52 protein-coding genes and 1 pseudogene are annotated in these 56,917 nt (G+C 63.3%); 33 read left to right on the forward strand and 20 right to left on the reverse strand.

Annotated features, from left to right (window positions below; genetic code table 11):
• Positions 1-1,343 (reverse strand): ABC transporter substrate-binding protein (locus tag JZY06_RS04950; RefSeq protein WP_207118770.1); only part of this gene is annotated, 1,343 nt, incomplete at its 3' end.
• 301 nt (positions 1,344-1,644) lie between these two features.
• Positions 1,645-1,785, reverse strand: coding sequence for a hypothetical protein (locus JZY06_RS04955; RefSeq protein WP_207118772.1), 141 nt, complete (start codon positions 1,783-1,785; stop codon positions 1,645-1,647).
• Positions 1,786-2,601: 816 nt separating this feature from the next.
• On the opposite strand from JZY06_RS04955, the gene rplN reads away from it, so the two are divergent.
• The 4 genes from rplN to JZY06_RS04975 all read left to right on the forward strand — a co-directional run bounded on the left by rplN (position 2,602) and on the right by JZY06_RS04975 (position 4,963).
• Entirely contained in the window at positions 2,602-2,970 is a 369-nt protein-coding gene (gene rplN / locus JZY06_RS04960) for a 50S ribosomal protein L14 (protein WP_207118774.1), read from the forward strand.
• Positions 2,971-3,285 (forward strand): 50S ribosomal protein L24, encoded by a 315-nt coding sequence (gene rplX, locus JZY06_RS04965; protein WP_207118776.1) that lies wholly within the window; start codon positions 2,971-2,973, stop codon positions 3,283-3,285.
• A 3-nt stretch (positions 3,286-3,288) separates the two neighbouring features.
• Positions 3,289-3,861, forward strand: a complete 573-nt coding sequence (gene rplE / locus JZY06_RS04970) for a 50S ribosomal protein L5 (RefSeq protein WP_207118778.1) — start codon at positions 3,289-3,291, stop codon at positions 3,859-3,861.
• Between the two features lie 190 nt (positions 3,862-4,051).
• Complete coding sequence (locus tag JZY06_RS04975) at positions 4,052-4,963, forward strand: Dyp-type peroxidase (RefSeq protein WP_207118780.1); 912 nt, start codon at positions 4,052-4,054, stop codon at positions 4,961-4,963.
• Between the two features lie 210 nt (positions 4,964-5,173).
• On the opposite strand, the gene JZY06_RS04980 is transcribed toward JZY06_RS04975, so the two are convergent.
• Together JZY06_RS04980 and JZY06_RS04985 are read right to left on the reverse strand one after the other, a co-directional pair.
• Positions 5,174-6,130 (reverse strand): FAD:protein FMN transferase, encoded by a 957-nt coding sequence (locus JZY06_RS04980; RefSeq protein WP_207118782.1) that lies wholly within the window; start codon positions 6,128-6,130, stop codon positions 5,174-5,176.
• On the reverse strand, positions 6,123-6,587 hold the full coding sequence (locus JZY06_RS04985; RefSeq protein ID WP_207118784.1) for a hypothetical protein: 465 nt from the start codon (positions 6,585-6,587) through the stop codon (positions 6,123-6,125). Before JZY06_RS04985 ends, JZY06_RS04980 begins: the two co-directional genes overlap by 8 nt.
• 353 nt (positions 6,588-6,940) lie before the next feature.
• Between JZY06_RS04985 and JZY06_RS04990 the strand changes: the two genes are divergently transcribed.
• A complete protein-coding gene (locus tag JZY06_RS04990; RefSeq protein ID WP_207118786.1) occupies positions 6,941-8,437 on the forward strand; it encodes a Na+/H+ antiporter NhaC family protein in 1,497 nt (498 codons plus the stop codon).
• 213 nt (positions 8,438-8,650) lie between these two features.
• On the opposite strand, the gene JZY06_RS04995 is transcribed toward JZY06_RS04990, so the two are convergent.
• From JZY06_RS04995 to JZY06_RS05015, 5 genes are all read right to left on the reverse strand, one after another.
• A complete protein-coding gene (locus JZY06_RS04995) occupies positions 8,651-9,217 on the reverse strand; it encodes an NADPH-dependent FMN reductase (RefSeq protein WP_207118788.1) in 567 nt (188 codons plus the stop codon).
• Between the two features lie 181 nt (positions 9,218-9,398).
• Complete coding sequence (gene hypD / locus JZY06_RS05000; protein ID WP_207118790.1) at positions 9,399-10,553, reverse strand: hydrogenase formation protein HypD; 1,155 nt, start codon at positions 10,551-10,553, stop codon at positions 9,399-9,401.
• 124 nt (positions 10,554-10,677) lie between these two features.
• Positions 10,678-10,944, reverse strand: coding sequence for a HypC/HybG/HupF family hydrogenase formation chaperone (locus tag JZY06_RS05005; RefSeq protein WP_207118792.1), 267 nt, complete (start codon positions 10,942-10,944; stop codon positions 10,678-10,680).
• Between the two features lie 84 nt (positions 10,945-11,028).
• Entirely contained in the window at positions 11,029-11,280 is a 252-nt protein-coding gene (locus JZY06_RS05010; RefSeq protein ID WP_207118794.1) for a HypC/HybG/HupF family hydrogenase formation chaperone, read from the reverse strand.
• A 26-nt stretch (positions 11,281-11,306) separates the two neighbouring features.
• Positions 11,307-12,500, reverse strand: a complete 1,194-nt coding sequence (locus JZY06_RS05015) for a nickel-dependent hydrogenase large subunit (protein WP_207118796.1) — start codon at positions 12,498-12,500, stop codon at positions 11,307-11,309.
• A 283-nt stretch (positions 12,501-12,783) separates the two neighbouring features.
• Here JZY06_RS05015 and JZY06_RS05020 point away from each other — a divergent pair, with 283 nt between their 5' ends.
• On the forward strand, positions 12,784-13,125 hold the full coding sequence (locus tag JZY06_RS05020) for a hydrogenase maturation nickel metallochaperone HypA/HybF (protein ID WP_207118798.1): 342 nt from the start codon (positions 12,784-12,786) through the stop codon (positions 13,123-13,125).
• Between the two features lie 45 nt (positions 13,126-13,170).
• On the opposite strand, the gene JZY06_RS05025 is transcribed toward JZY06_RS05020, so the two are convergent.
• Positions 13,171-13,707 carry a hydrogenase maturation protease gene (locus JZY06_RS05025; RefSeq protein ID WP_207278749.1) on the reverse strand — a complete coding sequence of 179 codons (537 nt, stop codon included), beginning with the start codon at positions 13,705-13,707 and terminating at the stop codon, positions 13,171-13,173.
• Positions 13,708-14,245: 538 nt separating this feature from the next.
• Here JZY06_RS05025 and JZY06_RS05030 point away from each other — a divergent pair.
• From JZY06_RS05030 to JZY06_RS05050, 5 genes are all read left to right on the forward strand, one after another.
• Complete coding sequence (locus JZY06_RS05030) at positions 14,246-15,538, forward strand: ABC transporter substrate-binding protein (protein ID WP_207118800.1); 1,293 nt, start codon at positions 14,246-14,248, stop codon at positions 15,536-15,538.
• Positions 15,539-15,912: 374 nt separating this feature from the next.
• Positions 15,913-16,779 (forward strand): carbohydrate ABC transporter permease, encoded by an 867-nt coding sequence (locus JZY06_RS05035; protein ID WP_207118802.1) that lies wholly within the window; start codon positions 15,913-15,915, stop codon positions 16,777-16,779.
• On the forward strand, positions 16,776-17,687 hold the full coding sequence (locus JZY06_RS05040) for a carbohydrate ABC transporter permease (RefSeq protein WP_207118804.1): 912 nt from the start codon (positions 16,776-16,778) through the stop codon (positions 17,685-17,687). Before JZY06_RS05035 ends, JZY06_RS05040 begins: the two co-directional genes overlap by 4 nt.
• A 235-nt stretch (positions 17,688-17,922) precedes the next feature.
• Positions 17,923-18,150: a hypothetical protein gene (locus JZY06_RS05045; RefSeq protein ID WP_207118806.1), complete on the forward strand. Its 228-nt coding sequence runs from the start codon at positions 17,923-17,925 to the stop codon at positions 18,148-18,150.
• 108 nt (positions 18,151-18,258) lie between these two features.
• On the forward strand, positions 18,259-18,570 hold the full coding sequence (locus tag JZY06_RS05050; RefSeq protein ID WP_207118808.1) for a hypothetical protein: 312 nt from the start codon (positions 18,259-18,261) through the stop codon (positions 18,568-18,570).
• A gap of 249 nt (positions 18,571-18,819) precedes the next feature.
• Here the strand turns inward: JZY06_RS05050 and cybH are convergent, their stop codons facing one another.
• The 5 genes from cybH to JZY06_RS05075 form a co-directional block, all read right to left on the reverse strand.
• Positions 18,820-20,058, reverse strand: a complete 1,239-nt coding sequence (gene cybH / locus JZY06_RS05055; RefSeq protein WP_207118810.1) for a Ni/Fe-hydrogenase, b-type cytochrome subunit — start codon at positions 20,056-20,058, stop codon at positions 18,820-18,822.
• Positions 20,055-21,803: a nickel-dependent hydrogenase large subunit gene (locus tag JZY06_RS05060; RefSeq protein WP_207118812.1), complete on the reverse strand. Its 1,749-nt coding sequence runs from the start codon at positions 21,801-21,803 to the stop codon at positions 20,055-20,057. The genes cybH and JZY06_RS05060 overlap by 4 nt, the downstream gene beginning before the upstream one ends.
• Positions 21,804-21,829: 26 nt before the next feature.
• On the reverse strand, positions 21,830-23,080 hold the full coding sequence (locus JZY06_RS05065) for a hydrogenase small subunit (RefSeq protein WP_207118814.1): 1,251 nt from the start codon (positions 23,078-23,080) through the stop codon (positions 21,830-21,832).
• A gap of 408 nt (positions 23,081-23,488) precedes the next feature.
• A complete protein-coding gene (hypB, locus tag JZY06_RS05070; RefSeq protein ID WP_207118816.1) occupies positions 23,489-24,268 on the reverse strand; it encodes a hydrogenase nickel incorporation protein HypB in 780 nt (259 codons plus the stop codon).
• A 200-nt stretch (positions 24,269-24,468) separates the two neighbouring features.
• On the reverse strand, positions 24,469-24,804 hold the full coding sequence (locus JZY06_RS05075; RefSeq protein ID WP_330617125.1) for a hydrogenase maturation nickel metallochaperone HypA/HybF: 336 nt from the start codon (positions 24,802-24,804) through the stop codon (positions 24,469-24,471).
• 90 nt (positions 24,805-24,894) lie between these two features.
• On the opposite strand from JZY06_RS05075, the gene JZY06_RS05080 reads away from it, so the two are divergent.
• Positions 24,895-27,381 (forward strand): carbamoyltransferase HypF, encoded by a 2,487-nt coding sequence (locus JZY06_RS05080; RefSeq protein WP_207118820.1) that lies wholly within the window; start codon positions 24,895-24,897, stop codon positions 27,379-27,381.
• Positions 27,382-27,385: 4 nt separating this feature from the next.
• Here JZY06_RS05080 and hypE read toward each other — a convergent pair whose 3' ends face one another.
• Positions 27,386-28,489, reverse strand: a complete 1,104-nt coding sequence (gene hypE, locus JZY06_RS05085; protein ID WP_207118822.1) for a hydrogenase expression/formation protein HypE — start codon at positions 28,487-28,489, stop codon at positions 27,386-27,388.
• A gap of 384 nt (positions 28,490-28,873) precedes the next feature.
• On the opposite strand from hypE, the gene JZY06_RS05090 reads away from it, so the two are divergent.
• The 3 genes from JZY06_RS05090 (at position 28,874) to JZY06_RS05100 (ending at position 31,806) form a co-directional block, all read left to right on the forward strand.
• Positions 28,874-29,821: a substrate-binding domain-containing protein gene (locus tag JZY06_RS05090; protein WP_207278750.1), complete on the forward strand. Its 948-nt coding sequence runs from the start codon at positions 28,874-28,876 to the stop codon at positions 29,819-29,821.
• A 189-nt stretch (positions 29,822-30,010) separates the two neighbouring features.
• Entirely contained in the window at positions 30,011-30,997 is a 987-nt protein-coding gene (locus tag JZY06_RS05095; RefSeq protein WP_207278751.1) for an ABC transporter permease, read from the forward strand.
• A complete protein-coding gene (locus JZY06_RS05100) occupies positions 30,994-31,806 on the forward strand; it encodes an ATP-binding cassette domain-containing protein (protein ID WP_207118824.1) in 813 nt (270 codons plus the stop codon). The genes JZY06_RS05095 and JZY06_RS05100 overlap by 4 nt, the downstream gene beginning before the upstream one ends.
• A 342-nt stretch (positions 31,807-32,148) precedes the next feature.
• Here the strand turns inward: JZY06_RS05100 and JZY06_RS12615 are convergent.
• Positions 32,149-32,622: pseudogene (locus JZY06_RS12615) on the reverse strand (hypothetical protein); the annotation flags it as partial.
• Positions 32,623-33,155: 533 nt separating this feature from the next.
• On the opposite strand from JZY06_RS12615, the gene rpsH reads away from it, so the two are divergent.
• The 6 genes from rpsH to rplO are packed head-to-tail and all read left to right on the forward strand — an operon-like array spanning position 33,156 to position 35,869.
• Positions 33,156-33,557: a 30S ribosomal protein S8 gene (gene rpsH / locus JZY06_RS05110; protein ID WP_207118826.1), complete on the forward strand. Its 402-nt coding sequence runs from the start codon at positions 33,156-33,158 to the stop codon at positions 33,555-33,557.
• Positions 33,558-33,573: 16 nt separating this feature from the next.
• Complete coding sequence (gene rplF / locus JZY06_RS05115) at positions 33,574-34,110, forward strand: 50S ribosomal protein L6 (RefSeq protein WP_207118828.1); 537 nt, start codon at positions 33,574-33,576, stop codon at positions 34,108-34,110.
• Positions 34,111-34,113: 3 nt separating this feature from the next.
• Positions 34,114-34,521, forward strand: coding sequence for a 50S ribosomal protein L18 (rplR, locus tag JZY06_RS05120; RefSeq protein ID WP_207118830.1), 408 nt, complete (start codon positions 34,114-34,116; stop codon positions 34,519-34,521).
• Between the two features lie 43 nt (positions 34,522-34,564).
• Entirely contained in the window at positions 34,565-35,224 is a 660-nt protein-coding gene (gene rpsE, locus JZY06_RS05125) for a 30S ribosomal protein S5 (protein ID WP_207118832.1), read from the forward strand.
• A 3-nt stretch (positions 35,225-35,227) separates the two neighbouring features.
• A complete protein-coding gene (gene rpmD, locus JZY06_RS05130) occupies positions 35,228-35,413 on the forward strand; it encodes a 50S ribosomal protein L30 (protein WP_207118834.1) in 186 nt (61 codons plus the stop codon).
• Positions 35,414-35,419: 6 nt separating this feature from the next.
• A complete protein-coding gene (gene rplO / locus JZY06_RS05135) occupies positions 35,420-35,869 on the forward strand; it encodes a 50S ribosomal protein L15 (RefSeq protein WP_207118836.1) in 450 nt (149 codons plus the stop codon).
• 124 nt (positions 35,870-35,993) lie between these two features.
• Here rplO and JZY06_RS05140 read toward each other — a convergent pair whose 3' ends face one another.
• Complete coding sequence (locus JZY06_RS05140) at positions 35,994-37,133, reverse strand: ROK family transcriptional regulator (protein WP_207118838.1); 1,140 nt, start codon at positions 37,131-37,133, stop codon at positions 35,994-35,996.
• Positions 37,134-37,266: 133 nt separating this feature from the next.
• Between JZY06_RS05140 and JZY06_RS05145 the strand changes: the two genes are divergently transcribed.
• From JZY06_RS05145 to uxaC, 7 genes are all read left to right on the forward strand, one after another.
• On the forward strand, positions 37,267-38,514 hold the full coding sequence (locus tag JZY06_RS05145; RefSeq protein ID WP_207118840.1) for an ABC transporter substrate-binding protein: 1,248 nt from the start codon (positions 37,267-37,269) through the stop codon (positions 38,512-38,514).
• 96 nt (positions 38,515-38,610) lie between these two features.
• The gene (locus JZY06_RS05150; protein ID WP_207118842.1) at positions 38,611-39,489 is read left to right on the forward strand and encodes a carbohydrate ABC transporter permease; all 879 of its coding nucleotides are present in this window, start codon (positions 38,611-38,613) and stop codon (positions 39,487-39,489) included.
• Between the two features lie 2 nt (positions 39,490-39,491).
• Positions 39,492-40,298 carry a carbohydrate ABC transporter permease gene (locus JZY06_RS05155; protein ID WP_207118844.1) on the forward strand — a complete coding sequence of 269 codons (807 nt, stop codon included), beginning with the start codon at positions 39,492-39,494 and terminating at the stop codon, positions 40,296-40,298.
• A 6-nt stretch (positions 40,299-40,304) separates the two neighbouring features.
• Positions 40,305-41,972, forward strand: coding sequence for a DUF4091 domain-containing protein (locus JZY06_RS05160; RefSeq protein WP_207118846.1), 1,668 nt, complete (start codon positions 40,305-40,307; stop codon positions 41,970-41,972).
• Positions 41,973-42,150: 178 nt separating this feature from the next.
• Positions 42,151-43,773 carry a mannitol dehydrogenase family protein gene (locus tag JZY06_RS05165; RefSeq protein ID WP_207118848.1) on the forward strand — a complete coding sequence of 541 codons (1,623 nt, stop codon included), beginning with the start codon at positions 42,151-42,153 and terminating at the stop codon, positions 43,771-43,773.
• A gap of 3 nt (positions 43,774-43,776) precedes the next feature.
• Entirely contained in the window at positions 43,777-44,856 is a 1,080-nt protein-coding gene (uxuA, locus tag JZY06_RS05170; RefSeq protein ID WP_207118850.1) for a mannonate dehydratase, read from the forward strand.
• A gap of 198 nt (positions 44,857-45,054) precedes the next feature.
• Positions 45,055-46,467 (forward strand): glucuronate isomerase, encoded by a 1,413-nt coding sequence (uxaC, locus tag JZY06_RS05175; protein ID WP_207118852.1) that lies wholly within the window; start codon positions 45,055-45,057, stop codon positions 46,465-46,467.
• 288 nt (positions 46,468-46,755) lie between these two features.
• On the opposite strand, the gene JZY06_RS05180 is transcribed toward uxaC, so the two are convergent.
• Both JZY06_RS05180 and eda read right to left on the reverse strand, forming a co-directional pair.
• Positions 46,756-47,826 carry a sugar kinase gene (locus JZY06_RS05180; RefSeq protein WP_207118854.1) on the reverse strand — a complete coding sequence of 357 codons (1,071 nt, stop codon included), beginning with the start codon at positions 47,824-47,826 and terminating at the stop codon, positions 46,756-46,758.
• 57 nt (positions 47,827-47,883) lie between these two features.
• The gene (eda, locus tag JZY06_RS05185; RefSeq protein WP_207118856.1) at positions 47,884-48,534 is read right to left on the reverse strand and encodes a bifunctional 4-hydroxy-2-oxoglutarate aldolase/2-dehydro-3-deoxy-phosphogluconate aldolase; all 651 of its coding nucleotides are present in this window, start codon (positions 48,532-48,534) and stop codon (positions 47,884-47,886) included.
• Between the two features lie 340 nt (positions 48,535-48,874).
• On the opposite strand from eda, the gene JZY06_RS05190 reads away from it, so the two are divergent.
• From JZY06_RS05190 to JZY06_RS05210, 5 genes are all read left to right on the forward strand, one after another.
• On the forward strand, positions 48,875-50,017 hold the full coding sequence (locus JZY06_RS05190) for a glycerate kinase (RefSeq protein ID WP_207118858.1): 1,143 nt from the start codon (positions 48,875-48,877) through the stop codon (positions 50,015-50,017).
• Positions 50,018-50,681: 664 nt separating this feature from the next.
• Entirely contained in the window at positions 50,682-52,211 is a 1,530-nt protein-coding gene (locus JZY06_RS05195; RefSeq protein WP_207118860.1) for a sulfatase-like hydrolase/transferase, read from the forward strand.
• Positions 52,212-52,469: 258 nt separating this feature from the next.
• Complete coding sequence (locus JZY06_RS05200) at positions 52,470-53,681, forward strand: ROK family transcriptional regulator (protein ID WP_207118862.1); 1,212 nt, start codon at positions 52,470-52,472, stop codon at positions 53,679-53,681.
• Between the two features lie 157 nt (positions 53,682-53,838).
• Complete coding sequence (locus JZY06_RS05205) at positions 53,839-55,128, forward strand: anaerobic sulfatase maturase (protein WP_207118864.1); 1,290 nt, start codon at positions 53,839-53,841, stop codon at positions 55,126-55,128.
• Between the two features lie 11 nt (positions 55,129-55,139).
• The gene (locus tag JZY06_RS05210; protein WP_207118866.1) at positions 55,140-56,015 is read left to right on the forward strand and encodes a sulfite exporter TauE/SafE family protein; all 876 of its coding nucleotides are present in this window, start codon (positions 55,140-55,142) and stop codon (positions 56,013-56,015) included.
• Positions 56,016-56,917: the final 902 nt, after the last annotated feature.

Consider the following 56,917-nt stretch of genomic DNA (forward strand, 5'->3'; position numbering starts at 1 on the left):
GGGGCCGGTGGCCGGGGGGTGTCCGCGGTGCTGGTGATGGTGGCCTGGAGCGAGGGCATTGCGGTGGTGGCGGTGGGTTGGGAGCCGCCGCCGGTGGTGACCGCCTTACTGATCCGCGGCACCAGGTTGTCCATCAGCCAGGCGATAGTAAGCACCGAGGGATGCTCCAGGGCGACAATGGTGTCCGGATCCTGGAAGGCGATGAAACATCCCCGCGCCACCGGCGGCAGTGCGGTGAAGAAAGGATTGTTTTCGGTGTGCCCGCGCATTTCATCGTTGGAAAACCAGGTCAACAGACAATCCGGGGACATCCCGCCGAGCTGGTCAAAGGGCAGCAGCACCGAATACGGAGGATCGATATCCGTGTGCCCGGCCACAATGCCCGCTGAAGTGTCGGCGACCTCAACGGTGGTGGTCACCGGCGGGGAGGAGGATGCCGGCGCCTGGCCGGAGATCTCCGGGGCGGGTTCATTTCCCTCCGCCGGGGCATGCGGATAGGGGGACGGCCCCGGTTCGGCGATCGGTGAAAAACCGAGGGCGGCAAGCAGCTGGACGGTCGGATCCCGGTCGAAGTAGACACGCAGTCCGTCGGCGTTGCCCACGGAGGTGAACGCCGCCGTTTTACCGGCGAATTCGGGGTGGTTGTCCCGGGCGGCGGTGAGTTTGTCCTCCGTGTCGCGGATGAGTTTGTCGGCCTGCTTCTGCTTGCCCATCACCGCCCCGATAATCCGGGTGGTTTCCCGCCACCCGGTCTGCGCTGTCTTGTTCGGGTGGGCGACAGTCGGGGCGATCCGGGACAGGGTGCGGTACTGGTCCTCGTGCAGGGGAACCCCGACGGCGAAAATCACATCGGGTTTCAGGTCGCTGATCTTGTCGTAGGGCAGCGAGCCGTCGACTTCCTGCAGCAGATCCGGTTTCTGGATCGACAGGCTGTTGTCCATCCACGGGGTGATAGCCGCCCCATTGGTGGTTTTACCGGTCATGTCGGGAATACCCGCCGGGGTGATCCCCAGCGCGACCAGCGCATCGGCGGAAGGCAGCCCGAGGGCCACCGCCCGGTTCGGCTGGCGGTCGATGGTGACTTCACCGAAAGAATTGTGCACCACCATCGGCCACGGTGACTGCTGCGGATCCTGCGGTTGCACCGCCGTGGGCGTCGGGCCGGCATCGGCGTCCCCGCCGACGGTGACCACCCCGCCGAACATGCTGATCGCCGCCCATGCGATGGTGCAGCAGATCACAAACACCGACAGCACCCTGACCAGCAGGCGCGCCCAGCGCCACCACTCGTTGTTGTGCTGGGCGTGCAGCGGCTGATCCGGTTGATGCGGCTGGTCGGACACTGGGGGAAACTCTCCTGGGGCGCAGGCACGGCGGCACCAAACCCGGCGGGGTGCCGGATGGGCCGCAGGGGTGCTTTATCAACAAAAAGTCTATCTCTTTTGCCTGCCCCAAGGCCCCCGGCCACCGGACCCGCCCCCCGGTCACCGGTGCCGCCATGGCCCATGGCAGCGGCCACCGGCCCGCACCACACAGAAAAAAACCGCCGGACAACATCGCGGTGTTGTCCGGCGGGAAAAGCGGGCGGGGCGGATCACTGTCCGCGCCCGGCATTTTTTTGCGTCTGGTGGCCTGTCTCGGGTCTTACCCGGCCACGGCCACGGTGGTGGCTTCAGCGGTGTTTTCGACCTCGGCTGCGGCAAAGCCCGCCGCTCCGGCCAGAAGGGTAAGGGCGGCAATGCCGGCCAGGGCGTTGCGGACAAGTCGGAAGTGGTTGGTATTCATCGTTTTTTCGTCTCCTCGGAATAAAAAGATTAAAGATTAAGCGGTCAAATTCCGCGGGGCCGGTGGCCCTCGGCGGCCGGCAGTCGGTGACGGGCGGTGCGCAACGATCCGACCGTTGGTCGGGTGCGCCCGAAAACAAGCGGACCCATTGATTAAAAAACGACGTTGTCGCCACCCGGTGAAACTGCCTGCAACCTGCAGCTATAAAGTGCAAGAGGAAAAACTAATTGTTTTCCACCCATGATTAGAGCGCTCAAGTTGCGGTATTAACTTAGGGCTAGGATGCTAACTGTTAACCTTTAGTTCGTCAAGCCCTACCCTAAAAAAAGGCTGTGGCCAGCGCAGATTGCTGTGACAGTTGGGGGATACCCACGAGATAAAATGGATTGTAATTGCTGTGTTAACCCGCTGTTAACCTTGTGGTGTCGCGGATGGTTCGGCGGATTGGGGACCTGTTGCTCCGGGGTCCGGGCTGCGGGGGTGGTTTGCGGTGGAGGTCAACCTGTGCTTTAATTTCCTGGCTGTCTGCGCGGGTCGGTTCACCGTGCGTTTCCGAGCGTGAACCGAGACCCTTCGACACCGCGTCACTGACCTGCCGGTTACCGTCCACCTGTTGGATGCGGCACCGGTCCGGTTGTGGTGGCGCATATGTACGGTGTTCGTCGATTGCGGCGGATAACCCCCACACCCCACGGCACATGGTTGCCGGATGTGCGGTTGTCCGGTGTGTTGCGCACGACAGTTGTGTACATCAAGACCGCGTGTGTCCGGGTCGGAAATCCGGCGCACATTGATATCCAGGTCAGGAGACCCATAGTGATTCAGCAGGAATCGCGGCTGCGGGTCGCCGACAACACCGGTGCGAGGGAACTCCTCTGCATCCGTGTCCTCGGCGGTTCCACCCGACGCTTCGCGGGCATCGGCGACGTTATTGTCGCCACCGTGAAGGAAGCAACCCCCGGCGGCAACGTCAAATCCGGCGAAATCGTCAAGGCCGTCATCGTTCGCGCGAAGAAGGAAACCCGTCGTCCCGACGGCTCCTACATTCGTTTCGACGAAAACGCCGCCGTGCTCATCAAGAACGACAACGAGCCGAAGGGCACCCGTATCTTCGGCCCCGTCGCCCGTGAACTCCGCGAAAAGAAGTTCATGAAGATTGTCTCGCTGGCTCCGGAGGTTATCTAAATGAAGATTCACAAGGGCGATACGGTTATCGTCATCTCCGGTCCGGACAAAGGCGCCCGCGGCAAGGTCATTGAGGCCTACCCGAAGCGCGACAAAGTTCTGGTCGAAGGCGTCAACCGCATCAAAAAGCACGTCGCCAACCCCACTCCTGAGCGTGGCGCCCAGTCTGAGGGCATCGTCACCCAGGAAGCGCCGATCCACGTCTCCAACGTGATGATCGTCGACGCGGACGGCAACCCGACCCGTGTCGGCTACCGCACGGATGAGAACGGCAAGCGTGTTCGCATCTCGCGCAAGACCGGGAAGGACATCTAAACAATGAGCGACAACTACACCCCCCGTCTGAAGGCCCGTTACCGCGAGGAAATCCGCAAGACGCTGTCGGATCAGTTCGACTACCACAACGTCATGCAGGTCCCCGGCATCACCAAGATCGTCGTCAACATGGGTGTCGGCGCAGCCGCCCGTGACGCCAAGCTGATCAACGGTGCCCTGGAAGATCTGACCGCGATCACCGGCCAGAAGCCGGAAATCCGCCGGTCCAAGAAGTCGATCGCCAACTTCAAACTGCGTGAGGGTATGCCGATCGGCGCCCGCGTCACCCTGCGTGGCGACCGCATGTGGGAGTTCCTCGACCGTCTGCTGACTGTTGCTCTGCCCCGTATCCGCGACTTCCGCGGCCTGTCGGACAAGCAGTTCGACGGACACGGCAACTACACCTTCGGCCTGACCGAGCAGACCATGTTCTACGAAATCGACGTCGACAAGGTCGATCATGCCCGTGGCATGGACATCACTGTGGTGACCACCGCCACCAACAACGAGGAAGGCCGTGCGCTGCTGCGCGAGCTGGGCTTCCCGTTCAAAAAGGGCGATCAGTCCGAGCACTAAACCACACAGGCACTGAAACCTCAGTCGTCCCGGCGTTTCCGCGGGCGGCCGGGGTTGCACCACACACCCCCGGCGGGAAGACATTTCTTCCCGCCGGGGGTGTGTGCCGTTGTGCGGCACGCCTGTGCCCCGCCGCCCCGGTGCCGGCTGCCGTATCCCGCGGGGGCGGAAAGCGACTACTATTTGACACATGGCTTACCAGACTGCAATTACTTCCCAGGGCACCGCCGACCACGTTTATTTCGAGTTTGATCTGGCCGACGGCGCCGACAAAGACCAGGTGGGTGCAAAGCTTGCGCTTGTCGCCGACACCCCGTTTGTCATGGGGGTGGGCATTGTCATCGGCATCCGCCCCAGCCTGTGGGAGGAGATTGCCCCGGACCCGCAATTTGTGCCGGTGGGGGTGCACGACTTCGCCGAGCCGCTGCGCGGCGCCGGGGACTATGCGATGCCCGCCACCCAGCATGATGTGTGGGTGTGGATCGCAGGCCCGGACCGCTCGCGGGTCTACGACGCCTCCGAGTCGATGCTGCGCACCTTCGAAGGGCTGCTGGTGACCGCCACCGAAACCGCCGGCTGGGTCTATGAATCGAACCGGGATCTCACCGGTTTTGAAGACGGCACCGAAAACCCGGGTGCACTGGCCGCCCCGTCACTGGTGGCTGTACCCGACGGCCAGCCCGGCGCCGGATCGTCGGTGCTTCTCTACCAGCTGTGGGAACACAAACGCGAATGGGAGAAGCTGCACACCCAGGCGCAGGAACGGGTCATTGGGCGCACCAAGACCGATTCGGTGGAGCTGGAAGGCGCGGAGGCCCGGGAATCCTCCCACGCGCAGCGCACCGTCGTCGAGGTCGACGGTGAGGAACAGCACATCTACCGCCACAACACCGCCTACGGCGGGCACCGCAGCCGGGGCACGGTATTTGTCGGATTCTCCTTCGACCAGTGGCGTACCGAGGAAATGCTGCGGCGGATGGCCGGTGCCGATGGCGGCCCCCGGGATGCGCTGACCTATTTCGCCGATGCGGTCACCGGCGGCTGGTACACCTGCCCGTCGGTGGAGGCTTTCCTGGCCATGGCCCCCGACGACGAGGACTAGCCGCCGATGGCGCCGCATCGGGGAGGGTGACCGGCGCCGGGAAAAACCACACGTTTTTGAGCGGGCAGAAAAACACAAGCCGCATCCCGGCTGCCCCGGTGGTGGGTAACCACCGGCAGCCGGGATGCGGCGAATTTTTTGTGCCGGCCCGGATAGTGTCCGGGCCGTGTCGTTGGCGTGGGGCCGGCCGGTTGTGGTGTGTGGGCCTTTCTACAGCGGCGGCTGGATTTCGGGGAAGCCCTCCGAACGGAACAGCTTGTTTTCCATCATCACCAGCCAGGAGAAGTCGGCGATTTTCTCCAGATCCTGCGGCAGGCCGAAAAACAGGGCGGTGGCCATCATGTCGGCGGTCATGCAGTCATCGGCAATGGTCCACACCCCCTGAATGTGATCGACCGGTTCACCGGTGATCGCGGAGATAATGTGGTGCCAGCGGCCGTGCCTGCGCCGGGCCGGTGAACTGGCGGCCAGGGCTTTGTCGCGCAGCTCGATCGAGCCGATGATCATCGTGGTGTTGCGGGGATCCTCCAGCCCGACGGTGATCGGGCCGCCGCGGACTTTCATGTCGCCTGATCCGTCGACCAGCACCGTGTCTTTACCGGTGGAGGCGATGGTGTCATTGACGATATTGAACACCTGGTCGACGGCCAGACCCTTGCCGGCCGCACCGATGTCGATCAGTTCACCGGGCCGGACCGCCAGCACCGGCAGGTGCGCCAGGAAATCATCGTTGGTCGGGGCCGGAACAGAAGTGGCGACATCCTCCCGGGCGAAGTCTTCCAGCCGGTTGGTGGAACCGGTGTAGTCGCCGGTGAAACCGAGGGACGCCAGCGACGAACCGGTCAGCACCGACACGTCGCCGCCGGTGGCGTTGTGCACATCCCGGTAGAGCCGGAACATGTCTTTGGCGTAGCCGGGAATCCGCAGCTGCCCGCCGGTGCGGGACAGTTTCGACACCTCTGAATCATCGTCCCAGCGGGAAAATTCACGGACGAATTCGTCAAGCCAGTGCCGGGAATCGGCGACAGCGTCCTCGAAGCCGGCAACGGCGGTGCCCGACCGGGAGCTCAACGCCCTGCCGCCGAGCCTCAGCCGCGGGTTGACGGCGATGCGCCAGGTGGTGCCGAGGGCGGGAAAAACGGTTTCAGCGTGGGGTGTGTCATTCACGGGCTTTGTCGCGGATGTTGTCGGCCATCTCATTAAAAGATGCGGAAGTCAGCGACGCGCCGCCGACGACGTGGATCCTCACGCTTTCGATCGGGCAGCCGTGGATGGCTTCCGGCAGGGCTGCCGCGAAAGATTTCTGCAGGCCCAGTGAGCGCCGGTTCTCGGTGTCGGGGGTGACGGTGACCTGATCGACGAGACCGTCTTTCAAGGTCACGTCAGCGGAGAACTTCTCCTCCATGACATGGGTCATGTAGGAGCCTTCCTCATGGTAGGTGCCGTCTGTATAGGTCGCTTCATTGGCGGTGGCGCCCTCGATATTGCACACACCAGCCCCGAAGTCCTCGTAGGCGCCCGACTCGGATGAGGAACATCCGGCAAGCACCATCATCACCGGCGCGGTGGAGGCGGTCAGGGCTGCGGCTTTCAGCCACACGGGGGGTTTACGCTGTGTCGTCACGAAAATATTGTCCAACCGTTTGTCTTGTCGGTGCAGTGCTGATGGCCTGCCCGGGACCGGGCGGGCCGCATCACCGGGGAGTGCGGTACGCGGCGGGGGCCGGGGAAAGCATCCCCGACCCGGTCACCCAACGATCATAGCCTTTTCCCCGGTGGCGTGACCTGCCGGGTGGCGGGGGCCAGGAGCGGCGGCGGGTGGAGCCGCTGTTGACGTTGGGGCGGCAAGCAGCAACGATGGTGTCACCGGATGTTTCCGGCAGACGGGCGCCCCGCCCGCCGGGTACCCCGGTGCGGTAGTGCCCCCGCGCCTTTCGGGGCCGTGCACAGGAAGACAAACAGGAAAAGAAGTTGAACATGCCAGCGACGACAACCCCCGTCGACCACCCGGCCACCGCCACCCATTTCAACCGGAAGGACACCGACCCGGATTTTGCCTTCGCCCTGACAAGTTTCGCGGCGGTGGTGGCCACCATCGCCATCGGCCTGGTGGTGCTGGGCCTGCCGCTGCTCGCGGTGATGATGGTGGCCCTGGCGGAGACTGTGGTGGCCGCTGCAATCCACGGGCTGAAAAACGGCACCGCCGTCGGGCTGATCGCCCGCCAGATAGTCACGGCGGCCTGGCGGTCGGTGTGGTCGGCCAAACAGGCGCTGGTTATTTTCGTGCTGATCGGGGCCATGATCGCGGCCCTGATTGCCGCCGGAACCGTGGCGACACTGATCAATCTCGGGGTGAGTCTGGTCAGCCCCGCCTGGTTTTTGCCGGCCGGGCTTATTTTGTGCTCGATGATGTCGGTGGCCACCGGCACCGCCTGGGGTACGGTCGGTACCGCCGGTGTGGTGCTCATGGGGGTGGGGGCCGCCATGGGCCTGCCCCTGCCGCTGGTCGCCGGGGTTATTGTCTCCGGGGCGTGTTTCGGCGACAAAATGTCACCGGTGTCGGATACCACCAATCTGGCGGCGATGAGTTCACGCACCGATGTCTACCGGCACATCCGCTCGATGATGTCGACCACCATCCCCACCTACATCATTGTGCTGGCCGCCTTCACCGTTGTCGGCTATCTCATTGCCCCTCCGGCGCTGCCGGCCGGACAACTGGACGGCATCTCGACCGCCCTGGCCGGCGTCTATGACATGGGGTGGCTGGCGGTGGTGCCGATCATCGTGTTGATCGTGCTGTCGGCGCTGCGGGTTCCGGCGATACCGACAATGCTGCTGTCGACGGTGGTGGCGGTCATTGTCGCCGTGACCGTCCAGGGTGCCCAGCCGGCCGGTGTGCTGCACGCACTGTGGCACGGCGGCGGGGCCGCCACGGGGATTGAATCACTGGACGGGCTGCTGTCCCGCGGTGGGGTGGTGAGCATGTGGTTCACCATGAAGCTGTCGCTGGTGGCCCTGTCACTGGGCGGTATCCTGCTGCATTTCGGTTTCATGCGGTCACTGATCGCCGGTATTTTGGCCCGGGTGCGCCGCCGCGGATCCCTGATCTCGTCGTCGATCGCGGCAGCCCTGGTGGGAAACCTCGGCATGGGGGAGGCCTACCTGTCGATCATTTTGGGCGGGCAGCTGTTCAGTGACGCCTACACCAAAGCCGGTATCGACCGCAGTGTGCTCAGCCGCAGCCTGGAGGAAGGCGCCACATTGACCACGCCGCTGATCCCGTGGACGACCGCCGGCATATTTTTCGCCACCACACTGGGCATACCCACCGTCGACTATCTTCCCTTTGCCTGGCTGAACCTGCTCAACCCGCTCGTCGGCGTCTTGTTCGCCTACCTGGGATGGGGTTTGATGCGCCATTCACGGGTCGGGATGAAAGCCACCGCACGGCTGACCGACGAAGAAATCTAGGCGCACTCCACCTGGATGACACCGGATATACCGCGGCTGACCACAGCCTTTTTCCCGTGGGCGCCGCCCGGCGGGTACGGCGCACACACCACACCCCGCCGCATCCGGCACGGCCCCCGTGAGGGCGGTGCGTGACACGGCGGGGTGGTTTTTTCCCGGCAGATCCGGCGGTGGTGGGGCGGCTGCGGCCGCCGGACCCCGCCGGTCGGGGGATTAGCTGTTGTCTTCGACAACCTTGACGAAACGGGTGACGTAGTCCTGCAGGAAATCGACGGTTTTCTGGGGGGTGATCCGGTCATTGTCGTCGAGGTACTGCGGCGACTGGCCGAGGAAGACCTCCGGCATGCCGGGGGTCGGCATGTCGAAGTAGCTCAAGGTCAGCCGCAGAATCTTCTGCGAGGAGTAGCCGCCCATTTTGCCCACCGAGTGGCTCATGATGCCCAGCGGCAGGTTCTTCCACACCGCATCGTCGGCCGGCTTGGATCCGATGTCGACGACGTTTTTCACGCACGCCGGGATGGCGCGGTTGTTTTCGGCGGTGACGAACAAGACACCGGCGCACTGTTTGATCTTGTTGCGGAAATCGGTGTATTCCTGCGGAACCGGCTTGTCGGCGACGTTCGGATCGTCGTAGTCGCAGTCGTAGAGCGGAAGGTCACGGATTTCAACGATCTCGGCGTTGTAGCCTTCCGGGAACATCTCGAGGACGTTCGTGGCGATCTTGCGGGCGATGGATTCGCGGCGCAGCGAACCGACGATGACGGCGATGTTTTTTGCCATGTCTGAACAAACTCCTTGGGGTGGATGACAGTGTCCACGCCCACCATACCGTGATGCGTACCCTGGTGTACGTAGGGGCGAATAATCCCCTTTCCGCGGGGATGGAACCGGCCGTGCACTGGCCGTTGGGCAACCGGCCGCACACTCTCACAGCCCCGGCAGCACACGGATGGACCCGGTATCAGGCCGCCGGATTCGACGACAGTCCGGCGGTGGCGGCGCGGTCCAGGCGGCCGAAGTTGTAGTAGGCCGCGCAGGCACCCTCCGGGGAGACCATGCAGGTGCCGATCGGGGTGGCCGGGGTGCAGGCGGTGCCGAAGACGCGGCACTGCCACGGCTTGATCCTCCCGGTGAGCACCGAACCGCATTCGCAGGCTTTCGGATCAGCGACCCGGCGGCCGGGAACATCGAAGATTTTCTCGGCATCGAAATCGGCGTACTCCTCCGAGATTCCCATGCCGGAATGCTCCAGCCAGCCCAGGCCGCGCCATTCGAAGGTGTCGCGGATGGTGAAGACTTTCTCCATCAGTTTCAGCGCCGCGTCATTGCCGCCCGTGCGCACCACCCGGGCGTACTGGTTGTCGACCCGGGCTTTGCCTGCCGCCACATCCCCGGAGGTGAACTGGGTGATCAGCATGTCGACGGCCTGCAGGATATCCAGCGGCTCGAAACCGGCCACCGCCACCGGCAGGTTGTAGTTGTCGGGGAGGAAATCGAAGGCGGTGGTGCCGACAATGGTGGACACATGCCCGGGACCGATGAAACCGTCGACCTCGGTTTCCCCGCCGTTGACGATTGCCTCCAGCGGCGGCCGGATGGTCACATGGTTGGAAAACACCGAAAAGTTCGTCACGTTTTTCGCCTTCGCGGTGGCCAGGGTCACCGCCGTTGAGGGGGCGGTGGTTTCAAAACCGACGGCGAAAAACACCACTTTTTTGTCCGGATTGTCCTGCGCCAGTTTCAGCGCATCCAGCGGCGAATAGACAAACTGCACGTCACAGCCGCGGGCGCGGGCGTGCAGCAGGGATTCCTCGGAACCCGGCACCCGCATCATGTCGCCGAAGGTGGCCAGCAAAACATCATCCTGCTGCGCCAGCCACAGCGCATCATCGACCCGCCCCATCGGGATGACACAGACCGGGCAGCCCGGACCGTGCAGGAAATCGATGTTGTCGGGCAGCAGGTTTTCCAGCCCGTAGCGGTAGATGGTGTGGGTGTGCCCGCCGCAGACCTCCATGAACTTCAGATCGCGGTCAAGGTGTGCGGCATCGCGTTCAATGCGGGCCAACAGCTTTTTGGCGACCTCCGGGTCGCGGAACTCGTCGACGTACTTCATGTGTTTTTCCTTGCCGTTGAAAACGTTTTTTAGGGTGCGGATAGCTGTGTCCGGCGGATATGCGTGTGGCGTCAACCGGATGGCGGCCCTCCGGCGGTACCGGTGGCACCCCCGGAGGGCGGGGCTAGTCGATTTCCGAGGACGCGAACTGTTCGACTTCGTCCTCGAAGGTGTCGCCGCCGAGCTGCTGCAACTGTTTCAGGGTGACGGCGGCTTCATCGGCGTCGATGACTGACAGGGCGAAACCGACGTGGATGAGAACCCAGTCGCCTTCCGACAGCTCCTCGGTGATCAAATCGGTCGACACCGAACGGATCACCCCGGAAATCGATACTTTCGCACGGTCGGGTTCCGGTATCTCGACAATTTGGGCGGGTACTCCAAGACACATGGCCGGTGGGTCCTTACGTTGTGCGTGGTGGTTGATGGGGTGGATTTTTTCCACCCAAGCGGAAAAAAGGGGGACAGGTGCCGCCTACCGGGGATCCGGGTGGCGCTGCAAAAGATTGAGTTCCTCGATCGCCGCCAGCGAGGCGCGGGCATCCTCGTCGGTGATCACCGAGTGGGCGAAACCGTTTTGGATGAGCACCCAGTCACCGACCCCGGCGTGCGGGGTGTAGGCCAGACAACAGGTACGCTCCTGGCCCGCCATATCGATGTCGGCCATGGGCAGGGGGCCGTCAGCGCCCTGCACGGCGGTGATTTTCGCCGGAACTCCGACACACATGTGCTCTCCTGGTGGTTGGGGGGTGGTCAGTGTTGCTGCTGGTCAAGATGCACACCCATGGCACCCGGTGGTGCCGAGGTGCACGGCAGGCAGGGATCAGCGGTCCGGATACCCTGCTCGAGGTCTGTTTGTTTTCCGCCGGCGGCCACCGCCCGGGTGAGCATGTCGGCCAGCCACGGTTCGTTTTGCGCGGTTGGGGTGAGAATCCGGCAGCCGGTCAACACGCCGTCTGTGTCCTGTCCGGGTTCCCCGGTGCGGTAGGTGTGCACCAGCAGCCCCCGCGGACCGTCGACCATGCCGACCCCGGTGGTTGTGCGCGGCGAATCCGGGGGACAGTATCTGTCGCCTTCCACCAACTCGTCCGCAGCCAGGCAGGTGGCGATATCGTCGGCCGCTCCCAGCAGCGCCCGTCCGATCGCCGCCCAGGGGGTTGGCTGCCCCGGGTATTGGGCCACCGGACCCACCCGCCAGTGGAAACTGGTGCCGGACAGGGTGATCACCGGCCGCGGGGCCGACGCGCCGGGCACTGTTTCCTCCACCAGCCGGTCAAAGTCGTGGGCTGTCAGCCTGGTCACCGCCCCGGTGGGGGAGGTTATCTCCACAACATCGCCCAGGATCCGCCGGTTGGACTGCTTGTCGGTCAGCCGCACCGAGCCGCCGGTAAATTCCCTCCAACCGTCCGCCGGTTGGGTGGTGGTGGCCGGGAAATCCCGCAGCCGTGCGATCAGCTGGTTGACTTCAGGGATGAGGTCACAGGCCCGGGTGCGGTCAACGGTGCCGGTCACCCCGCCGGGAATGGCCACCGCGGGAAAATGCCCCGGGCAGCCGGCAATCGCCATGGCTTTTTTGCCTATTGCCCGGCAGTCAGCCATCAGCTGCCTGTCGACGGTGAGAAGATGGCGGGCCAGCTGCTCGAGCTGGGAGCCGGCGGCAAGAAGGCTCCGCACCGCCTGTGCGGTGGGGGGAATGGTGCGGTGGCCGAGCATGTCCTCCAATGCTGCGACCCCGGCCAAATGGTGGGCGACCGGGCAAATGCCGCACAGTCTTTTCACCGTGTCCGGGATGGTTGCCACCGGTTTGCCGGTCAGTACCGGATCCAGCCGGGGCAGTCCCGACAGATCGAAATGCGCCGACACCGTGCCATCGGGGTTGTCGCGCCAGACGACCCTGGCTTCGAAGGGGTCGACAAACTGGTCCAGGCTGATTGTCTGTCCGCCCATGTCCCGCGCACCACCCTTCGCTGTCCACACCGGGATGATCCCAGTCTAACTCCCCCCATGTCCCGTATTGAAAGGGCGGCACATGACAGCCACCCGGGATGTGCACTGTCGCTACCTTTTGCCGCCCCCGTCCCGGGGGTGGCACGCACCGCACGGGGTGATCCCCGCGGGTACTGCCGGTCCGGGCATGGTGGGGCCGCATTACACCGTGATCACCCTGCGGGGTGTGATCGCAGCGGGCGGATGCAGCCCCGGCGGTGCGGGGACATGATTCAATGGGATCATGCATGAGCTGGGGCTTCTTTCGGGAGTGGCGGCCGCGGTCAACCGGGCTGCCCGGGGCAGGACCGTCACCGCCGTCAATTTGACTGTCGGTCAACGCTCCGGGGCGGTGGTCAGTGCCCTGGAGGCGGCCTGGCCGCTGGCGCGGTGCGGGCCAAGCGAACACGCCGAATTGAATATCACCAGTGTGGCGGCCACGGTGTTTTGTCCCGGCTGCGACACTGAAGTGCCCATCGACGACTATTTCGCCCTGCAGTGCCCGGACTGCGGCACCCCGACCGCTGATCTTCGGCACGGCCGCGAATTTCTGGTTGATTCCATTGAGGTCGATGTCCCCGACTGACAGGCGCCAGGCCGGAGGGTCCCGGTCGAAAAAACCGGCTGTCAATCACCTGGTCCAGTCAGCCACCAGCCGGGCGGCCTGTTCGGTGGCCGGCACCAGCGCATCGGCGACCACGGGGGAAAGGCCCACCCCCAATTCAGCGCTCTGCGCGACGATCCCGACCACCGCCACCGTATCCGGGCTGTGGCCGGTCAACTGGGCCGCGGCCAACAAGTCCAGCAGGCCGACCTGATGCGGCGACAGTTTCGATTTCACCAGCCGCGGCACCTGGTCGCCGACCAGAACCACCACATCACCCGGCTGCCCGGGGCCGGTCACGGAATCGAGAACCAGCAGCCGTTCGGCGTCACGGATGGTATCCAAAAGCTCGAGGCCGCTGGTTCCGCCATTGACGAACCCGACACCGTTGATGATCTCCGGGGCGATGGTTCCCGGATCCGCCACCTGATCGACCGGTCCCCGTTTGGCGGTCGGCCGCCAGGAATTTTCATCATCCGCCGCATCCAGCCCGGCCGGATTCCCGCCCGCCAGTTTCGTTTTCAGCCGCGCAAGGATCGCCAGTCCCGTCCCGTCATCGCCCATGATGGGGTTGCCGATGCCGAGCACTGTCACCGATGTGTCTGCCACGAAAAGCTCCTTGCACAAACTCTGGAAATCCCCGGCGGAGGGGGCTGCTGACTGGAAGATACCGCCACAGCGGGCCGCATGAAGTGGTTTTCGCTTCCTTCAGTCCCGGAGTGTGATGTGTCGCAATCACACCTGTGATGGGGGATTGGTGAATGGGTTTAGTGTGTCGGATAAGACTTTCCGGTTCCATTCGGGAGCGGGCGCGGTGGTGAATTTTTGCTTTGACAAAAATCGCCGCCGCACACGACAGCACCTGTGTGACCAGCGCAAAGTGGTGGGAACTGCAGTTTTTCGCCACTTTGGGCACCGGTGGGGGGAGGTGGAAAAATTGAACAACAGGTAGCCGGAAGACAAAAAAATACGGGCGTTTTCACTTCGGCTTCCCCTCGGTCGGGGTAGAATCGTGCCCGTTCGTTACTTTCGGCGGACCCCCGGCCGCGGTGATAGGCGGTTGGTGGATTCAAACACCAGTTTTTCTTTATAAGGAGAAAACATGCGACGTGTACTCGCAGTCTGTGCGGCTGCCGCCCTGAGCGTTTCCGCACTCACCGCCTGCAGCGGCTCCGACGACCAGGGGTCCGGCAGCACCGACAGCGGTTCGGGAAGCGCCAACCAGGTTAACGTTGTCACCTGGTGGTCCGCCGGTTCCGAGAAGAAGGGCCTGGAGGCTCTCGTTGAGGTATTCAACGAGCAGCACCCCGACACCGAATTCGTCAATGAGGCGATCTCCGGTGGTTCCGGCGACCAGGCCAAGCAGAAGCTGCAGACGGACCTGGCGGCCAAGAACCCGCCGGACACCTACCAGGCCCACGCCGGTGCCGAGCTGTCCAGTGACATTGCGGCCGGCTACCTGGAGGATGTCTCCGGTCTCTACGACGAGTTCAAACTCCGCGAAGCCTTCCCCGACAGCCTGATCGAGCGTCTGACCGTTGACGGCAAGATCTACTCCGTCCCCTCCAACGTCCACCGCGCCAATGTGGTGTGGGCCAACGTGAAGGTCCTGGAAGAAGCGGGCCTTGATCCCTCCACGCCCGCCGACTCGATCGACGCGTGGATCGAGGACATGCAGAAGATCAAGGACTCCGGCAAGCAGCCGATCACCGTCGGTTCCACCTGGACCCAGCTGCAGCTGCTGGAGACCATCCTCATCGCCGATCTCGGCGCCGATGACTACAACAAGCTGATGGCCGGTGACCTCAGCTGGGATGATGCCGCCGTCACCACTGCTTTCAAGCACTTTGACACCATCATGAACATGACCGACAAGGGCCTGTGGTCCCAGGACTGGGAGCCGGCCATGGCGGGTGTTGTTTCCGAGGATTCCGTCGCCTACAACGTCATGGGTGACTGGGCCGTCGCCGCCTTCGACTCCAGCTCGAAGAAAGCCGGGGAAGACTACGTCTACTTCCCGGTTCCCGGTACCGCCGGTGTCTTCGACTTCCTGGCTGACTCCTTCACCAAGCCGGTGGGCGCCAAGCACCCGGAGGGCACCAACGACTGGCTGAACACCATCTCCTCGAAGGAAGGCCAGATCGCCTTCAACAAGGTCAAGGGATCCATCCCGGCACGCTCCGATCTCACTGATGCGGAGATCGCCGAATTCCCCGAGTACCAGCAGTCCGCCATGAAGGACTTCGGCACCGACACCATCGTCTCGTCGATCGCCCACGGCGCTGCTCTTCCGCTTCCCGTCACCGAGAAGATGAAGAAGGCCATCGGCCAGTACGACTCCGGCGCCATGGATGTCGCTGGTCTGCAGCAAGCCTTCGCTGACGCCGCGAAGTAACTCAAGTTTTTCAACCAACCCCACGCGGCGGCACAGTTCACGCCATCCGGCACGGTGAGAAAAACATGGTTTTTCCAAGCGGGGCTGGGCCTGTCACCGGGTCCGGCCCCGCTGCATGTTTATGCAGGTGTCCTGCCGGGCCGCCGCGGGGAAGGGTCATACCCGACAAACGGGGGACAGGCCTGTGGCAACACACTCGTCTAGCGTGTGTGCGCCTGGGGCCTGCCACTCCGGACAACCCACCACTCCGTGCATCCACCGCCGCCGGCTGACTCCCGCCCGCGGTGACTTGTGGAACGAAAGGCGCGATTATGGCCGGAAAGCCGAAACAAAGAAAACGAAACGGCGGGATCAGACACTGGGGTCCCGGCCTCTTGCTCATCTCCCCATCCCTACTGCTTGTCGGCGTGTTCGTCTACGGCCTGATCGGGGCGAACTTCTGGACGTCGATGCAAAACACCCACACCGCACCACAGGTCTCCGGTGTGGAACCCTCCCACTTCGTCGGGCTGGAGAACTTCTTCCACCTGTTCACCCAGCCTTCCTTCCAAACTTCCCTGTGGCACCTGCTGGTGTTCACGTTCTCATTCCTCGGCGGTACCCTGCTGCTGGGCTTTTTGTGGGCCTGGCTGTTGGAAAAACCGCTCAAAGGTGAAGGGTTCTTCCGGGCGGTGTTCCTGTTTCCCATGGCTGTCAGCTTCATCGCCTCCGGCGTGGTGTGGCGCTGGCTGCTGAGTTCTTCCACCGGGGAACAAGCCACCGGTTTGAACCGTCTGTTCCAGATGGTCGGACTCGATTTCCTGCAGAACCAGTGGACCCAGTCGCTCAAATACGGCATCCTCGCCATCGTCGTTCCGGCTGTGTGGCAGCTGGCGGGCTACGTCATGGCCCTGTTTTTGGCCGGTTTCCGCGGCATCCCCTCTGAGCTGCGGGAAGCCGCCAAAGTCGACGGTGCCACCGAATGGCAGCTCTACCGCCACATCATTTTCCCGCAGCTGACCCCGATTGCCCTGTCGGCTGTGATCATCATCGGGCATATGAGCCTGAAGTCCTTCGACCTGATTATCTCGATCACCTCGAAAGACTGGTTCCAGACCGTGGTCCCGGCCGTTGACATGTACAACTACATGAACGTTCTGGACTACTCCAACTCGGCCGCTGTCGGCGCGATCCTGCTCGTGATCGTGGCCGTTTTGGTCATCCCGTACCTGATCCACGATTCGAGGGAGTCCCGCCGATGACCGCGCCCACCCAACAAGTCCAGGCTCCCAAGCCGGAGCTGAAAAAACGCCGCCGCAACAAAGGTGGCCTGTCGGCCGCCAACCAGTCCACCGGGGTGGGCACAGCGGTGCGCTACGCGCTGCTGATTTTCTCCCTGGCACTGGTCCTGATGCCGGTGTACGTGCTGTTTGTCACCAGCTTCAAAGATCCCTCCCAGGTCTCCCCGTCACGGACCTGGTACCCGCCGACCAGCTTCGATCTGACCAACTGGATCAACGCCTTCAATGACCTGGCGCCCGCCATGGGCCGGTCACTGTCGATGGTGATCCCGGCCGCGATCATCTCGGCGATCCTCGGCTCGATGAACGGATTCGTGCTCTCCCGCTGGCGTTTCCCCGGCGCCAACGTGGTGTTCACCTTCATTTTGTTCGGTATGTTCATCCCCTACCAGGCCGTGATGATCCCGATGACGAAGATGATGGTGTCGATGGGCATCGACAAAGGCATTCCGGTGTTGATCTTCCTGCACGTGGTCTACGGCATCCCGATCACCACCCTGATTTTCCGCAACTACTACGAGTCGATCCCCGAGTCGTTGATTGAAGCGGCCCGGGTGGACGGTGCCGGCATGCTGCGCACCTACTTCTCGGTGGTGCTGCCGATCTCGATTCCGTCGTTTGTCGTGGTGCTCATCTGGCAGTTCACCTCCGCCTGGAATGACTTCCTGTTCGCTCTGTTCTTCGGCGGGTCCTCCCAGCAGGGGCCGGTGACCCTGGCGCTCAATGAGTTGGCCCACGGCTCGATCATGCAGGACTACGGTGCTTCGATGGCCGGTGCACTGATTGCGTCCGTGCCCACCCTGGTGGTCTACATTGCCCTCGGCAAGTACTTCATCGGTGGTCTGATGAGCGGTTCCGTCAAGGGCTAGACGCTTGTTCCGGACCGTGTGAATTCCGCAACAACCACATACTGTTTTCACCTCACCCCACCGGATGGATTCTCCCGCCGGTGGGGTGCGGCATTGTGCGGTTGCCTTCGGCAGATGCAACCAGCCGCAGCACATCGGCAGCCGCCAGTCTGGTTGGAGGTCAACCTTTTCAGTAGGGTTGGGTTTTGAAGCCGGACAAGACTCAGCCCGAATTCCCCTCAAGGAGTGATCCGAGATGAACTTTGATGGACAGTCGCCGCTGATGCCCACTGTCGTGGACGGGATTTTCTCGGTGTTGGCAATTGCCGTGATCATCTTCCACCTGGTGGTCTTTTTCCTTCTTATCAAAGACCGGCGAAGTCTTTCTGACACCATCGTCTTCGGCCTGATTGTGGTTTTGGTACCGCTGGCAGGCCCCGCCGGATATCTGTTCTGGCGCACCCGCCGCGCATCCGCCCTGTAACTGCAGCCGGGAAGCACACATTCCTCCGGATGCTTCGGGCAGTCGGCCGGATCGTGGATGAAAACCGTTACGTATCGTCGGTCGCCAACGTCTTTGAAGGAGATACCAATGCCGAAAAACACCGCTACCGTTGAGTCGCCGGGACTGTGGGACTGGGCGCTTGTCGTAGTAGGCCTGTTCCTTTTGCTCATCGGATTTTCCGTCGCCTTTCCACTGCCCGCACTTGCCGCGATACTGGGTGTGCGGTCAGTGCGCCGTGCTTCGGGACCAGCCCGCAGAAAATGGCTCATCTACACCGTCACCGCGGCTGTTCTGGCAGTGGTGATGTTCACCATCTGGCTGGTGCTGACGCCGTGGGGTCCTGGTGTGCAAAGTCCCTTGGGGACGACCGACTGGACACCGGTGGATCAGCCGGGGTAATCCGGTGTCAGGTGCCACAATGTTTTGAACGTGTGGCCTGCGCAGGCCGCGACGTGACGGGGCCTGGTGCAGGGTCGGGGGCTGCCTTTCCAACGGGTAAACCCACGGACCATGACACCACGGTTGCCGGGGGTGCGAGTGCCGTGGCCCCCACACAGGTATGGCATGCGGGGTTGAGAATAAAAAAGCGGCCCGCCACCGGGGCGGGCCATGTGTGTGGGTTGTGTGCTGCTGGAAGGAAGGTGCGGCTCAGCCGACTTTGGGCGCGTCCAGCGGCTGGGTGCCCCGCCGCAGCCACACACCACCGTTGATCATCGAGGAAATGCCGCCGTGGCGCTCCACGGAGTCGGCGCGCACCGCCAGATAGATGTGGATGATGATGAACACCCAGATGAAGAACATGATCAGGGCGTGGATCAGGCGGAGTCCGGGGATGCCGAACCAGTGCGCTGGGTAGGAGAGAATCCGCCAGAACACGTTGTACTGGTCGTAGAGCCCGTAGATGGCCAGGCCGGTGAAAATCTGCACGATACACAGCCCGTAGATGGCGGTGTACGCCAGCTGCTGCAGCGGATTGTGTGCCAGATACACCGGTCCCTCTTTGTCGATGAACAGGTAGTAGCGGATGGTGCCGATCAAGCCTTTGACGTCTTTTTTGCTCTTCAACGGCCACAGCGACCGCCAGCGCAGCTGCCTGTCGCGGGCCACGAACGCCAACCACACCCGGGTCAGTGCCAGCACGATCCAGCCGAATCCGGCGACGAAGTGGATGAACCGGAACCAGCCCATCAGATAGGGGGTGGGGCCTGCCGGGTCGATCAGCGGCTGCGGCAGGATACCCGGATCCATGATCACGTAGCCGGTGATCGACAACGCCACGATCATCACCAGGTTCAACCAGTGCTGGACGCGGAGCGTGGCCGACCACAGGTTCACCCGCACCCAGGCGTTGGGGTTACCGGCCACTTCCTTCCGCGCCTTGTCGGCTTTCTCAAGTGCCAGGGCCACAAAGCCCTCGACATGGTAGTCACCGACACTGCCGTCGGGCTTGATGTCGGCACTGGCGATGGCCAGACATCTCAAGCCCGTGCGCTCCAGGAATTCGGCACTGCGCAAAAACGGTGCTTTTTCTTCCGACGAGATTTTCGCCTTCGCCATCACCGCATCAATCGGGCCGCGCATGACCATGATGTTCTGCGGCTTCCGGTCGATCTTGAATCCGTGGACGGTGGCCAGGGAGAACCTTCGGTCGGGTCTCGCCGGAGAGAATTCATCCCGTTCAACGGTAATCCGGTGAATATCCGGCCGGTTGGTGGCAAGGGAAGCCGCGATGGCGGTATCGACCGGATCGTCACTGTCAGGCGGGGTACAGGCCGCCATGGCCAGCAGCCTGCCGGAGGTCAATCTGCGGCAGGAATAGGTTTCCGAGACCGTCACCACCCGGTCGGCTGCTCTACGGGGGGTTTCCGGTTGATGGGTGATACTCATGGGGTCACAACCTGGAAGATGTCGTCGCCGTCGGTGTCGGTGACATGCACCGCACACGACATGCACGGGTCGAAGGAGTGGATGGTGCGCAACGGCTCCAAAGGCTGATCCGAGATCGCCAGCGGATGTGTCTTGTCCCCGGCAAGGGCTTCCTCGTAGGGGCCGAGCTGGCCTTTCGGATCGCGTCCGCCGGCCAGCCAGGTGGTGGGCACCACCGCCTGGTAATTTTTGACCTTTTCGTTTTCGATGACGATCCAGTGGGACAGGCATCCGCGGGCCACTTCCATCATGGCGAAGCCCTCGCACTGTTTCGGCCAGGTTTTCGGCGCCCACTTCGAGGAATCGAAGACTTTGTAGTCGCCTTTTTTGATCCCGTCGATAAACCGGGGAAGCAGATCATCGGCCAGTGTTTCCGCTGAGGTCACGCATTCCACGGCGCGGGCGAGTGTCCGGCCGCCGGTGGAGTTGAAGTCCTCCACCCCGATTCCGAGTTTGTCCATGGCCTGGTCGACCAGTTGTTTGGTGCGGGCATGGCCCTGCAGGTAGGTCACCAGCACCCGGGCCACCGGTCCGACCTGGACGGCCCGGCCATCGTAGCGGGGGGCTTTCGACCAGGTGTAGCGCTCATTGTCGCCCAGCCACTCGTACGGCGGTTTCGGGCCGGTGTATTTCGGGGTGGTTTCACCCTTCAGCGGCTGCAGGCCCTCCTCGTCGCCGACCGAGTAGGTGTACCAGGCAGAGGAGATGTATTCCTTGATTTTTTCCGGATCAATGTCGTGCAGCGTGGTGTAGTCGCCGTCAAGAATCACCCCGGGGCGGACGTCGTGGTGCATGGTCGATACCGGCATACCGTCCGGCGCACCGCGGTAGGTGGTGCCGGCCATGCCGACCGCCAGGAAACTGGGCGATGACTTGCCGATCTTGAAATAGTCCTTGTAGACCCCCATGATGGCGGCGGCATCGGGGAAGTAGCATTCGCGGACGAATTCCTTGATGTCACGCGCCCAGGACACCACATTGTCGATCTGCACCTGGTTGACGGTTTCCGACTTGTCCGGGTCGATCTGGCAGGCCATACCGCCGACCAGGAAGTTCGGGTGCGGGTTTTTCCCGCCGAACACCGTCGAGATACGGATGATCGAACGCTGGAATTCCAGGGCATCCAGGTAGTGGGACACGGCCATCAGGTTGGCTTCGGGGGGAAGCCGGTAATCGGGGTGGTCCCAGTAGCCGTTGGTGAAAATCGACAGCTGCCCGGAATTGATGACGTTGTTGAGGGTTTCTTTGACTTTGGCGAACTGGTGGACGGTGTTGCCGCGCCAGGTTGAGCCGATCGAGTTGGCGAACTCGACTGCTTTCTGCGGGTCGGCTTTCGCCGCTGAGACCACATTGACCCAGTCCAGGGCGTGCAGGTGGTAGAAGTGCACGGTGTGGTCGTGGCATTCATGCGAGGCCAGCACAATATCGCGGATCACCTGGGCCTGTTTCGGCGGCACCGAGCCGATGGCGTCTTCCACCGCGGTGACGCTGGCCACCGAGTGGGTGCCGGTGCACACCCCGCAGATACGGCCCACAAACGCCCACACATCACGGGGGTCACGGCCCTCGACGATTTCCTCGATACCGCGGAACTGGGTGGTTTCCGACCAGGCGTCGGTGATTGTTCCGTTGTCGGCCTCCAGCTCGATGCGCAGGTGACCTTCAATGCGGGTCAGCGGGTCGATGACGATTTTTTCTGTAGCCATTGGTTCAACTCACCTTTCGCTGCCGCTTATTTGTCGCCGTCAGTGGCGTCGGATTCATCCTGGGTGGGGGTGCGCCCCGGGTCGGGTATTTCCCCGCCCATGGCATCCACCGGGCCGTGGTGCACAGGTGCGGGTTGCTCACCGAAAGCGGCAAGAAGCTCGGTGTCGCGTTCTTTCTTCCTGGCCGAGACGGTTTTCGCGGCGGTGATACTGGCGTGGACGGCCACCCCGGCGGCTGCCGCACCCACCAAACCCAGGCCGATGTTTTCGGCCGTGGATTCAATGCCGAAGCCGCCGACTTTCGGCAGTGTTTCGTAGAAGGGGGTGAAACGGTCGAAGAAGTCTTTCTCGGTGCAGCCGATGCACGGGTGTCCGGCACCGATCGGCCAGGAGGTGTGCATATTCCACTGGATGATCGGGCAGGGGCTGAACGTGGAGGGGCCTTTGCAGCCCACCTCGTAGAGGCACCAGCCGTTTTTCGCCCCTTCGTCGTCGAAGGTGTGGACGAACTGGCCGGCATCGTAGTGGGCGCGTTTCGGGCACGAGTCGTGGATGCGCTGGTCGTAGGCGAACAGCGGGCGGCCTTCCGCATCAACTTTCGGCGGTTCACCGTGGGTGAGCAGATACGTGATGGTGGCGGTGATGACCTCCCCGATCGGCGGGCACCCGGAGACATTGATCACCGGCTTGTCCTTGATGATCTCGTCGACACCTTTGGCACCGGTGGGGTTGGGTTTGGCCGCCTGGACCGACCCGTAGACCGCGCAGGCCCCGACCGCCAGAATAACGGTGGCGTTGCGGGCGGCTTCCTTGAGAACCTCCACCGAGGATTTACCGCCGATGACACAGTAGATGCCGTCGTCGTCGACGCTGACCGAGCCGTTGACCACCAGAATGTGCGGCTCGGAATTGATGTCTTCCAGTGCTTTGTCGGCGGCTGTGCCCGAGGCCGCCATGAGCAGCTCGTTGTAGTTGACCGACAAAAGATCCAGCACGCATTCCTCGATGGTGGTGCCGCCCGAACGGATCGTCGATTCCATGCAGCCGGTGCATTCCATCAGCTGCAGCCAGGCCACATTGGGTTTTTTCACATCCCCCAGTTTCTGCTCCAGATCCTGGGCACGGGCAGAAAAAGCACCACCGGCCAGCGGGGTACCCACGGCATAAACGGCAGCCATGCTGCTGCACATTTTGAGGAAATCACGGCGCGAAAACCCCCGCCGCAACAAATTCTCCCGCAGATTCTCGCCCTGCCATCCCGGTGCCAGATCGCTCATGCCAGCTCCTTCTTCCCGCTTCACGTCGCGTTGCCGAACAACTAGTGCTTGTTGAAAAAAACAACACGCCGCGCAAACACCCCGCCAGCTTTTCCGCGCCGCGGCGGACAGCGGGTCCACCCCGCATCCGCCACCGCCGCGCATCCCGCAGGCCGCGCCGTGCCATTGTCCGGCAGTACCGCGAAACAATCCCTGCCCGGGACCCGGTGATGCTTTCACCCATCCGCATGAGCGGGATGGGTGAAGGCGTGAGGTGACAGGGGTAACCCGCAGTTGAGCCGTGACGACTATGAATCTAGTTCCCGGATCGCCCCAGTTTGCGGGATTTGGCGGCACAGCCGCCCACTGAGGCGCAGATTACACCGGATTGACACCCTGAAAAGGGGGTGAATGGGGGTGGGGCGAAGGCTAGGCTGTGCTGCCGCGTACCCACTCCACCCACTGCTTAACCCCTTCGCCGGTGGTGGCCGAGACCCGGATGATCGGGGCGTGGGGGTTGACCATGCGCACATGACGCTCGAACAGATCACAGTCGAAGGTCAGGTGGGGCAGAAGATCGATTTTGTTGAGCACGATGGCTTCCGCGGCCCGGAACATCACCGGGTATTTCACCGGTTTGTCCTCACCCTCGGTGACGCTGGCGATCATGGCTTTGCGGTGCTCGCCGACGCCGAACTCGGCGGGGCAGACCAGGTTGCCGACATTTTCGATCAGCACCACATCAAGGGCGTCAAGATCGAGTCCCTCCAGGGCGCGGGCCACCATCGGGGCATCCAGATGGCATTCCCCGCCGAAGCCGTTGCCGGTGTTGAGCAAAGAAACCTGGGCGGCCAGATCATTCAGGCGGTCGGAATCCAGGGATGTTTCGATGTCACCTTCAATGACCCCGATACGCAGCTCGTCTTTCAAGGCGGCCAGGGTTTTTTCCAGCAGGGTGGTTTTACCGGCCCCAGGCCCGCTCATCAGGTTGATGGCCACAACTCCGGCCGCATCGAAGGCCTGCCGGTTGTGGGCGGCGAGATGATCGTTTTCGGCGAAGATGTCCTCGAGGATTTCGATGCGTTCGCGGCCGGTGCCGTAGCCGGTGTGATCACCCACATCATGGCTGTGGGCGTGGCTGTGGTCGTGGGAATGGCTGTGGTCATGCTCGTGCACGGTGCCGTCGTCGTGGCGGTGGAACCTACCCATGGTGTGAAAAAACAACTCCTTCACGCTGGCCCCGCAACGTCCGGTGCGCAAAGACGGTGATCCCGTGACCGTTTGCTGCGGGGGAGAAGAAAAAGAAAACGTCAGGCCTGTGCCGCCGCCAATCCGGCTGGACCGCGGCCTGTCGGCCGGTGGGGTGCAGCTGCGGCTGAACGAGCGGCCGTCAGGTGGACAATCGGTGCTCAGGGTGAGTCGACGTCAATGTCGATCACCCGGAACTCATCCCCCCGTATGGTAGATCCCGTTTGCCCGCATGTGGGGCATATGCGGTCGAAAGGATCCCCGGAACTGCTTTCGTGCCCCGCCGGGCACCGGATCGTCAGGTCAATCCAGTCCACCTGAAGCTCCGCGCCACCGAGCACCGTGTCTTTGGTGACGAACCGCCAGGCGAACTGCAGGGTTTGCGGCACAACCTGGCGCAGGGCACCGACTTGCAGGCGCACCACCAGCACGCGGCGGCCGTCCGCGGCCCGGGCCACGATCTTGGCCAGCTGTGTTGCCAATGCCACCTCATGCACAGCGACCAATCTAGCAGCCGGGCCTTTTGCTGCATGCAGCGAGAAAAAACACCTCGACCGGCTGCCGCGGCGGTTTTATAGGATGGGGTCATGTCTGTGACCCGCCGTGCCATCACCGTCCGCGGCATTGTGCAGGGGGTGGGGTTCAGGCCGCATGTTGCACGAGTCGCAGCCGCCACCGGGGTGACCGGTGTCGTCGGCAACGATGATGCCCGGGTGTTCATTGAAGCCCAGGGCGAGAGTGGGCAGCTGGACGAGTTCACCCGGCGGCTGGTTGATGAGGCCCCGGTGCTGGCCCGCATCATCGACACCACGGCGCGTCAGCTCACCCCGGTGGATGGTGAGGCGGGTTTTTCCATCGTCGCCTCACAGACGAATCCCGGTGGCCGCAGTCTCATCCCGCCGGATGTGGCCGTGTGCCGGCGGTGCCGGGAAGAGATGGACGATCCCGCGAACCGGCGTTTCCGCTACCCGTTTATCACCTGCACCGACTGCGGGCCACGGCTGAGCATCATCACGGATTTGCCCTATGACCGTCCGCGCACCACCATGCGCCATTTTCCCATGTGCCGGGCCTGCCGGGCCGAATACACCGACCCGGACAACCGGCGCTACCACGCCCAACCGGTCAGCTGTTTCGACTGCGGTCCGACGATCTGGCTGGAAGAATTCACTTCCGCGAAAGATCAACCGGATGTGGATCCCTTCACCGCTTTTCTTGCCGACCAGCGACAACACCCCGACGACAGCAACCCGGATCAGGCCCCCGCACCGGTTGTCCGGGCCGACCGGCGCCTGCAGTGCGATGGGACCATCGCCCGGGCGAAACAACTCCTGGCGGCGGGCAACATCCTGGCGGTGAAGGGAATCGGTGGATTCCACCTTTTGGCCGATGCCGCCGACGATGAGGCGGTGGCCCGTCTGCGGCGCCGGAAAAACCGGCCCCACAAGCCGCTGGCCGTCATGGTCGCTGACCTGGCGCAGGCCGAAACACTCGTCGAACTCGGCGAACAGGAAAAAACACTGCTCACCGATCCGGCGCACCCGATCGTGATCGCCCCGGCCGCCCCCGGCGCACCACTGTCCGGTCTGGTCAACCCCGGAATCGACGAGATCGGGGTGGTGATCGCCTACTCGCCGCTGCACCGGCTGCTGGTGGACCGGCCCGTGGTGGCGACCTCCGGAAACGCCCCCGGCCAACCGCTGGTCACCGGCAACAGGCAGGCCGCAGCCGTCTTCGACGGCCTGGCCGACGGTGTTGTCTACCACGACCGGCCGATCGAAGTCCCGGTGGAAGATTCGGTGTTCAGGAAAACCCTGCCGATCAGGCGCTCCCGCGGATTCGCCCCGGTTCCGCTGGCCCTGCCGGTGGCCCCGGACAGCACACCGCCGACAGTGCTGGCCTGCGGCGGGGAGCTGAAAAACACCGTCACCCTCACCGACGGGGACATGGCGTTCATCTCCTGCCACATCGGCGATATGGGCAGTCTTGCCGCGCAGCAGGCACACCAGCGGGCCATCGACACCCTGACAGCGGCTAGGCGACGGCACCCCGATCTGATTGTCTGCGACATGCACCCCGACTATGCGACTACCCGGGCGGCTGAACGCCTGGCCGACCACACCGGTGTCAGGCTGGTGAAAATCCAGCACCACTACGCCCACGCGATGAGTCTGGCCGCCGAACACGGCATCACATCCGGCCCGCTGGTGGTGCTGGCCGCCGACGGCACCGGCTACGGCACCGACGGCACCGTCTGGGGCGGGGAAATACTCACCCTCGGCGGATCCGGTGACAACGGTCTGGCCCACTGGGAGCGCAGCTGGCACCTCCCGGTTTTTCCGCTGGCCGGCGGTGATACCGCCATCCGTCACCCCTGGCGGCTGGCCGCCGGGATCGCCCACCGGTGGGACATCGATAACGGACAGGTGCTGGACCATCTCACCGCCATCGACGATGCCGCGCAGCAGCTGCCGGTGGTGCGGGCCAGCCTGGCCGACCCGGCGCGAAGCGTTGACACCAGTTCCCTGGGCCGGGTCATCGATGCCGCCTGCGCGCTCACCGCAGCAGCACTTATCGCGGCGGGTGGTGCGGCGGCCACCGGCCGGATCATTCCCGGCGGTATCCACCAAAGCTTTGATGCGCAGGCGGCCATGGAATACGAGCAGCTGGCCGCCCGGGCGGCGGCACCCACCGCACAGGCTGCCGATGACTGTTCCGTGCAGCAGGTTTTTCAGGCGCTGGTTGATGAGGTGGGCCTGGTGGCCCGGGCGGTTGATCCGGTGCAGGCGGCAGCCGTGGCGGCCAGAAACTTCCACCACCGGATCAGCCGGGTGCTGGCACGGGAGCTTCTTGCCGCCGCGCGCCGGGCCGGGGCACCCGGCAACCGACAGGTTCCGGTGGGGTTTACCGGCGGCTGCGCCCACAATGAGATCCTTGTCGCCGATCTGGAAGAGCATCTGCACCAGCTGCGCCCCGGCACCCGGCTTCTCACCCACACGGTGGTGCCGGCCGGGGACGGCGGGCTGTCCCTGGGGCAGGCGTGGGCCGGAATGTGCGGCGCCGCCGACGCGTAACCTGTCAGCAGATGCGCGGCAGCGGGTCGCCGACCAGCATGTCGACCATGCGGGTGCCGCCGAAACCGGTGACCAGCACCACTGATTCGGCGGGTTCGGCAACAATACGGCCGATAACACCGGCCTGGTCGGCGCCGGCGGAGTGCAGGGCGGCGACCGCGGCATCGGCCTGCTCAGCCGGGACGACGGCGGTGAACGTGCCCTCATTGGCCACATACAGCGGATCAATGCCCAACACGTCACAGGCGCCGCGGGTCAACTCCCGCACGCGGATGGCCCCGTCGTCCAAAGCCACCCCTTTCCCGCTGCCGCGGGCCAGTTCATTCATCACGGTAGCCAACCCGCCGCGGGTGGCATCCCTCATCCACCGGGTGTCCGGGGCGGCCGCGCAGACAGCGTCCACCAGAGCATTGACCGCCCGGGTATCGGACTGGATGGGCGCGGTCATCGCCAGATCACCGCGGGCCATCATCACCGCCATCCCGTGGTCGGCAATCGGCCCGGAACAGATGATCCGGTCGCCTTCCTCCACCCGGTGGTAGCCGAAATCACGGCCCTCAGGGATCACCCCGATACCGGCGGTGGTGATGTAGAGCCTGTCGCAGGCACCTTTGGGCACCACCTTCGTGTCCCCGGCGATAATGGTCACCCCGGCTGTGTCGGCGGCTTCCCGCATCGACTTCACGATCCTCGTCAACGTGGCGATATCCAGGCCCTCTTCCAGCACGAATGCCGCGGTGATCACCTTCGGCTGTCCCCCGGCGACCGCAATATCGTTGACCGTCCCGTTGACCGCCAGCTCCCCGATGGTGCCGCCGGGAAACTCGATCGGATTGACGACATAGGAATCGGTCGACATCGCGATCCGGCCGGTGATCTCACCGATCAGGGACGCATCCACCACCCCGGAGTCGCCGCCCTGGGCCAGAATGTCATTGTCGAAAGCAGGGTAAAACACCTGCTCGACCAGGGCGGCGGAGGCTTTGCCGCCGGCCCCGTGGGCCAGGGTCACATAGGAGTCGGTCAACCGGTGCGGTCGTGACCTGACCCGGGAGATATTGCTGTTGACTTTTTTCTCGTCGTCGTTGAGACGGTTTTTCGGATCCATGGTTGTTGTCCAAGCCTTACCGGAAGTGGTGGGCGGAACCCGCGGAATGCAAAGTCCCCGTGAAAGCCAAGTCTAGCCGCAGCACCGTTTCCGGGGGAGTGGTTTCCGGGCTGTGCCCGGGGGAAGCCCCACCGCCGGAACCCACCCCACGAGGCGATAGGTTACGTACATGATCCGGGGGTGCCCCGCGGGTGGCTCCCATCGTCGGGGCAGCCGCAGCTCACAGCGTCTTAACCGGTAAACCTGCAGGTCACCGGTTTTGCTAGGGAGGGTTAACAGCGAGTTAAATTCGCAAGGGTGAAACGATTTTGGCATACATCACCTTCCGAACAGACATCCCGTGGTCGTCTCGGCACAGTGGTTGCGGCACTGGCCGCCACCGCCATGATTGTGGCCGGATGCTCCTCCACCGGTGGGGCCCCCGCACCCGCTGAAGCCACCGGCGACCGGGACCGGGCGGATCAGCCCCCGGCAATGACCGTGGCGATGATCAGCCACGGCGCCCCCGGTGACACGTTCTGGGATTTGGTGCGCAAAGGTGCCGAGGATGCGGCGGCCAACACCAATGTGGAGCTGAAATACTCCTCTGACCCGCAGGCACCCAACCAGGTCAATCTGGTGCAGTCGGCGATTGATTCGAAAGTCGACGGCATCGCGATGACCCTGCCCAATGTCGACACCCTGGGTCCGGTGGCGAAAAAAGCCATGGACGCCGGTATCCCGGTGGTCGGTTTGAACTCCGGGATGGCGGCCCTGGAGCAGTACCGCCTCGACGGCTTTTTCGGCCAGGACGAATCCGTCGCCGGGGAGATGGCCGGCAAACGGTTGGGCGACAGCGGCGCCAAGCATGTGCTGTGTGTCATCCACGAACAGGGAAACTCCTCCCAGGAATCCCGGTGCGCCGGGGTGAAAAAGGGCATGGGCGGCGGTGACGTGGAGCTGCTCTACGTCAACGGCCAGGATCTGACCAGCGTGAAATCGACCGTGCAGGCGAAACTGGCCCAGGACACATCCATCGACTGGGTGATGAGTCTGGTCGCCCCGGTCGCCCTGGTGGCCGCCGATGCCGCCGACGCGGCGGGATCGGAGGTGTCCATCGCCACCTTCGACACCAACGCCGAACTGGTGCAGGCCATCAAGGACGGCACCGTGGCCTTCGCCATTGACCAGCAGCCCTATGTCCAGGGCTACCTGGCGGTGGAAGCATTGTGGCTTCACAACCGCAACGGCTCGACGGTCGGCGGCGGGAAACCGGTCTACACCGGCCCCAGCTTCGTCGACAAAGACAACGTCGACCAGATCGCCGACGCCGCCACCAAGGGCCTTCGCTAGCGGCGGTGTGATACCGGTTGCCCGGCCCCGCCCGGGCCCGCCCGGGTGGGGCAGGTGTGCCCGTTCCCGCCGCAGGTATCGTCAGTGCTTGAAAAAACAACCGAAAAAGACGGAAAAAACATCACCTTGTCGCCCACCAGCCCCACCGCCACCACCGACCGGGACAACCGGCTCAAACCCCGCAGCAGGATCGACCAGTTGATCCGTCGCCCGGAACTTGCCAGCCTGGTCGGTGCGATCATTATTTTCACCCTGTTCATGGCGGTGGCGCCCCCATTTCGCTCTTTCGACGCCTTCGCCACCGTGCTGTATGCCTCATCGACGATGGGCATTATGGCCCTGGCGGTCGGCATGCTGATGATCGGCGCCGAATTCGATCTGTCCTCCGGCGTGGCGGTGACCACCTGCGCCCTGGCGGCCACCATGTTCGCCTACAACCTGCATCTCAATGTCTGGGTCGGGGCGCTGCTGGCCATGGGGGTGGCTGTTGGCGTCGGAGTGTTCAACGGGTGGCTGGTCACCAGAACGGGAATCCCCAGCTTCCTGATCACCCTGTCGGCCTTCCTCATGCTGCAGGGGGCGAACCTGGCGGTGACCAAACTGGTCACCAACCAGGTGGCCACCCCGTCGATCAGAGACATGGAGGGATTTTCCTCGGCGAAAAAAGTCTTCGCCTCCCAGGTCACCATCGGCGGCACCGCAGTGGAGATCACCGTGTTCTGGTGGCTGCTGTTTGTGCTCGTCGCCTCACTGGTGCTGTACAAAACCCGCTTCGGCAACTGGATATTCGCCGTCGGCGGGGACGATAAAGCGGCCGGGGCCGTCGGCGTGCCGGTGGCGCGGACAAAAATCCTTCTGTTCATCGGTGTTGGTCTGGCCGCCTGGTTTGTCGGCATGCACAACCTGTTCGCCTTCGATTCCATCCAGGCCGGACAGGGCGTGGGCAACGAGTTCCTCTACATCATTGCCGCTGTCATCGGCGGCTGCGCGCTGACCGGCGGCCGGGGCACCGCCATCGGCACCGCCATCGGGGCGCTGATTTTCGGCATGACCAACCAGGGGATCGTCTATGCCGGCTGGAACCCCGACTGGTTCAAATTCTTCCTCGGCGCGATGCTGCTGTTTGCCGTGATCGCCAACAAATCATTTGCCAGCTACTCGGAGAAACACTCATGACCACCATCACCCGCGACCGTCGCGCCAACGAAGCACTGGGTGCACCGGTGATTGAGCTCAAAGACGTCGGCAAATCCTACGGCGCCTTCAATGCGCTGTCCCATGTTGATCTGGCCGTGGACAAAGGGGAGGTCACCTGCATTCTGGGCGATAACGGGGCCGGTAAATCAACGCTCATCAAAACCCTGTCGGGGCTGCACAAACCCACCGACGGCACCATCCTCATCGACGGTGAACCGGTCAGTTTCTCCTCGCCGAAACAGGCCCTGGACACCGGGATTGCCACCGTCTACCAGGATTTGGCGGTTGTCGGCTCCATGCCGGTGTGGCGCAATTTTTTCCTCGGCCAGGAAAAAACCACCGGGCCTGTCGGCTGGTTGAAAACCAGGGAAATGAAATCAGAGGCCCAGCAGGCACTGCTGAAAATGGGCATTGATCTTCCCGATGTCGACGTGCCCCTGGAGCGGCTGTCCGGCGGGCAGCGGCAGGTGGTGGCCATCGCCCGCGCCATCTATTTCGGCGCCCGGGTGGTGGTGCTGGATGAACCGACCGCCGCACTGGGGGTCAAACAGTCCGGCATGGTGCTGAAATTCGTCGCCGACGCCCGGGACAGGGGCCTGGCGGTTATTTTGATCACCCACAACCCGCACCACGCCTACCTGGTGGGCGACCATTTTATGGTGCTGAAACTGGGAAGCCCGATTCTCAACGCCACCCGGGATGAGATCACCCTCGATGAGCTGACCCTGCAGATGGCGGGCGGTGGGGAATTGGCTTCCCTCGAACACGAACTGCGGCGGGAGAACTAAACCCTTTTTCCGCCCCCGGGTGCGCTCAACCGATGGTGCGCCGCAGCATCTCGGTGGCGTAGTCCAGCGGGATACGTTCCTGCTCGATGCGCAGCGGATGGGCAGCCCATGGTGCACCGCGCCCAGAATCGCCACCCCGTGGGTGTCGGTGGGGTTGAATTCCCCGGGCATCACCCCGACCCGGGTGAAGCCGTCGACATCCAGGCCCGGATCCGGCCACATCACCTCCACCGGGTAAGACGGGCCGGTGAACACCAGCGGGGAAGGCCTCCACCACGGGGCGGTGTTTTTTTGCAGCCATGTGGTGTCCACCCCGAACACCGGGATGTGGCGGATGTCCATGCCCCGGAGGTCGTTGTCGCTGAGCCACCGCACCACCCCGATCAGGGTGCGGACATCGGAATCGGAGAATTCCTTCCACCGGGAAAACGTGGCGGTGATCTTCTCCTGTGCCTCACAGCCGGACAGTCCCTCGGCCGAGTCGTGGGCATTGGCGGGGTGACCCCGTCGCGTCTGACCATCTCTATACGGGCGTCGATGCGCTGGATTTTCCGCCGTGAGGCGTTCCATCACCGCTGCAGTATCCGGATCAGTGTCGGCTGCCAGGGACTCGATTCGGTCGGCGATGGTGGCCAGGCGGGATGTGGTGACGGTGGTGCGCGGCGGGTCACCAGCGGTGCGTTGACCCTGCCGGAGATGGAGGCGTCGGCATTTTCCGGAAGCTGAAAATCCATCGGTCCGGAAGTCGTGAAGTGCGCTCGTGAGTTCCGCGGCGAAGAGGCTTCCCGCCAAAGAAATATTGCGGGGGCGGAACATGTTCCTGAACACCGACGGGATGAACGGCGCATTCGGGCTGCGCGACACCGGTGGCAGAACATATTTGTGCAGGTGTCCCAGGTGTGTTAGGGTTTCCACTTGGACTTTTCGCACGGTCCGTCATTCCAGCGTGTCTTTTTGGCGCTGCTGAGGTGCATGGTTTTCCCCGGTTGTCTCCGACAGGATGCGTCCGGTGCACGTGCGCGGGGGATAGATTCGGCAGGTTGCCGCCGCAAGGTGATGCCCGTTGGCTTCTGTCCGCCGGTCCCGGAAAACAAACTTCACACGTCCACCTACTTTGTTGTAGGCCCAACCGCCCCGGGCATGACGCCCGACAGGCGTCCGCCGATAGGTCCGGCAGCGAGCTGGCCAGCTACTGAGCTGGTTTTTCCCGCCGACGACGACAGTATGTTGTCCGTCACGGGAAAGCGCTAGTGGCCGGGCCGGAAGCAGCTCACACGCTCTTCCAGAGTCAATGGCGATAACGCACGGGTGGTTAGGAACCCCAACGAGAAAGGCATAACGGTCTAACCATGACCATGACTGATCCCATTGCCGACATGCTGTCGCGGATCAGGAACGCCAACAACGCGTTCCACGACAGCGTGTCGATGCCGTCCTCCAAGCTGAAGGCTCACATCGCTGAGATTCTCAAGCAGGAGGGTTACATCTCCAACTACACCGTCGAGGATGCCCCGAAGGTCGGCAAGACCCTCACCCTCGAACTGAAATACGGCCCGACCCGTGAGCGCTCCATTGCCGGACTGCGCCGCGTGTCCAAGCCGGGCCTGCGTGTGTACGCGAAATCCACCAACCTGCCGCAGGTCCTCGGAGGCCTGGGCGTGGCGATCATCTCCACGTCCCAGGGTCTTCTCACCGACCGGCAGGCATCCGAGAAGGGCGTTGGCGGGGAAGTCCTCGCCTACGTCTGGTAAGGGAGGTAGAACACTTATGTCGCGTATCGGTAAGAATCCCGTCGTCATCCCCGACAAGGTCGAGGTTGCCATCGACGGACGCACCGTCAAAGTCAAAGGCCCCAAGGGCGAACTTGAGACCGTCATTCCCGAACCCATCACCGTCACGGTGGAGGAAAAGGAAGTCGTTGTCTCCCGCCCCGACGACAACCGCAAGTCCCGTGCCATGCACGGACTGTCGCGTTCGCTGATCAACAACATGGTCATCGGCGTGACCGAGGGCTACACCATCAAGATGGAAATCTTCGGTGTCGGTTACCGTGTCCAGCAGAAGGGCTCGAATCTCGAGTTCGCTCTGGGTTACTCCCACCCCGTTCTGATTGAGCCCCCGGAGGGCATCACTTTTGCCGTCGACGGCAACACGAAGTTCTCCATCACGGGTATCGACAAGCAGAAGGTCGGGCAGATCGCCGCTATCATCCGCCGTTTGCGCAAGGACGATCCTTACAAGGGTAAGGGCATCCGCTACGCCGGTGAGCAGATCCGCCGCAAGGTCGGAAAGACGGGTAAGTAAATCATGAGCCATACTCAGCAGCAGCAGAACAAGCGCCTGCCGATCGGCCGGGACATCTCGACCCGCCGCCGCAAGGCCCGTGCCACACGCCACGCACGCATCCGGAAGAACATGCGCGGCACCGCAGAGTGCCCGCGCCTGGTGGTGCACCGCACCTCCCGCCACATGCATGTGCAGGTCATCGACGATATGGAAGGCAAGACCCTTGCCGCCGCGTCCTCGATGGAAGCCGATGTGCGTGGCCTGGAAGGCGACAAGAAAGCCAAGGCCGCCAAGGTCGGCGAACTGATCGCCCAGCGTGCCAAGGATGCCGGTATCGAAGCGGTCAAATTCGACCGCGCCGGCTACAAGTACCACGGCCGGGTCGCCGCTTTGGCCGACGCAGCCAGGGAAGGCGGTCTGAAATTCTAATGACCGCTAACAAAACTCAGTCCATCAACGGAAGGATCGCGTAATGCCGGGACGTGAACGGCGTGACGGCGGACGCTCCGCCGACAACAAGGACAACAACAACCGCAACGACCGCAACGACCGCCGCGGCGGTGGCCGCGGCCGCGACCGCGACGACCGTCGCGGAGGTGGCCGCGACGACGAGCGCAGCCAGTACCTGGAGCGCGTTGTCACCATCAACCGCGTGTCCAAGGTCGTCAAGGGTGGTCGCCGCTTCAGCTTCACCGCTCTGGTGATCGTGGGCGACGGCCAGGGCATGGTCGGTGTCGGCTACGGCAAGGCCAAGGAAGTTCCCGCGGCCATCCAGAAGGGTGCCGAAGAAGCACGCAAAAACTTCTTCCGCGTGCCCATGATTGCCGGCACCATCACCCACCCGGTGCAGGGTGAAGCAGCCGCAGGCGTGGTTATGCTCCGCCCGGCAGCCCCCGGTACCGGTGTCATCGCCGGCGGTGCCGCCCGCCCGGTGCTCGAATGTGCGGGTATCCAGGACATTCTCTCGAAGTCGCTTGGCTCCGACAACGCCATCAACGTTGTCCACGCCACTGTGGATGCCCTCAAGCAGCTCGTGCGCCCCGAGGAAGTTGCCGCCCGCCGCGGCAAGTCCATCGAGGAAGTTGCCCCCGCCCGCATGCTGCGCGCCCGCGCCGCAGCCAAGGAGGCTTAAACCATGGCTCTGAAAATCACACAGAAAAAAGGCCTCGTTGGGGCCCAGAAGAAACAAAAAGACGCGATGCAGGCGCTCGGACTGCGTAAAATCCACCAGTCCGTCGTGCACCCCGACAACGCCGCCGTCCGCGGCAACCTGAAAGTTGTCGCGCATCTCGTCACCGTCGAAGAAGTGGAAGGGGAGTAAATCACGATGAGTGAGCCCATCAAGCTCCACGATCTGCGCCCCGCCAAGGGCGCCAACAAAGCGAAAATCCGCGTCGGCCGCGGTGAAGCCAGCAAGGGTAAAACCGCTGGCCGCGGTACCAAGGGCACCAAAGCTCGCAAGCAGGTCTCTGCTGCGTTCGAAGGTGGCCAGATGCCGATTCACATGCGTCTGCCGAAACTGAAGGGCTTCAAAAACCCGGCGAAAATCACCTACCAGGTGGTCAATGTCGCCGATCTCGAGAAGCACTTCCCCAACGGTGGCACCGTCACCATCGCCGATCTGGTTGCGGCAGGCCTCGTGCGCCGCAAGCAGCCGGTGAAGGTTCTCGGTAACGGCGACATCACCGTCAAGGTCGATGTCACCGCCACCAAGTTCTCGGCTTCCGCCAAAGAAAAGATCGAAGCCGCCGGCGGCTCGATCACCGTCGAAGGCTAGGTCACACACCACGCCTTGCACCCCCGCCCCCGACAGAGTCCTGTTGGGGTGGGGGAGACGTTGAAAAACCGGCCCCCGCACCTGTAGTGCCGGGGGCCGGTTTTTTTTATGCGCCTGTCACCCGCTATTTCCCGGACGCGGTGCAGGCCAGGGCGGCATCCAGGCTGCGTACCCGCTCCAAAGCCCCTTTGAGGACATAGCTTTCCTCCCCCGGCGACAACTTCACGGTCGGCGGGAAAGTGCAGGCACTGGTGAGCTGCTCGGTGAAAATGTCGTGCACCATGCTGCCGGCACGGGTCAGCGCACCGGTGATGAAAATATAGTTCGGATCCAGTGCCAGCACCGCCGGCAGGATCGCCTTGACGGCCATGCGGCAGAAAGACTCGACCGCCGTGCGGACCGCTTCGGGGCCGTCGTCGGCGGCTTCATAGACCTCCCGGATGGTCATGGCGTGCTCGGCGGCAACACGGCCGATGGCCTGCTCGGCTTCCAGCAGCGGCGATGACCGGTCAGAACCTATCTCGCCGGCCGCATTGTGACCGCCCTCGAAAATCTGGCCGCCCAGGACCAGCCCGAAACCGAAAGCCTCGGAGACGTGGAGACCAATCAGCACCGCCGGTGATTCCCCGAGCTGTTCGGTGAGCTCGGAATTGGCCGCCAAGGCCGCCATTTTCGCATCATTGACGATCTCAATCGGACACTGCAGCACATCGTTGAGACCATCGACGAATCCGGGTTCGGTCAGACTGGGGAACACGAAGGACCGGATCACCCGGTTGTCGCGGACAATACCCATGACAATGACCAGCGCCTGCTGGATGGGGGTGTCACCGGCCTCCCGGCGAAGACGCTCGGCCATACGGTGAAACTCGGTGGCCGCGCGGGAGGCATCCGGCAAATCCGTGGTGATGGTCTGCCTGACCTGGCCCGCCGAATCAACCAACAGCCCCTCCAAGGCACCGTGGAAACCACGGATAACCACGGACACGTGGTGGTGGGGCGACAGCGAATAGCGCATGGCCGGCCGCCCGCCGAAAACCTGGTCGGTGGAGGCCTTTTCCGGGACCACCAGCTGTTCTTTTTCGAAGTGGCGGAAAATTTTCGTCAGCGTGGGACGCGATAGCCCCGTTTGGGTGGCCAGCTCCGCCAGGGTCAAACCGTGCGTTGCTTTGAACAGGCAGTTCAATGCCCGTTGTTCATTGGCTCTCCGAACGTCGAGAATGCGTTGCTGCGAGTGGCGTTTGTCCTGTTTGGGGGGGTTCATTGGGGCCTGAAATTGGTGGATCGGGAAAATCTGTTGACGGGAACAACTACTAATATTACGATGTTCTGTAACGGTGTTAAATAAGGGTCTGCAAGAACGGCTTGCGAGGACCCCTCGACGAGAGAGAGACATCATGAAGCGTATCATTGCAGCACTTTCCGTAGCCGCTCTGGCCACCGGCACCCTGGTCGGGTGTTCCGGCGACGGAAACGAAGAATCTGCAGGTGACGGTGGACAGAAATCCATCAACCTGTGGATGCCCACGCTGGCCAACGACAACCGCGACAAAGAAATGTGGAGCGAGATCTCCGCCGACTTCGAAAAGGAAAACAACGTCAAGGTCAACATCACGGTCGTGCCGTGGGATGCCTACGAAACGAAGTTCCTCACCGGTGTCGCCTCCGGCAACGGCCCCGATGTCGGCTACCTCTACCCGGAGATGCTCGGCGACTACATCGCCAAAGATCAGCTGGTCGCCCTCGATGACTTTGTGACAGCCGAGCAGAAGGACAACCTGCTCTACCTGCCGGCCGGTCAGTTCAACGACACCCAGTACGGCCTGCCGCTTTTGGTCGGTGCCGCCCGTGTCCTGTTCTACAACAAGGACCTGCTGGACAAGGCCGGTGTTCAACCGCCGACCAACTGGGATGACTTCAAAGCCGGCGGCGAAAAGCTCAAGGCAGCCGGGATCACCCCCTGGATCGCCCCGTGGGGCGACAAGGGCCGCGGCATCATGAACTCCAACTTCTTCCCCTTCATCTGGCAAAACGACGGTGAGCTGTTCGCCAAGGACGGCTCCAAGACGCTCTTCGACAGCCCCGAGGTTGTGGAATCGGCCGCGTACCTCAAAGACATGATGGATGCCGGGGTGCTCGACCCCTCGTCGACCGGCGCCAACGTCGAGTCCTCCCGCAAGTCCTTCCAAAACGGTGAGGTTGCCTACCTGTTCGAGTCCGAGGCCAAGAGCTCCCTGTGGGATGACGCCGGAGTCAACTACGGCTGGGTTCTCTCCCTGGACCACAAGAAGAAGGGCACCTTCATCGCCTCCGATGACCTGGTCATGTTCAAAGGCTGCGAAGACAAGGATCTCTGCTACAAGTTCATGGACTACCTCACCCAGGGCAAGCAGATGTCGCGCTTCCACAAGCAGGCCCCGTACCAGCCGGTCGGCAAAGACGAAAAGATCGACAACCCCAGCGAGTTCAGCAAGCTGTACGAAGAAAACCCCGAGGTTCTCAATGTCCAGCCGATTCTGCCGAACTCGGCCCCGACCCTGACGATCCTCTACTCCGAGATGCAGGCCATGCTCACCGGCAAGAAGAGCCCGGAAGAAGCCCTGAAAGACGCTGCTGACCAGGGCAACAAGGCCCTCGAAAAGTAAATTCCCCCCAGCTTTGCCGATCCGGGGCCGGCGTTTCCTGCCAGCGCAGGCCACGGCCCCGGGTCGGCACATGATTTTTCTCATCGGAGTCCCACCATGGAGAGAAAGAAAAAAACGAAGGGCTACGCGGGCTTTTTTTATGTCCTGCCGTCGTTTGCGATCCTCATGCTGATCGCGATTGTGCCCATCATCTACACCGCGGTTTTATCGTTCAGCGACTACGACCTGTTCGGTGCCCCCGAGTTCATCGGAACCGAGAACTACAAAGAGCTTTTCTCCGACAAATCCTTTGTCGACGCCGTGAAGAACACGGTTATTTTCACCGCCATCGCCGTGCCGCTGCAGACGGTCATTGCCCTGCTTCTGGCTGATGTGCTCGCCCGCACCAACAATGATGTTCTGTCCAAGTTCGTCCGCTCGGTGCTGTTCATTCCGGTGGTCGCATCCCTGGTGCTGGTCGGTACGGTCTGGCAGTACATGTTGGCCTCCAACGGCGGAACAGTCAACGAACTTCTGGACATGGTCGGAATACCGCCGGTGAACTTTCTGGGCGACCACACCAATGCGCTGATCTCCGTGTCGCTGGTCTCGGCCTGGAAACACATCGGCTACTTCCTGGTCATCTACTACGCCGGTGTCAAAGAAATCCCCCATGAGCGCTACGAGGCGGCACTGGTTGACGGTGCGGGGCGCTTCCAGCAGTTCATCCACATCACGTTGCCGGGGCTGCGCCCGATCACCTTCCTGGTGGTCATCCTCGGCACCATCTGGTCCTTCCAGGTCTTTGACCTGGTCTACGCCATGACCGGTGGCGGACCCGCGGGTGCGACAACCACGATCGTCATCGAGATCTTCGAGCAGGGCTTCCAGACCCTGCGCTTCGGCTACGCCTCCGCCATCGCCATGGTCCTGTTTGCGGCCGTCGCCCTGGTGTCGATCGTCCAGCAGAAATTCTACTCACGGTTGGAGGACTGATCATGGCACGTTTGGGAAAGACTCTCCTCTGGGCCTTCATTGTTTTCCTGATCATCATCTCGGTGCTGCCGTTCATTTTGATGATCCTCGTCGCGTTCCAGAAACGTGAAACCTTCGGATTCGACATCGCCGATTCCGGATTCACCTTCGACAACTTCATCGAGCTGTTCCAGGTGCAGGGATTCGGCAACGCCCTGCTGTTGTCGACCTCGGTGGTGATCATCGCCTGCGTGTCCAACGTGGTGATCTGTTCACTGGCCGCCTACGGCTTCGTGTTCAAAAAATTCGTCGGCTCCGAGGTGCTGTTCTGGATTTACCTGGCCACCATGATGGTTCCCGCACAGGTCACGGTGATCGCGAACTTTGTGATCTTCCGCAAGATCGGCATCCTGGGCACCACAATTTCGCTGGCACTTCCCATTTTGAATGCCTTCGGTGTGTTTTTGGTCCGCCAGTTCATGGTCGGTATCCCGCCGTCCCTGCTCGAGGCCGCCCGCATCGACGGCGCCACCGACTGGCGTATCTTCCGCTCGGTTGTGCTGCCGCTGATCCGCCCGGTGCTCACCGCATTGACCGTGTTCACCTTCCTGAGCACCTGGAACGACTTCATGTGGCCGCTGGTGTCACTGCAGTCGGATACCAAGCAGACGGTGACGCTGGCGATCTCGAAACTGTCCGGCGCGTTTTTGACCCAGTACGGCCTGGTGATGGCCGGTACGACCATTGCTTTCGTCGTTCCCTTCCTCGTCTATGTGTTCCTGCAGCGGCAGTTCGTTGAAGGTGTCGCAGCCACGGGTATCAAGGGCTAATCGGCGATGGAAGTTTCAATTACAGACGCGTTCAGAAAAATCCATCCCACCGACACGGTTGACGACCAGCCCACTGTGGCACTGGTCGGCCCCACCGGGTCGACGGTGAGCTTCCAGATTCATTTCCGTTTCCCCCGCCAGCAGCGCACCCCGCACTGGCCGAAGCTGGATATCGTCCTGGACGCGGAGGCCGTCGACCTGGCCGCCTACCGGGTGGATCTGGTTCCGGTCCGCTGCCCGATCTGGTATCCGGACATCTACGGCTACCAGACCAGCGAGCCGGGTCTTCTGCCGGACAAACTGGTGGCCCTTGACCTGTCGGCGGGGCACCCGTTGACGGTGGCGCCCACTCATGTCGGCTGGAACACCGTGTGGGTTGATGTGCAGCTTCCCGACAACCGGTGCACCGGCCGGGTGCATGTGCGCCTGGCCGAGCACGACACCGGTGACACACTCATCGACCGCACCATCGACTGTCGTGCCGTCGAGGTGGAAAAAGCAGAGGTTCCCACCAGTATTCTGCGGTGGATCCACACCGACAGTGTGGCCGACCACTACGGCATCGAGGTCTTCGGCCGGGACTACTGGCAGGCGGTTGAACAGCACATGCGGGCGGCGGCATCGATTGGCACCACCGCTGTGCTGGCGCCGATCTGGTCACCGCCGCTGGATGTGGAAATCGGTTCCTACCGCACCCACTGCCAGCTTCTGGGAGTGGAAAAAACCGGTGACGGCTACAGCTTCGATTTCTCCGGTGTGGCCAAGTGGATCGAATGCTCCAGGCGGGCGGGGTTAACCGGAATTGAGGTCCCGCACCTGTTTTCCCAGTGGGGGGCGACAGCCGCGGCACCGATTTTCGTTGATGTGCCGGCGCTGTGGACCGCCCCGTCGACAACGACCCCCACTTTCGGCTGGCACACCCAAAGCAATGACCCGGAATATCTCGATTTCCTCAAACAGCTGCTTCCGCAGCTCAGGGAATTTTTGGAAAGCCAGGTCGATCCCGACCGCATCTGGTGGCACATGTCCGATGAGCCGCGGCAGGAAAACCTGGAGTCGTTTACCAACCGCACCGGCGACCTGGTGGCACTGCTGGACGGGGCCACCATCATTGATGCGGTCAGTGACCCGGAGTTTCTCCAGGTGGTGCAGACCCCGGTGGTGGCGACCTCCGAGGTGGAGCGTTTCCGCGCGGCCGACTATGAACCGGAATGGGTTTATTACTGTGTCTCCCAGTCTGTCGGGCAGGCCAACCAGTTCATCGCGCAGACCGCCGCCGCCCACCTGGTCCAGGGCTTCCAGCTGTACAAGTTCGCCTGCGCGGGCTTTTTGCACTGGGGTTTCGACTTCTACTACTCCCAGTATTCCCGCAGCACCATCGACCCGGCGACCAACACCGACGCCGGCGGCAACTTCCTGTCGGGGGATCCGTTCCTGGTCTATCCCGGCCCCACCCCGGCAAGCCCGGTGACAGGCTCGCTGCGTTTGGCCATGCTCAGGCAGGCCTTCACCAGCCTTCAACTGTGCTGGGCCGCGGAGAAAAAGCATGGCCGGGAGGCCGTGATCGCGGTCATCGACCCTGCCGGACAGCTGGACTATGCGGCTGGTTTCCCCGGCCCCGACCGCTACGCGGAGATCATCCGCGCGCTTGTTGAGTTGGCGGCGACCAGCTGACAGACCCCGCACCACCGGAGCATGCTCTGTCCCGGCACGATTGCTGTTCCACCACGCACCGCCCGGCACCGCCGGGCGGTGCAGCACCCCGGCCCCCGGGGCGCACGCATCCGGGGATTTTTTCACTCAACCGATCACATCATCCGCCCACAGCCGATTGACGAAGGACTGCATCACAATGGAATTGACCTGTCAGGGAATCAAGGACACCGGCGCCTACCAGCGTGCCGGAGTTGGACTGCCGCACTTTGATGTGGCGTCCACCCGGGACAAAGCCGACGATGACCCCCGGTGGGTGCATCTGGGATTCGGCAACCTGTTCCGGGCTTTCATCGCCAGAATGGCCGATGATCTGTTGTCCCGGGACATCTGGTGGCCCATCCACGGGGTGCAGACCATTGATTCGGTCGGCACCGTCCACCAGGTCACCGACCATGATCTTCTCAGCCTTCGGGTGGGTCTGGGTGCTGACGGCACCCGGCAGCTGGATGTGATCGGCAGCCTGGTGGCGGCCATTGAAACCACCGACCCGGATGGTGATGAGCGTTTCCTGTCACTGTTGGCTCACCCGCGGGTGGCTGTGGTCACCGCGACGATTACCGAAAAGGGCTACCGTATCGGCTCCACCGGGGCGGATGGTCAATTCAGCTTCCACCCCGAGGTCGCTGACGCGGTCCACTCCGGCCCACAGCACTCCAGCCAGCACGCCATGGTGCAGGTTGCCCGTGGTCTGTACCGGCGTTTTACCGCCGGTGGGGCACCGGTGACGGTGATCAGCTTCGATAATTTTTCCCGCAACGGTGATGCGTTCGCCGAAGCGGTGCGCACCATTGCCGCGGCGTGGAACGAACACGGTTTCGTCGACTCCGATTTCATTGACTGGCTCGGTGATGAGGACCAGGTTGCCTTCCCGGTGTCGGTCATCGACAAAATCACCCCGCGGCCCAGCGGGGAAGTCGCCGACTACCTTGCGGAGCTGGGTTTTACCGATATGGCCATCGACCACAGCTACGGTGGGCCGATCGCCGGTTTCGTCAACACCGAAATCCCGGAATATTTGCTCATCGAGGATCGTTTCGCCGGTGACAGGCCGCCGCTGGATACCGTCGGCGCCATTTTCACCGACCGGCAGACCTGCCTCGATTTCGAGAAAATGAAAGTCACCACCTGCTTGAACCCGGTGCATACGGCACTGGCGCTGAGCAGCTGTCTTTTGGGTGTGCCCTCCATCGACCGGGCGATGGGGGATGAGGATCTCAAGGCACTGGCCACGGTGCTGGTCTACCACGACAGCCTGCCGGTGGTGGTCAACCCGCAGGTCGTCACCCCGGAGGAATTCCTCGATGAACTGTTCACCCACCGGCTGACCAACTCGGCGATGCCGGATGATCCGGCCCGGATCGCCATGGACACCTCCCAGAAATTGGCGATCCGTTTCGGTGAGACGGTCACCTCCAGTCTTCAGGCCGGCCGCGACCTGGGTGAGCTTGTCGCCATCCCGCTGGTGCTGGCACTGTTTTTGCGCTACCGGCTCGGTATCGACGATGCCGGTCAACCGATGCAGTGCTCACCCGATCCGATGCAGGAACGACTCGATGAACTCGTCGACGGCATCGGCCTGTCCGACACGCCGCTGCCCGAGGGGAAACAAGAGGAAATCCGCGGGTTCCTCTCCGATAAGTCGGTGTTCGGATTCGATCTGGCGGCAGTCGGCATGGACCGCCGTGTCCTGGAGCTTTTCACACAACTGCGCAGTGCCCCCGGTGCTGTGCGCGCAACAATCAAGAAAGTGGTCAAGTAACCGATGAAGATGACATTTCGCTGGTACGGCGAAGACGCCGACCCGATTCCGCTGCAGTACATCCGGCAGATTCCCGGCATCACCGGGATCATGGGCACCCTCGATTTCATGCCCGCCGGTGAGCTGTGGAGCAAAGAGGACATTAAAGCCCTGGTGGGGCAGGTCCACGACAATGCCCTCGAGTGCGAGGTCATTGAATCCGTCAACGTCCACGAGGACATCAAACTCGGTTTGGATACCCGCGACGGCTACATCGACAACTACTGCCAGACGATCCGTCACCTGGCGGAATTCGGCGTGAAAGTGGTGGTCTACAACTTCATGCCGGTGTTTGACTGGCTGCGCACCGAACTGGCCCACGAAAACCCGGACGGCTCGACGTGCCTGTACTACGATGACGCCGAAATCCAGCAGATGACCCCGCGGGATATCGTCAACAAAACCGCCGAGGACTCCGACGGGTTGACTCTTCCCGGCTGGGAGCCGGAGCGTCTGGCCCGCCTGGATGAGGTCATGGAGCTGTACGCAAACGTCTCCCACGATGATCTGCGCGACAACTGGCGGTACTTTTTGGAGCGTGTCATCCCCGTCTGTGAGGAAGTCGGCGTGAAAATGGCCGTCCACCCGGATGATCCGGCGTGGGATTTGTTCGGCCTGCCGCGGGTGTGCACCTCCCGGGATGATCTCGACAAAATCGTCAACCTGGTCGATTCCCCGGCCAACGGCCTGTGCGTGTGCTGCGGGTCGCTGGGATCGAATCCGGACAATGATCTGCCGGCCATCTACGAGGAGTTCGGCAGGCGGGGCCGCATCCATGCCGCGCACCTGCGCAATGTCCGCCACTTGGGTCCCGGAAAATTCCAGGAGGCCCAGCACCTGTCATCCGACGGTTCCCTGGACATGTTCCGCATCGTCCGGGCCATCCACACCCACTGCCCGGACATCTACATCCGCCCCGACCACGGCCGGATGATCTGGGGGGAGAAGGGCCGTCCCGGCTATCCGCTCTACGACCGGGCGCTGGGGGCGGTGTACCTGCAGGGACTGTGGGAAGCAGTCGAGAAAATGTCGCGGCAGACATAGTTTTTCCCGGTGCCCCAAAAGATAAACAACACCCGACAACAACCACTCCCGCTGAACCGGCAGCGTTGCTGTTTTTCATCCCCCGTCACCTCCTTGTGTGGTGTGGCCTGTCGGCCGCAGCCCGGCGGACAGTGACGGGGGCGCACCGCAACACAACTGCCGGAGCAGCCGGTGGTGGGAAAGTGAGCATTGCATACCGTGTCGCACACCCTTGAACTGTCGCCGGAGCGCCTGTTTCCGGTGGACCCGGCCACCCGGGAGATCGCCCGCCAGCTGTACGGTCTGGTCAAAGACCTGCCGATCATCTCCCCGCACGGGCATGTCAACCCGTCGCTTCTGGTTGACGATGAATCCTTCGGCAACGCCACCGAACTGCTGCTGCGGTGGGACCACTATATTTTCCGGCTGCTGCACGCCGACGGCGTCGACATCACCGGGCTGGGGGTCGGCGGGGCGCCGCTGACTGATCCGCGGGCCGCCTGGCGGACGTTTTGTGCCCGCTGGCATCTGATCGAAGGCACAGCCTCCGCCCTGTGGCTGACCCATATTCTGGTGGAGCTTTTAGGCGTCGACATCGTCCCGTCCGCCGGCACCGCCGATGACATCTACGACCGGATCCAGCACCGTCTCGACCAGCCCGAATTCCGGCCGCGGGCACTGTTTGACACCTTCGGCATCGAGCTGATGGCCACCACCGATGATCCGCTGGATGATCTTGCCGCGCACACCACCATCCGCGATCAGCTTGAGCTGTCCGGGCGGGTGGTTCCCACCTGGCGTCCGGACAAATACTGTGATCTGCTCTCCGACGGTTTCGCCGAACGTATCGAGCGGTTGACCGGCACAGTCGGCGGACGCCCCGGACATATCGGTGACTACCTGAAAGCACTGGAACACTCCCGGCAGCGCTTTATTGCCGCCGGGGCGATCTCCACCGATCACGGCCCCCGCACCCCGAAAACCCTGGATCTGTCCGACCGGGAGCTGGAAGGGCTTCTGGCCAAAGGATTGGCCGGTAACGCCGATGCCACTGATGCGGTGGCCTTCGAAGCAGGTATGCTCACCCGTTTCGCCGGTATGGCCTGCCAGGACGGCCTGGTGATGACGGTGCACCCGTCGGTGGCGCGCAACCACTGCCAGTCGGCGTTGACGGCCTTCGGCCCGGATACCGGGCACGATATTCCGCTGCGCACCGAATACACCCGGGCGATGCAGCCGCTGCTGAACAAATACGGCACCGTGCCCGGTTTCCACCTGGTGCTGTTCACCATCGACGAAACCGTCTACTCCCGGGAGCTGGCGCCACTGGCCGGTTTCTACCCGGCGGTCTATGTCGGAGCCCCCTGGTGGTTCATCGATTCCCCCGACGCCATTGGCCGGCACCGCAGTGCGGTGGTTGAGCAGGCCGGTTTCTACCGCAGCTCCGGATTCATCGACGACACCCGGGCCTATCTGTCGATTCCCGCCCGCCACGACATGTCCCGCCGGGTTGATGCGGCGTTTTTGGCCCGCTATGTGGTGCAGGGGCGACTGCAGCAGTCCGCCGCTGAACGCATCATCGTCGATATGACCTGCACCAATCCCCGCAACGTATTCAAACTTGGTGGTTGATTCCAGCCAAGGGAAAACAAGGTGAGTACCGGACCCGGTGACGGTGGTGATCGTGGTGATCATCCCCGCCGCCGGGTCTGGTTGTGTCTCCGGCGGGAAGGGGAAACCACCCCAAAAAAAGATCCGCGACGGGTGGATGAGGTGGCTACTGTCCGGGCCGGGAGACCGGGAAATGGCGGATGTCTGTGACTCCACCCCCCCAAAAAAGCAGCGGCCGGCAGCTGTGTGAGGCCGGGGCGGTCACACAGCTGCCGGGGATATCCCCCGCCGCAGTGGCGGGTGGGGAAACTAGCGGGCGGTGTCGGCGTTGTGCCCGGCCAGGAGTGCCTCCACATCGCTGCGGCGGTCCATGGACCAGTCGCCGGGGGTGCTCATCGCCAGGGCGCCGGTGGCCACGCCGTAGTTGACGGCCCGGGCCAGATCCATGTTTTCCTGCAATCCGGCTATCAGCCCGGTGGCGAAACCGTCACCGCCGCCGACCCGGTCATAAATGGGCAGCCGGTCAAACCGCACCGATTCGGTGATGCCGGTATCCGGCGACCAGGCCATGGCCCGCCAGTCGTTTTCCCCGGCGTGGTGGACGTGGCGGACGGTGCGGGCCAGCACCTTCACCCCGGGGAAATACTCGGTGACCGCCTGTGTCATCGCCTCAAACTGGACGGCGGGATCGGCACGGTCGTCGACTCCCAGATCAATGCCCAGGCACTGCTTGAAATCGCGGGGACCGGCGATGAGCACATCGACATAGTCGATGACCCGGCGGTTGATCTTTCGGAGTTTGTCGTTGTCGCCGTAGGCGGCCCACAGGCTGGGCCGGAAGTTCTGGTCGAAGGAGACGGTCATGCCGTGTTTTTTGGCCGCTGTGACCGCCGCCAGCAACGTGCTGCCGGAGGTGGGCGACAATGCGGCGTAGATGCCGCCGGAGTGCAGCCAACCGGCGGGATGGTCGGTGAACAGCCGGTCGAAATCGGCGACCTGTTTGTTCATCGCGGCAATGGCCGTATGCGCCCGGTCACTGGCGCCGCGGGCACCGCGCACCCCGAAACCGCGTTCGGTGAAGTTCAGTCCGTTGCGCGCCCGTGCACCCACCCCGTCATCGGCGACCCAGTCAATCAGTGAACAATCCACCCCGCCGGTGCAGATGAGGTTTTCAATCAGGCGGCCGATCGGATTGTCGACCAAAGCGGTGATCACTGCGGTGCGGTGTCCGTAGACCTGGTGCAGGTTGCGGGCGACATTGTATTCGCCGCCGCCCTCCCAGGCGGTGAATGTGCGGCTGGTGTGGATGCGGGAGTGGCCGGGGTCAAGCCGCAGCATCACTTCGCCGAGACTGATCAGATCGAAGGGGTCGTGTGCCATGCGCGCTGGTCCTTTTCAGTGTGGGGCGACAACAGGTGGGTGGGTCGATGCAGCCGGTCAGACCCGCGGGCGAATCGAATCGGCCAGTTCACGGGCCGCGCGGCAGGCCTGTCGGATGGCGGCGAAATCACCGTCGGCCAGCGCCCGGGCATCCACCATCCAGGAACCGCCGACCGCCAGCACCTGTGTGATGGCCAGGTAGTCGGCCAGGTTGGCGGGGCTGATTCCGCCGGTGGGCATAAACGACACGGTGCCAAACGGTGCTGCCAGGGCTTTGATGGCGGCAGGCCCACCGGAGGTTTTCGCGGGGAAGAATTTGACGGTGTCCAAGCCAAGATCCAGGGCATGCAGAAGCTCCGTCGCGGTGGCGATACCGGGAATCACCGGCACCCCGGCGGCACGGCAGGTGGCCACCACCGGTTCCGACAGCCCGGGAGAGATGATGAATCTGGCCCCGGCTTTGATGGCTTGCTCGGCCTGCGCCGCGGTGACGATGGTGCCCGCCCCGACCAGCAGGTCATCCCGGTCGGCGATGGCGGAGACCACAGTGTGGGCGCCGGGGGTGCGGAAGGTGACCTCGGCGACCGGCAGGCCGCCGGCCACCAGGGCGTCGGCCAAGCCGTCGGCACGGCTGACATCCGGGCACACCACCACCGGAATAACGGTGGTGGCGGCAAGAGTACTGCGGGTAGATGCATCAAGTGTCATGGCGGTGTGGGACATCCTTGGGGAAAAACCCGGTGGCGGTACGCCGGCGGGTACGCGGCGGCGGCACCGGGGCGGGCGGGAAAAACCAGTCCCAGACTAAGTCCCCGACCACCCTTTATGCAAGGGGGTTAAAAAACGGGTCTGTATTTGGGGTGGGGGCAGGTGCTTCGGGCTGGCCGGGGCAGGTGGCGGTACCGCTGGGCTGCGTGCCGCGGGCGCACCGGGCGGATGTGTGGTGTGAAATACTGGCCGGGGAAGTGCTTCATCCCGCTTTGTTGGGCGCCGGTTGACGGTGGACAAGACTTTTTTCAAAAAAACAACCAGGGAAGGCGGACACCGGATGGCCACCATTGTTGTTGCCGCGGATTCCATGAAAGGCTCCGCCACCGCAGCGGAAGTGGTGGGGGCGATCTGCCGTGGCTGGCGGCGGGTGCGTCCGGATGACCGTCTCGTTCCCATCGCCATGGCCGACGGCGGGGAAGGCACCGTCGATGCTTTCGCCCTGGCGTATCCCGCCGGTATCCGCCACGAGCTGGCAGTGACCGCCCCCTGCGGGCATTCCACTGTCACCGCCCGGTGGCTGGAGATTCCCGCCGACGGCGACCGCCCCCGGACCGCGGTTGTCGATGTGGCCGGGACCTGCGGGATAGAAATGGTCGACCAGCTGTGCCCCCTGACCGGATCGACCCGCGGCCTGGGGGAGACGGTGGCCCGGATCATCGGCGACGGTATCGGGGAGCTGATCATCGGTATCGGCTCCAGCTGCTCCACCGACGGCGGGGCGGGTTTCCTGCAGGCTCTCGGCGCACAGTTGACTGATGCCGCAGGTGACCCGATCGGCCCCGGCCTGGCGGGGCTGGCAACCCTGCGGTCGGCACGTCTTGACGGGGTGGTCCGGCCGCGCGGACGGGTCACCGTCCTGACCGATGTCACCAACCCGCTGACCGGCCCCACCGGTGCGGCACATGTATTCGGCCCGCAGAAAGGACTGGACAGCCGGCGAATGCCGGCTGCGGATGCGGCCCTGATGAACCTGTGTGACCTGATCGGCGGCAGGGCCGGCATCCCCGGGGCCGGGGCGGCCGGCGGGCTGGGCATGGCCCTTGACTGGTGGGGTGCCTCACTTGTGGGCGGGGCCGGGGCTGTTGCCGCACTGACCGGCCTTGACCGGGCTGTGGCGGGCGCGGATGCGGTCATTACCGGGGAGGGCCGTTTCGACCGGTCATCGATGGACGGCAAAGTCGTCAGCATGGTTTATCGGTGCGCTGCCGGCCACCGGGTGCCGGTGGTGCTGGTGTGCGGCAGTATCGCCGGGGAGGATGCTGCAGCCGTATTCGCCGACCGGGAGGTGCTGGAAGATAGTGCCGGCAGTGCCCGCGCCGCCATGGACGGGGTCCACGATGCCGCCGCCACCGCCGGTGCCCGCCTGGCCGAACGCTTCACCGGTGGTCGCCGGCCACGGGATACCGGGCACCGGGAATGAGAAAAACAGTGCCGGTGGCAGCGCGGGGTGGGGTGAGCTGGCCATGCGCCGGTGTGGGATTTCATGCCCGGTTGGCCACCCCATGATCACACCCCCGCTTGGGGTTGAGTTGTCTGCTGCATGCAGCACCCCCATCGGTGGGGCTAATTTTGTCCACATTGTTTTATTTCGTGTCCGTTTCGCCGGGTGTCCGGGCTGTCCCGGTGGGCTGCCGGCAATGGTGGCGCACCCGGGCCGGGCGCCTGTCACGGTGTGGTGAACTGCTGCTAGTCCCGCTGAGGGTGCCCTGATAGTCGGGCATAACCACCAGCGCAGCGGCGGCAAAGGGGATGGGGTCAGACGGGCTCTAATTTTGTTTCCCTTGTCTTTTTGACCGGTGGGTGGCCGGAACTTTTCGGGGCTTTCGGGGGTGGATTGACAGGGCGGGGTTGTAGCTTGCTGTGTGTTCACGGGGGAGGGGGCAGGGCTGTCAGCGGTGGTTTCACGGCATGTCAGCTGTTCTTAAACCGCTGACATGGGGGTGCTGCGGGAACTAGCATGGGGAGAAGGGATCCGGTGCGTCCACCACCACCTGCCGAACGGGACGGGCCACGGCGCGCGGACGGCGGAACCTTGCGCCCCAGTCCAGGCGATCATTGGCCACCGACGTTTCAAGGAGGAAGGCATGCCGTCCAGCATTCCCGACAATGTGCGCAATGCCCTGGTGATCATTACCGACCAGCACCGCACCGACACGATTGGATGCCTGGGAAATCCCCACGCCCACACCCCGAATCTGGATGCCCTGGGCAACGAGGGTTTCGCCTTCACCAACTGTTTCACCCCGACCGCCATCTGCACCCCGGCCCGGGCGTCACTGCTGACCGGGAAAATCCCGCTGAAACACCAGGTGGTGGCAAACCCGGAGTGGAACATCGCCTACCAGTGCGATTTCGCGCCCGGCGAATGGACCTACACGCAGGCCCTGCGGGACGCCGGCTACAACGTCGGTCTGGTCGGCAAATACCATGTCGGTCTCGACTCCCCGGCCGCCCACGGCATGGATGACGATTCCTTCGAGGGCGCGATCAACCCGGTGGCCCACCCCAGGTACGTCAAATGGCTGGAAGACAATGGTCTTCCCCCGGTGTCCGCCCACGATTTCCAGCAGGGAATCCTGCCCGGCGGCCGGCCGGGGCATGTCATTGCCGCCCGGTTGAACCAGCCGGAGGAAGCCACCTTCGAACGGTTCATCGCCGATACGGCCATAGAGAAAATGCGTGCCTATGCCGCCGACTGGAAGGACAACGGCAAGCCGTTCAGCCTGGACATCCACTTCTTCGGCCCGCACCTGCCCTATTTCCTGCCCGACGAATACTTCGACCTGATAGACCCGGACGTCGTCGAGCTTCCCCCCAGCTTCGGTGACACCCTCGAGGGCAAACCGCAGGTGCAGTCCAACTACGCCACCTACTGGTCTACCAGTTCCTTCGACGTTGCCCAGTGGAAGAAACTCATCGCCTGCTACTGGGGCTATGTCGCCATGATCGATTTCGAGATCGGCCGGATCATGGACGCCGCCAAAGAACTCGGGATCCTCGACGACACCGCGGTGATGTTCACCGCCGACCACGGCGAATTCACCGGCGCACACCGCATGAACGACAAAGGTCCCGCGATGTACGACGACATCTACAAAATCCCGTTCATCGCGAAAATCCCCGGGGTCTCCACGGTGGGCACCTCAGACGCGTTCACCTCCCTGCTGGATGTGCCGGCCACCGTGATGGACATCGCCCGGCTGGATCCGGCACTGATCGAAGACGGCCGGTCGATTGTGGATCTGACCCGCGGGGAGGATGTGCCCGGGTGGCGGGACCATATTGTCTGTGAATTCCACGGCCACCACTTCCCGCTGCAGCAGCGCATGCTGCGCACCCGGGAATTCAAACTGGTCGTCAGCCACGAAGGGGTCAACGAACTCTACGACCTGCGCCATGACCCCTACGAAATGAACAACTGCTACCGTGCACCGGCCTACCGGGACATCCGCGCGCAGCTGTCGAAGCAGCTGTACCACGAACTTGTGGCACGCGGTGACCACGCCTTCGCCAAATGGATGCTGGCCATGACCGACTTCGATCTGCCGTTGGGCGGCAGTTCCAAATCGGACTGGGATACGGTCACCGACAGCGGCGGCGGGGACAGCCGGTGACGCCCTGCCCGGCGGGCCCTGCCCGCCCCCGGGCTTTGCGTAGGCTTGACAATCGAGGCGCACCATCGCCCGGGTGACCGTGCGGATGGACATGGACAAGGATAAAACACCAGGCTCCGGCGGAGGATGTTCCGCCAAAGCATCGCCAGCGCGCCAGCACCCGGTAGCCGGCCCGCCCCGTCTACCGCGTGCCGGCACAACACCACCGGTCAACCACCGGTGTGCACCGTTGAAAAAGTGCAGGAAGGCCAGTAGAGCATGACTGACACCGCCAATCCGAAGGGACGTCCCCGCAGCCGCGGTGAAGATGGACTGCAGCTTGCGATCGTCGAGGCGCTCCGCGACGGCGAATACACCCGCAAGCAGCTGTGCGACAAATTCCGGGTGTCCCGCACCACGCTGGGGCGCTACCTGGAGCAGCTTTTGGCCGACCACGCCATTGAAGGTGTCACCGCCGCCCCCTCGGGCAGGGGACGCCCGGTGGAGGTGTTCCGCATCAACCACTCGGTGGTCTACGCCATCGGCCTGGATGTGTCGAAAACCCGCGCCATCGGCATGGCCGTCAACCGCGCCGGGGTGTCGCTGGCCTCCGCCGAAATCACCGCCTCCCCCGGCAGCGGCGCCCCGGAAGATCTGCTCTACCGGCTGTGTGTCGAACTGTCGGCGGATCTGGTCCGCAACAATGCCGTCACCGACTGGATGTCCTTTATCGGGTTGGGGCTGCCCAAACCCATGGCCCCGGGGCAGATGACGGTGACCGGCATGCCGATGGAGATGGCCATCAAATTCGAGTCGATGATCTCCACCTTCTGGGATGCGCCGCTGATCGCGGACAATTCGGTGCGCATGGCCGCTTTGGGTGAAGCCCGTTCCGGGGCCGGCCGGGGCGGCGGCAACCAGCTGTATCTCCGGATATCCCGCGGCATATTGGCCTGCTCCCTCATCGACGACAATGTGGATGTCGGCGCCCACGGCTTCGCCGGGGAGATCGGCCACGTGCGGGCCGCCGGTGCCGACCGGCCCTGCCACTGCGGTAAAACCGGCTGCCTGGAAACCATCGCCGACATGGATGCCATTGTCCGGGGATGCGGGGCGGAGGATCTGGACGGGGTTATCGCGGTGCTCACCGACCCGGACGCCGCGCAGGACACGGCCGGGCACTACCGCAGTGTGGTGGAACGCTCAGCCACCGCCACCGCTGATGCCGTCGCCGCGGCCGTGGTTCTTCTCGACCCGGACAAAGTGATCCTCGGCGGGGACATTCCCATCCGGGTTCCCGGTTGGACCGACACTTTTACCGGGCAGCTGAAAAAACTGGTGGTGCCCGGTTTGCATGATGATGTGGAGGTGGCCGTGGCGGCCCTGGGCGATGAAGCCTCGGTCACCGGCGCCATCGCCGCCGCGGAACGGCTGGTCAGCGGGCACCGTTCCACATTGTCGACCTGGCGGGACCACCACCGGGGCACCTGACGTGCCGGGCGGACAGGGCGGTTGGTGATAATAGGCGGCGGAAAAAAATCCGCCCGCGCACCGCACCGGCACGGCGCTTCGCGCATACCCGCCCGTGTGCCGCCCGCGGGCGGGGAAGCAGCGACCAGCGGGCACCAGACCCGGCAAGGAGAAGGCGATGGGACACACCACCCCACCAGCTCCGCTGGTTCGTCGTCCCCTGCCTTTTTCAGTCGTCGCCAAACCCACCGGGGCCGCCTGCAACCTGGACTGCACCTACTGCTTCTTCCTGTCCAAGGAACTGCTTTACGAGCAGAAAAAGCAGCGCATGGGGATAGAGGAACTGGACACCTATGTCCGCGAATACCTGGCGTCCTCACCCGACGGGGAGGTGACAATGCTGTGGCAGGGCGGGGAGCCGACCCTGCGGGGCCTGGATTTTTTCCGCACCCTCGTCGACCTGTGCGAGCGCTACCGCCGGCAGGCGCAAACTGTGGTGCATGCCATCCAGACCAACGGCACCCTGATCACCGATGAATGGGCACGGTTTTTCAAAGACCACGACTTCCTGGTCGGGATATCCATTGACGGGCCGGAGGACATCCACGACGCCTACCGGGTCAACAAAGCAGGCCGCGGCACCCACCGGATGGTCATCCGCGGCTACAACAAGCTGCGCGACCATAAGGTGCGCACCAATATTTTGTGCACCGTCCACCACGCCAACCAGGACCACGGCAAGAAGGTCTACACCTATTTCCGCGACGAACTGGGGGCAAAATACCTGCAATTTATCCCCATTGTCGAACGCGTGGAGAAAAAAGACCTCGCCACCGCCGAAGCCGGGTGGCGGGTCGGCAAAGACCACCAGCTGCTCTACCAGCAGTCCGGCGATGCGGTGACCACCCGCAGCGTGGATCCGGAAAAATACGGGCGTTTTCTCGTCGAGATCTTCAACGAGTGGCGCGCCCGCGACGTCGGTGAAGTTTTCGTCCAGGATTTCGACTCGGCCCTGTCAAGCCTGTTCGGCCGGGCCTCAGTGTGCGTGCACGCACCCGAATGCGGCAACAACTTCGCCATGGAATTCAACGGGGATGTCTACGCCTGCGACCACTGGGTGGAACCTGACTGGCTGGTCGGCAATATTGCCGAGAAATCCTTCAACGAGCTGGCCGACAGCGCGGTGATGCGCTCCTTCAGCCTGAAAAAATCCGCGCAACTGACCAGCCAGTGCCGCAGCTGCCCGGTGCTGCGTTTCTGCCACGGCGGCTGCCCGAAGGACCGTTTCGCGGTCTCGGGTGACGGGGAAGCGGGCCACAACTACCTGTGCCCGGGCTACTACCACTTCTATTCCACCATCCGGCCCGATCTGGTGGCGATGAAACGCCTGATTGGCCGGAATATGGCCCCCAGCCTCATCATGGATGAGTCGGTGCGCTCACGGATGCGCCCGAAACCGAGAATCTGACGGGAAAAACCTTGATCACTTTTGTTGAAGCAGCCCTGGTCGGCATTGTCGTCGGTCTTGTCATCGGCGCCCTGGGGGCCGGCGGCGGCATTATTGCCGTGCCCGTGTTGACCTATCTTCTGGGACAAACACCCCACGACGCCACCAACGGTTCCCTGGTCATTGTCGCCGTCACCGCACTGTTGACGCTTCCCGGCAAAGCGAAGATGAAACAGATCAGATGGAAAGACGGTCTGGTCTTCGGCGCGATGAGTTCCATCGGCGCGATCGCCGGACGGATGATCAACCAGCAGATCGACGGCAAAATGCTGCTGATTTTGTTCTCGGTTCTGCTGCTCGGTGTGTCGGGTCTGATGATGCGCAACGCCTTAAAACAGCGCCGTGATGAAGACCGGCGCATGGAACTCTACGGCGGCTACGAGGCCACTGCCGCCGGCGCTTCCGGTACCTCTGCGGTGAAAACAGCCGCAGCCAAAGCTGTGCCAAAGGATCCGGACACAGAACCCCGGCCGCTTCCCTATGTCGCTGCCGCCGCCACCGCCACCGGTCTTTTGACGGGACTGTTCGGTGTGGGCGGTGGGTTTGCCGTGGTACCGGTTCTGATCCTGGTGATGCGTTTTACAGTCCGTGAAGCCACCGGCACCTCACTGGTGGTGATGATCATTGCCGCGGTTGTCTCAATCCTCACCGGGGTTACCGTCGGCAGTTTCCACGTCGACTGGCCGGTGGTGCTGCTGTTTGTCGCCGGTTCCTCCCTGGCCGGCCATGTGGGTGGACGGCTGTCGCAACGCGCCCGCCAGTCCACACTGGCCATCATCTTCGCCTGCATGGTGCTTCTGGTCGGACTGTCGACATTTATTTCCACCGTCCTGGGCATCGGCGTCTAGCAGCCGCGGGATAGGGTGAATGCGAACTCGGTGACCACCGGCTGAAACCACGGAACCTCTGTTCCGTTGCCCGCCGGTGGCGCACCGCGTTTGTGGAAGAAGAATGAAGACCGGACGCCCCCGGTGCGGTGACCGCTCCGCCGGGGGCGTCTGCGGTACGCCCGGCGCCGGACGCGGTGGCCGTGCGGATACCCGGTCGGGGGCACCACAGGAGGACCTGTCAGCCACCGCCGGCCGATTGTCGGGGGATGGTGGCCGCCCGTGGTGGTGCTGGCGGCACACCGCTTGTCCGGGAGACTGTCCGTCGTTTTGCGGCCGGCGGCAGAAGTGGCGCCCGCACAGTGCCCGGCGGGCCGGTGCCCCGCCGGAGGTGACGGGACAATACGGCGGAAGGGCCAGAGAAATCTTGTGGCCCGTCGGTCCCGGCAGGACAGGTGCGCCGCAGGCGATGGTTTACCCGCGGGATGATGGTTGTGGCAGGTGCTGGTAAGGTTGCACCGTCTAACGACTGCGGCGTGAGCCACACGTGCCCCAAAATTTTCACGGGTGCGCACCGGTTGCTGTGCCGGGAGGGCTGACCTTCCTGCATGACCGGCCGGGCAACGCCGCATGTCTGCGGGTATCTGTGTGTCCCCCGGACCTGTCCAGTGCAGGTTTGTGGCGGTCACCGGATGCCGGACCACTAATATTAGAGTCAATAAAAACAAACTTTTACGTTCACTTCGCAACACGGGACCCGTCACGGTGTCCGCCGGCAGGCGGTCAACTATCCGGTACTGGCGGTTTATTCCGTGGGGCGGGGGTGATGCCCCTTCAGGCCGCGGTGACGCGGCCCCGGGGGTGTGGCCCGCCGCCGTATGCCGGGTGGAGACCGCCGACAACCGTGGCGGTCCCGCCGCTTG

Source organism: Corynebacterium mendelii (assembly GCF_017307055.1).
Taxonomy (GTDB): Bacteria; Actinomycetota; Actinomycetes; order Mycobacteriales; family Mycobacteriaceae; genus Corynebacterium; species Corynebacterium mendelii.

Excerpts from the sequence above, each read along its gene's own strand:
- JZY06_RS04955 (WP_207118772.1), bottom strand. The coding sequence starts at position 1,785 with ATGAATACCAACCACTTCCGACTTGTCCGCAACGCCCTGGCCGGCATT.
- rplX (WP_207118776.1), top strand. The coding sequence starts at position 2,971 with ATGAAGATTCACAAGGGCGATACGGTTATCGTCATCTCCGGTCCGGAC.
- rplE (WP_207118778.1), top strand. The coding sequence starts at position 3,289 with ATGAGCGACAACTACACCCCCCGTCTGAAGGCCCGTTACCGCGAGGAA.
- JZY06_RS04975 (WP_207118780.1), top strand. The coding sequence starts at position 4,052 with ATGGCTTACCAGACTGCAATTACTTCCCAGGGCACCGCCGACCACGTT.
- JZY06_RS04990 (WP_207118786.1), top strand. The coding sequence starts at position 6,941 with ATGCCAGCGACGACAACCCCCGTCGACCACCCGGCCACCGCCACCCAT.
- JZY06_RS04995 (WP_207118788.1), bottom strand. The coding sequence starts at position 9,217 with ATGGCAAAAAACATCGCCGTCATCGTCGGTTCGCTGCGCCGCGAATCC.
- hypD (WP_207118790.1), bottom strand. The coding sequence starts at position 10,553 with ATGAAGTACGTCGACGAGTTCCGCGACCCGGAGGTCGCCAAAAAGCTG.
- JZY06_RS05005 (WP_207118792.1), bottom strand. The coding sequence starts at position 10,944 with ATGTGTCTTGGAGTACCCGCCCAAATTGTCGAGATACCGGAACCCGAC.
- JZY06_RS05010 (WP_207118794.1), bottom strand. The coding sequence starts at position 11,280 with ATGTGTGTCGGAGTTCCGGCGAAAATCACCGCCGTGCAGGGCGCTGAC.
- JZY06_RS05015 (WP_207118796.1), bottom strand. The coding sequence starts at position 12,500 with ATGGGCGGACAGACAATCAGCCTGGACCAGTTTGTCGACCCCTTCGAA.
- JZY06_RS05020 (WP_207118798.1), top strand. The coding sequence starts at position 12,784 with ATGCATGAGCTGGGGCTTCTTTCGGGAGTGGCGGCCGCGGTCAACCGG.
- JZY06_RS05025 (WP_207278749.1), bottom strand. The coding sequence starts at position 13,707 with ATGGGCGATGACGGGACGGGACTGGCGATCCTTGCGCGGCTGAAAACG.
- JZY06_RS05030 (WP_207118800.1), top strand. The coding sequence starts at position 14,246 with ATGCGACGTGTACTCGCAGTCTGTGCGGCTGCCGCCCTGAGCGTTTCC.
- JZY06_RS05040 (WP_207118804.1), top strand. The coding sequence starts at position 16,776 with ATGACCGCGCCCACCCAACAAGTCCAGGCTCCCAAGCCGGAGCTGAAA.
- JZY06_RS05045 (WP_207118806.1), top strand. The coding sequence starts at position 17,923 with ATGAACTTTGATGGACAGTCGCCGCTGATGCCCACTGTCGTGGACGGG.
- JZY06_RS05050 (WP_207118808.1), top strand. The coding sequence starts at position 18,259 with ATGCCGAAAAACACCGCTACCGTTGAGTCGCCGGGACTGTGGGACTGG.
- cybH (WP_207118810.1), bottom strand. The coding sequence starts at position 20,058 with ATGAGTATCACCCATCAACCGGAAACCCCCCGTAGAGCAGCCGACCGG.
- JZY06_RS05060 (WP_207118812.1), bottom strand. The coding sequence starts at position 21,803 with ATGGCTACAGAAAAAATCGTCATCGACCCGCTGACCCGCATTGAAGGT.
- JZY06_RS05065 (WP_207118814.1), bottom strand. The coding sequence starts at position 23,080 with ATGAGCGATCTGGCACCGGGATGGCAGGGCGAGAATCTGCGGGAGAAT.
- hypB (WP_207118816.1), bottom strand. The coding sequence starts at position 24,268 with ATGGGTAGGTTCCACCGCCACGACGACGGCACCGTGCACGAGCATGAC.
- JZY06_RS05080 (WP_207118820.1), top strand. The coding sequence starts at position 24,895 with ATGTCTGTGACCCGCCGTGCCATCACCGTCCGCGGCATTGTGCAGGGG.
- hypE (WP_207118822.1), bottom strand. The coding sequence starts at position 28,489 with ATGGATCCGAAAAACCGTCTCAACGACGACGAGAAAAAAGTCAACAGC.
- JZY06_RS05090 (WP_207278750.1), top strand. The coding sequence starts at position 28,874 with ATGATTGTGGCCGGATGCTCCTCCACCGGTGGGGCCCCCGCACCCGCT.
- JZY06_RS05100 (WP_207118824.1), top strand. The coding sequence starts at position 30,994 with ATGACCACCATCACCCGCGACCGTCGCGCCAACGAAGCACTGGGTGCA.
- rpsH (WP_207118826.1), top strand. The coding sequence starts at position 33,156 with ATGACCATGACTGATCCCATTGCCGACATGCTGTCGCGGATCAGGAAC.
- rplF (WP_207118828.1), top strand. The coding sequence starts at position 33,574 with ATGTCGCGTATCGGTAAGAATCCCGTCGTCATCCCCGACAAGGTCGAG.
- rplR (WP_207118830.1), top strand. The coding sequence starts at position 34,114 with ATGAGCCATACTCAGCAGCAGCAGAACAAGCGCCTGCCGATCGGCCGG.
- rpsE (WP_207118832.1), top strand. The coding sequence starts at position 34,565 with ATGCCGGGACGTGAACGGCGTGACGGCGGACGCTCCGCCGACAACAAG.
- rpmD (WP_207118834.1), top strand. The coding sequence starts at position 35,228 with ATGGCTCTGAAAATCACACAGAAAAAAGGCCTCGTTGGGGCCCAGAAG.
- rplO (WP_207118836.1), top strand. The coding sequence starts at position 35,420 with ATGAGTGAGCCCATCAAGCTCCACGATCTGCGCCCCGCCAAGGGCGCC.
- JZY06_RS05140 (WP_207118838.1), bottom strand. The coding sequence starts at position 37,133 with ATGAACCCCCCCAAACAGGACAAACGCCACTCGCAGCAACGCATTCTC.
- JZY06_RS05145 (WP_207118840.1), top strand. The coding sequence starts at position 37,267 with ATGAAGCGTATCATTGCAGCACTTTCCGTAGCCGCTCTGGCCACCGGC.
- JZY06_RS05150 (WP_207118842.1), top strand. The coding sequence starts at position 38,611 with ATGGAGAGAAAGAAAAAAACGAAGGGCTACGCGGGCTTTTTTTATGTC.
- JZY06_RS05155 (WP_207118844.1), top strand. The coding sequence starts at position 39,492 with ATGGCACGTTTGGGAAAGACTCTCCTCTGGGCCTTCATTGTTTTCCTG.
- JZY06_RS05160 (WP_207118846.1), top strand. The coding sequence starts at position 40,305 with ATGGAAGTTTCAATTACAGACGCGTTCAGAAAAATCCATCCCACCGAC.
- JZY06_RS05165 (WP_207118848.1), top strand. The coding sequence starts at position 42,151 with ATGGAATTGACCTGTCAGGGAATCAAGGACACCGGCGCCTACCAGCGT.
- uxuA (WP_207118850.1), top strand. The coding sequence starts at position 43,777 with ATGAAGATGACATTTCGCTGGTACGGCGAAGACGCCGACCCGATTCCG.
- JZY06_RS05180 (WP_207118854.1), bottom strand. The coding sequence starts at position 47,826 with ATGGCACACGACCCCTTCGATCTGATCAGTCTCGGCGAAGTGATGCTG.
- eda (WP_207118856.1), bottom strand. The coding sequence starts at position 48,534 with ATGACACTTGATGCATCTACCCGCAGTACTCTTGCCGCCACCACCGTT.
- JZY06_RS05190 (WP_207118858.1), top strand. The coding sequence starts at position 48,875 with ATGGCCACCATTGTTGTTGCCGCGGATTCCATGAAAGGCTCCGCCACC.
- JZY06_RS05195 (WP_207118860.1), top strand. The coding sequence starts at position 50,682 with ATGCCGTCCAGCATTCCCGACAATGTGCGCAATGCCCTGGTGATCATT.
- JZY06_RS05200 (WP_207118862.1), top strand. The coding sequence starts at position 52,470 with ATGACTGACACCGCCAATCCGAAGGGACGTCCCCGCAGCCGCGGTGAA.
- JZY06_RS05205 (WP_207118864.1), top strand. The coding sequence starts at position 53,839 with ATGGGACACACCACCCCACCAGCTCCGCTGGTTCGTCGTCCCCTGCCT.